The sequence below is a fragment of the Caballeronia sp. LjRoot31 genome (assembly GCF_964253885.1).
In the GTDB taxonomy this organism is placed as follows: domain Bacteria; phylum Pseudomonadota; class Gammaproteobacteria; order Burkholderiales; family Burkholderiaceae; genus Caballeronia.
The window spans coordinates 1,429,055-1,486,725 of record NZ_CAXURX020000002.1; the positions used below are offsets into that span (position 1 = coordinate 1,429,055).

45 protein-coding genes (1 of these 45 cut by a window edge) are annotated in these 57,671 nt (G+C 58.9%); 19 read left to right on the forward strand and 26 right to left on the reverse strand.

The window, feature by feature from the left end:
- Positions 1–900: the 5' portion of a SulP family inorganic anion transporter gene (locus ACSQ8V_RS24825; protein WP_436207462.1), read on the reverse strand. 786 nt of this gene lie to the left of the window's left edge; the window shows 900 of its 1,686 coding nt (coding positions 1–900); its start codon is at positions 898–900; the stop codon falls past the left edge of the window.
- A gap of 207 nt (positions 901–1,107) precedes the next feature.
- On the opposite strand from ACSQ8V_RS24825, the gene ACSQ8V_RS24830 reads away from it, so the two are divergent.
- The 4 genes from ACSQ8V_RS24830 (at position 1,108) to gcvA (ending at position 6,862) form a co-directional block, all read left to right on the forward strand.
- Positions 1,108–1,890: a DUF1007 family protein gene (locus tag ACSQ8V_RS24830; protein ID WP_436207463.1), complete on the forward strand. Its 783-nt coding sequence runs from the start codon at positions 1,108–1,110 to the stop codon at positions 1,888–1,890.
- Positions 1,884–3,008: a nickel/cobalt transporter gene (locus ACSQ8V_RS24835; RefSeq protein WP_436207464.1), complete on the forward strand. Its 1,125-nt coding sequence runs from the start codon at positions 1,884–1,886 to the stop codon at positions 3,006–3,008. The genes ACSQ8V_RS24830 and ACSQ8V_RS24835 overlap by 7 nt, the downstream gene beginning before the upstream one ends.
- Before the next feature lie 56 nt (positions 3,009–3,064).
- Positions 3,065–5,455, forward strand: coding sequence for a PIG-L family deacetylase (locus ACSQ8V_RS24840; protein ID WP_436207465.1), 2,391 nt, complete (start codon positions 3,065–3,067; stop codon positions 5,453–5,455).
- Positions 5,456–5,971: 516 nt separating this feature from the next.
- The gene (gcvA, locus tag ACSQ8V_RS24845; protein WP_436207466.1) at positions 5,972–6,862 is read left to right on the forward strand and encodes a transcriptional regulator GcvA; all 891 of its coding nucleotides are present in this window, start codon (positions 5,972–5,974) and stop codon (positions 6,860–6,862) included.
- A gap of 147 nt (positions 6,863–7,009) precedes the next feature.
- On the opposite strand, the gene ACSQ8V_RS24850 is transcribed toward gcvA, so the two are convergent.
- On the reverse strand, positions 7,010–7,789 hold the full coding sequence (locus ACSQ8V_RS24850; protein ID WP_436207467.1) for an alpha/beta hydrolase: 780 nt from the start codon (positions 7,787–7,789) through the stop codon (positions 7,010–7,012).
- A 233-nt stretch (positions 7,790–8,022) separates the two neighbouring features.
- On the opposite strand from ACSQ8V_RS24850, the gene ACSQ8V_RS24855 reads away from it, so the two are divergent.
- On the forward strand, positions 8,023–9,306 hold the full coding sequence (locus ACSQ8V_RS24855) for a tetratricopeptide repeat protein (protein WP_436207468.1): 1,284 nt from the start codon (positions 8,023–8,025) through the stop codon (positions 9,304–9,306).
- Positions 9,307–9,355: 49 nt separating this feature from the next.
- Here ACSQ8V_RS24855 and ACSQ8V_RS24860 read toward each other — a convergent pair whose 3' ends face one another.
- From ACSQ8V_RS24860 to ACSQ8V_RS24870, 3 genes are all read right to left on the reverse strand, one after another.
- Entirely contained in the window at positions 9,356–10,165 is an 810-nt protein-coding gene (locus tag ACSQ8V_RS24860; RefSeq protein ID WP_436207469.1) for a hypothetical protein, read from the reverse strand.
- A gap of 50 nt (positions 10,166–10,215) precedes the next feature.
- Positions 10,216–11,598, reverse strand: coding sequence for a sigma 54-interacting transcriptional regulator (locus ACSQ8V_RS24865; RefSeq protein WP_436207470.1), 1,383 nt, complete (start codon positions 11,596–11,598; stop codon positions 10,216–10,218).
- 410 nt (positions 11,599–12,008) lie between these two features.
- Positions 12,009–12,842 carry an NAD(P)H-binding protein gene (locus ACSQ8V_RS24870; protein WP_436207471.1) on the reverse strand — a complete coding sequence of 278 codons (834 nt, stop codon included), beginning with the start codon at positions 12,840–12,842 and terminating at the stop codon, positions 12,009–12,011.
- 155 nt (positions 12,843–12,997) lie between these two features.
- Between ACSQ8V_RS24870 and ACSQ8V_RS24875 the strand changes: the two genes are divergently transcribed.
- From ACSQ8V_RS24875 to ACSQ8V_RS24895, 5 genes are all read left to right on the forward strand, one after another.
- Positions 12,998–13,990: an AraC family transcriptional regulator gene (locus ACSQ8V_RS24875; RefSeq protein ID WP_436207472.1), complete on the forward strand. Its 993-nt coding sequence runs from the start codon at positions 12,998–13,000 to the stop codon at positions 13,988–13,990.
- Between the two features lie 196 nt (positions 13,991–14,186).
- Positions 14,187–14,612, forward strand: a complete 426-nt coding sequence (locus ACSQ8V_RS24880) for a phasin family protein (protein WP_436184342.1) — start codon at positions 14,187–14,189, stop codon at positions 14,610–14,612.
- Positions 14,613–14,855: 243 nt separating this feature from the next.
- Entirely contained in the window at positions 14,856–15,455 is a 600-nt protein-coding gene (locus ACSQ8V_RS24885) for a carboxymuconolactone decarboxylase family protein (RefSeq protein WP_436207473.1), read from the forward strand.
- 234 nt (positions 15,456–15,689) lie between these two features.
- Entirely contained in the window at positions 15,690–16,541 is an 852-nt protein-coding gene (locus ACSQ8V_RS24890) for a helix-turn-helix domain-containing protein (RefSeq protein WP_436207474.1), read from the forward strand.
- A gap of 55 nt (positions 16,542–16,596) precedes the next feature.
- Positions 16,597–17,574, forward strand: a complete 978-nt coding sequence (locus tag ACSQ8V_RS24895) for an aldo/keto reductase (RefSeq protein WP_436207475.1) — start codon at positions 16,597–16,599, stop codon at positions 17,572–17,574.
- A 206-nt stretch (positions 17,575–17,780) separates the two neighbouring features.
- On the opposite strand, the gene ACSQ8V_RS24900 is transcribed toward ACSQ8V_RS24895, so the two are convergent.
- From ACSQ8V_RS24900 to ACSQ8V_RS24920, 5 genes are all read right to left on the reverse strand, one after another.
- A complete protein-coding gene (locus tag ACSQ8V_RS24900) occupies positions 17,781–18,329 on the reverse strand; it encodes a hypothetical protein (RefSeq protein ID WP_436207476.1) in 549 nt (182 codons plus the stop codon).
- A 130-nt stretch (positions 18,330–18,459) separates the two neighbouring features.
- A complete protein-coding gene (locus tag ACSQ8V_RS24905; protein WP_436208031.1) occupies positions 18,460–18,819 on the reverse strand; it encodes a hypothetical protein in 360 nt (119 codons plus the stop codon).
- The gene (locus ACSQ8V_RS24910; RefSeq protein WP_436207477.1) at positions 18,710–18,976 is read right to left on the reverse strand and encodes a GH36-type glycosyl hydrolase domain-containing protein; all 267 of its coding nucleotides are present in this window, start codon (positions 18,974–18,976) and stop codon (positions 18,710–18,712) included. The genes ACSQ8V_RS24905 and ACSQ8V_RS24910 overlap by 110 nt, the downstream gene beginning before the upstream one ends.
- Positions 18,973–19,149: a hypothetical protein gene (locus ACSQ8V_RS24915; protein ID WP_436184349.1), complete on the reverse strand. Its 177-nt coding sequence runs from the start codon at positions 19,147–19,149 to the stop codon at positions 18,973–18,975. Before ACSQ8V_RS24915 ends, ACSQ8V_RS24910 begins: the two co-directional genes overlap by 4 nt.
- Before the next feature lie 62 nt (positions 19,150–19,211).
- Complete coding sequence (locus ACSQ8V_RS24920; RefSeq protein WP_436207478.1) at positions 19,212–19,532, reverse strand: hypothetical protein; 321 nt, start codon at positions 19,530–19,532, stop codon at positions 19,212–19,214.
- A 462-nt stretch (positions 19,533–19,994) separates the two neighbouring features.
- Here ACSQ8V_RS24920 and ACSQ8V_RS24925 point away from each other — a divergent pair, with 462 nt between their 5' ends.
- Both ACSQ8V_RS24925 and ACSQ8V_RS24930 read left to right on the forward strand, forming a co-directional pair.
- Positions 19,995–20,231: a hypothetical protein gene (locus ACSQ8V_RS24925; RefSeq protein ID WP_213765319.1), complete on the forward strand. Its 237-nt coding sequence runs from the start codon at positions 19,995–19,997 to the stop codon at positions 20,229–20,231.
- Between the two features lie 176 nt (positions 20,232–20,407).
- The gene (locus ACSQ8V_RS24930; RefSeq protein WP_436184351.1) at positions 20,408–21,316 is read left to right on the forward strand and encodes a cation diffusion facilitator family transporter; all 909 of its coding nucleotides are present in this window, start codon (positions 20,408–20,410) and stop codon (positions 21,314–21,316) included.
- A 70-nt stretch (positions 21,317–21,386) separates the two neighbouring features.
- On the opposite strand, the gene ACSQ8V_RS24935 is transcribed toward ACSQ8V_RS24930, so the two are convergent.
- The 3 genes from ACSQ8V_RS24935 to ACSQ8V_RS24945 form a co-directional block, all read right to left on the reverse strand.
- On the reverse strand, positions 21,387–21,788 hold the full coding sequence (locus tag ACSQ8V_RS24935; protein WP_436207479.1) for a hypothetical protein: 402 nt from the start codon (positions 21,786–21,788) through the stop codon (positions 21,387–21,389).
- A 415-nt stretch (positions 21,789–22,203) separates the two neighbouring features.
- A complete protein-coding gene (locus ACSQ8V_RS24940) occupies positions 22,204–22,305 on the reverse strand; it encodes a DUF3077 domain-containing protein (RefSeq protein WP_436184353.1) in 102 nt (33 codons plus the stop codon).
- 211 nt (positions 22,306–22,516) lie between these two features.
- Positions 22,517–23,260 carry an HAD family hydrolase gene (locus ACSQ8V_RS24945; protein WP_436207480.1) on the reverse strand — a complete coding sequence of 248 codons (744 nt, stop codon included), beginning with the start codon at positions 23,258–23,260 and terminating at the stop codon, positions 22,517–22,519.
- A 440-nt stretch (positions 23,261–23,700) separates the two neighbouring features.
- Here ACSQ8V_RS24945 and ACSQ8V_RS24950 point away from each other — a divergent pair, with 440 nt between their 5' ends.
- Positions 23,701–24,360, forward strand: coding sequence for a BON domain-containing protein (locus tag ACSQ8V_RS24950; protein WP_436207481.1), 660 nt, complete (start codon positions 23,701–23,703; stop codon positions 24,358–24,360).
- 108 nt (positions 24,361–24,468) lie between these two features.
- Entirely contained in the window at positions 24,469–25,242 is a 774-nt protein-coding gene (locus ACSQ8V_RS24955) for a Crp/Fnr family transcriptional regulator (protein ID WP_213765326.1), read from the forward strand.
- Positions 25,243–25,320: 78 nt separating this feature from the next.
- Here the strand turns inward: ACSQ8V_RS24955 and ACSQ8V_RS24960 are convergent, their stop codons facing one another.
- The 6 genes from ACSQ8V_RS24960 to ACSQ8V_RS24985 form a co-directional block, all read right to left on the reverse strand.
- Positions 25,321–28,533, reverse strand: a complete 3,213-nt coding sequence (locus ACSQ8V_RS24960) for an HAD family hydrolase (protein WP_436207482.1) — start codon at positions 28,531–28,533, stop codon at positions 25,321–25,323.
- Between the two features lie 171 nt (positions 28,534–28,704).
- Positions 28,705–29,502, reverse strand: a complete 798-nt coding sequence (locus tag ACSQ8V_RS24965) for a PRC-barrel domain-containing protein (RefSeq protein ID WP_436184359.1) — start codon at positions 29,500–29,502, stop codon at positions 28,705–28,707.
- 164 nt (positions 29,503–29,666) lie between these two features.
- The gene (locus tag ACSQ8V_RS24970) at positions 29,667–30,101 is read right to left on the reverse strand and encodes a thioredoxin family protein (RefSeq protein WP_436207483.1); all 435 of its coding nucleotides are present in this window, start codon (positions 30,099–30,101) and stop codon (positions 29,667–29,669) included.
- A 259-nt stretch (positions 30,102–30,360) separates the two neighbouring features.
- Entirely contained in the window at positions 30,361–31,344 is a 984-nt protein-coding gene (locus tag ACSQ8V_RS24975; protein ID WP_436207484.1) for a zinc-dependent alcohol dehydrogenase family protein, read from the reverse strand.
- Between the two features lie 343 nt (positions 31,345–31,687).
- A complete protein-coding gene (locus tag ACSQ8V_RS24980) occupies positions 31,688–31,969 on the reverse strand; it encodes a hypothetical protein (protein WP_436207485.1) in 282 nt (93 codons plus the stop codon).
- 615 nt (positions 31,970–32,584) lie between these two features.
- The gene (locus tag ACSQ8V_RS24985) at positions 32,585–37,018 is read right to left on the reverse strand and encodes a chemotaxis protein CheB (RefSeq protein WP_436207486.1); all 4,434 of its coding nucleotides are present in this window, start codon (positions 37,016–37,018) and stop codon (positions 32,585–32,587) included.
- Between the two features lie 560 nt (positions 37,019–37,578).
- On the opposite strand from ACSQ8V_RS24985, the gene ACSQ8V_RS24990 reads away from it, so the two are divergent.
- Positions 37,579–38,085, forward strand: a complete 507-nt coding sequence (locus tag ACSQ8V_RS24990) for a universal stress protein (protein WP_436207487.1) — start codon at positions 37,579–37,581, stop codon at positions 38,083–38,085.
- Positions 38,086–38,125: 40 nt separating this feature from the next.
- The gene (locus ACSQ8V_RS24995) at positions 38,126–38,998 is read left to right on the forward strand and encodes a slipin family protein (protein WP_436207488.1); all 873 of its coding nucleotides are present in this window, start codon (positions 38,126–38,128) and stop codon (positions 38,996–38,998) included.
- Here ACSQ8V_RS24995 and ACSQ8V_RS25000 read toward each other — a convergent pair.
- From ACSQ8V_RS25000 to ACSQ8V_RS25020, 5 genes are read right to left on the reverse strand one after another with little or no spacing between them, the layout of a single operon-like run.
- Positions 38,982–39,911: a carbamate kinase gene (locus ACSQ8V_RS25000; RefSeq protein ID WP_436207489.1), complete on the reverse strand. Its 930-nt coding sequence runs from the start codon at positions 39,909–39,911 to the stop codon at positions 38,982–38,984. The two genes, ACSQ8V_RS24995 and ACSQ8V_RS25000, sit on opposite strands and share 17 nt — an antisense overlap.
- Before the next feature lie 10 nt (positions 39,912–39,921).
- On the reverse strand, positions 39,922–40,926 hold the full coding sequence (locus tag ACSQ8V_RS25005) for an ornithine carbamoyltransferase (RefSeq protein ID WP_213765454.1): 1,005 nt from the start codon (positions 40,924–40,926) through the stop codon (positions 39,922–39,924).
- Between the two features lie 29 nt (positions 40,927–40,955).
- Positions 40,956–42,179 carry an arginine deiminase gene (locus tag ACSQ8V_RS25010; RefSeq protein ID WP_436207490.1) on the reverse strand — a complete coding sequence of 408 codons (1,224 nt, stop codon included), beginning with the start codon at positions 42,177–42,179 and terminating at the stop codon, positions 40,956–40,958.
- 30 nt (positions 42,180–42,209) lie between these two features.
- Positions 42,210–44,546, reverse strand: a complete 2,337-nt coding sequence (gene speC / locus ACSQ8V_RS25015) for an ornithine decarboxylase (protein ID WP_436207491.1) — start codon at positions 44,544–44,546, stop codon at positions 42,210–42,212.
- Positions 44,547–44,588: 42 nt separating this feature from the next.
- Positions 44,589–46,103, reverse strand: a complete 1,515-nt coding sequence (locus ACSQ8V_RS25020) for a basic amino acid/polyamine antiporter (protein ID WP_436207492.1) — start codon at positions 46,101–46,103, stop codon at positions 44,589–44,591.
- Between the two features lie 205 nt (positions 46,104–46,308).
- Here ACSQ8V_RS25020 and ACSQ8V_RS25025 point away from each other — a divergent pair, with 205 nt between their 5' ends.
- The 3 genes from ACSQ8V_RS25025 (at position 46,309) to ACSQ8V_RS25035 (ending at position 51,182) form a co-directional block, all read left to right on the forward strand.
- On the forward strand, positions 46,309–47,937 hold the full coding sequence (locus ACSQ8V_RS25025) for an oleate hydratase (protein WP_436207493.1): 1,629 nt from the start codon (positions 46,309–46,311) through the stop codon (positions 47,935–47,937).
- A gap of 167 nt (positions 47,938–48,104) precedes the next feature.
- Positions 48,105–48,659, forward strand: a complete 555-nt coding sequence (locus ACSQ8V_RS25030; RefSeq protein ID WP_436184371.1) for a general stress protein — start codon at positions 48,105–48,107, stop codon at positions 48,657–48,659.
- An 84-nt stretch (positions 48,660–48,743) separates the two neighbouring features.
- On the forward strand, positions 48,744–51,182 hold the full coding sequence (locus tag ACSQ8V_RS25035; protein WP_436207494.1) for an HAD-IC family P-type ATPase: 2,439 nt from the start codon (positions 48,744–48,746) through the stop codon (positions 51,180–51,182).
- Between the two features lie 82 nt (positions 51,183–51,264).
- On the opposite strand, the gene ACSQ8V_RS25040 is transcribed toward ACSQ8V_RS25035, so the two are convergent.
- Together ACSQ8V_RS25040 and ACSQ8V_RS25045 are read right to left on the reverse strand one after the other, a co-directional pair.
- The gene (locus ACSQ8V_RS25040; RefSeq protein ID WP_436207495.1) at positions 51,265–55,041 is read right to left on the reverse strand and encodes a chemotaxis protein CheB; all 3,777 of its coding nucleotides are present in this window, start codon (positions 55,039–55,041) and stop codon (positions 51,265–51,267) included.
- Between the two features lie 241 nt (positions 55,042–55,282).
- Positions 55,283–56,830: a methyl-accepting chemotaxis protein gene (locus ACSQ8V_RS25045; RefSeq protein ID WP_436207496.1), complete on the reverse strand. Its 1,548-nt coding sequence runs from the start codon at positions 56,828–56,830 to the stop codon at positions 55,283–55,285.
- Positions 56,831–57,671 lie beyond the last annotated feature (841 nt).

Consider the following 57,671-nt stretch of genomic DNA (forward strand, 5'->3'; position numbering starts at 1 on the left):
CGCGCCGCTCACGGCCGCCACCGCGTTCGCTGCTGCTATTCCCAGAATGTCCGCATCGGCGTCCACGGGTTCGTTATAACGCTCCGCAAACACGCGGCCCGCCGCGACGCTTTGCGCGATGATCATCACGAAGCACGAGGCGGCCACGGGCAACAGGTCCAGTGTCTGTTGCCAGGTGGCAAGGGGGAAGCCTAGTGCGGGCAGTCCGCCGGCAACGGGCCCCACGACCGAGATGCCATGCCCGGCGAAGTCGTAGACATAACTTGCCGCAATGCCGCCAATCACGGCGAACATGGCGACCGGAAGACGCGGTAGCAAGCGCTTGAAAACGAGAATACAGGTCACGACTGCGGCCGATATACCCAGCGTTGGCAGCGAAACGCGAGCAAGACTGAGCGCTATCGATTCGATCTGTCCCAGTGTCCGCGACGACCCTGGGGACACGCCAAGCATGTCGCCCAGCATCGCGACGCCGACCTGAATGCCGACGCCGGCCAGGAAACCGAGCAAGACAGTGCGCGACAGGAAGTCGGCCAGGAAACCGAGCTTGAAGATCCGGGCAATCAGCAGCAACCCGGCCGTCAGCAGCGCAACGACCCCTGCAAGCGCCATGTATTGCGCGCTTCCGACCGTGGCCATGGTCGACAGGTGGCTTGCAAAAATAGTCGCCGTTGCGGAGTCTGCGGCCACGACCAGATGGCGGGACGCGCCGAACAGAGCGAAGGCGAGCAGCGGCAAAAACGCCGTGTAAAGACCGGTCACGGCCGGCATTCCCGCTATACGGGCATAACCCAGCACTTGCGGGATATCCATTGACGCAAGGGTCACGCCGGCCAGGAGATCGCGGAGTGCAGCACCGCGGCCAAGCGGCAACACGCCCCTTAACAACTTAAAGCGCATTGTGCGTCCCCGAACGATGTTGCATCCAATACTGCGATAAAAATGAAGGTGTCATTGACGCATCGTGCCGCAAGTTGATTTGGAAGAGCAAGGTTTCTTGATGACGGTGTTGCAAGGCCTGACGCCATTGCCGCACGTTCTGGGCATTAGAAAAGAGCCGTGTTATAAAACGGGCTCGTATTGGAGGTTGGTCGCGACGAGGGCGACATGCAGATGAGCTTTCTGAAACGAGGCCGGTTTTGCGTTCATTACATGACACTGTGTCTTGCCTGGACCGCGCGGACGCTTCTGCAAACCAAGGCTGACGCTTCACCCCGCCTGCGGCCTTCAGTCAGACCGTCCGTGACATTCCTGCTCGTTCTCGTGCGGGGGTTGCGTCGCGGGTTACGTCGCGGGTTAAGTCGCTTCCTGCTGCCCGCATGCTGTGGGCTCCTGCTTGCCGCCCGTCCCGCTCTGACCCAGGCGCATCCGCACGTGTGGATCAACTATTCGATGGTCGCCCAGACCCAGGGCACGCAGCTGGTGGCCATGCAGCAGACCTGGATTTTTTCGAAAGGTTTTCCGTTTTCGTTGGTCGGCGATTTTTCCCACATGCCCAAGTCCGGCCCGCTCAATGCCGACTACACGGCGACGTTCAAGGCACAGGCGTTCTCATTGCTCAAGAGCTCAGATTACTTCACCCACGTTTTTGTCGATGGCAAGGCGGTCGCCGTGGGCGAAGCGCGCAACTTCAGCGTCAGCATCGAACAAGGTCATGTTGTGTACCGGTTTCTTTTGCCGCTCGTAAAACCAGTGGACTTCAAGCGTGAGCGAGTGACGCTCGGTGTCTGGGACGATACATTTTTCGTCGACTTTGAAAGTGCGGCGCAGCCCGTATTGACGCTCAGTGCGGGCTCGCCGGGTAACTGCAAGGCGGCGGCGTTCGAGGATCACGATCACCCTATTTTCGGTGGTTCCATCTTTCCTCAAGCGAGCAGATTATCGTGCTGACCTGCTTCGGTAACCGGCGCGGTGGTGGACATCGAACGATGATTGGCTTGTGCCTCGCGGCTATCCTGACGCTTGTGACGCCTGGTGTTATCGCTCAAACCACGGACGTCTTCGGGCGTACGTCGACGGGTGCGCCGAGCGCGGCCAACACCACCGATGCGCCTCGGCCCACGCCGGCAGCCATGCCCTCGATCGTCCGCGATGCCGTCACTGCCAGCATCCACTTGCAAAGCAGGTTGAACGAAAAGTTGCAGGAGGCGCTCGCGAACCAGCGCGATGGATCCGGCCTGTTCACCACCTGGATCATCGTGCTGTGTTCGTTCGCGTACGGGGTGTTGCATGCGCTTGGACCCGGGCACGGCAAGATCGTGGTGAGTGCGTATCTGGCGTCGCGCCGGGCACGTTTCGTGGATGCCGCGCTGCTGAGCGGATGGAGCGCGCTGGTCCAGTCCTTGTCCGCGATTATTCTTGTCGGTGGCGCGGCGTGGCTCTCCCGCGAAGGACTGCCCGACATATTGACGCGGGCGTCGAGTCTTGAACTGGCGAGTTACGTTGCGTTGCTCTGCGTGGGTGTCTGGTCGTTATGGGCCGTTGCGACGCGGCGCGATTGTTGCGACACGGATCGCGTGGCGCTTATTCCAAAGAAACGCACGAGCCTGATATCAGAAGGAAGTGCTTCGGGCGATCTGGACGAAGCCCGGTATCTCGGTGCGAGCTTCGCTCAACGGCGTTCGCGGGCACGCTGGGCTAGAACCGACGTCGAACGCGGAACATCGCGGGCTCGCAGCCGGATATTCCTGACGGGCATGGCAGTCGGTGTACGTCCGTGCGTGGGCGCGATCTTCGTGTTGATTGCGGCCCTCGCCAACCACGTATTTATCGTCGGAGTACTCGCGTCGTTGGCCATGGGAGCAGGCGTCGCTTGCACGGTGCTGGCGATCGGGATGACGAGCTTATCCGTGAACCGGATGGTATCGAACGCGGCTGTTTTCAGGCGGCAGAAAGTCGACCGGATTCGTTTCGGCCTGGCGCTTGCCGGCGCCATTTTCATTACGGCGTTCGCGGCATGGCAAGTCTTTGCGCTAGTCTCCGGGACGCAGGCCGCATCGCTCGCGTGAGCGCTGATCGGGCGGCCACATTATATGGGCCAAGAAAAATTTCATACGGGGTTGTGATGCGAATACGCCGTCGGATACGGGCATCGGCTGCTGCGCTATTGCTATTGATCGTCGGGGTGGGCACGCTGTTCACGCCAGTCAGCGCACATGCGGCCGATTGCCATGCCGGCACGCTCGTCACTGTCGTTGCTCACCTAGACGACGACCTGCTTTTCGTCAATCCGGGCATCAGCGACAAGCTTCAGGCGGGCTGGTGCGTCACGACCGTGCACTTGATTGGTGGTGCTAATGGTGCGAATTTCGACTACGTGAAGCTGCGCGAAAAAGGCACGCGTCTCGCTTATGCGCGCATGGCGGGCGTAGCGGATGACTGGATCGAATCCACCGTCGTGTTCGCCGGCAAACCCGTGCACCAGATGGTGCTGAAACAGCAGCCGAGGGTGACCCTGCTGGAACTGCGGATGCCGGGTGGTGCGGTACGCGGTGGCAAGGTGCCGTTGGGCCTGATGTGGGACCAGGGCGAGACCATCAGCACTTATCCCATCAACAACGACGGCTCCAATGCCACGCACTATGACCGCGCGGAGACGGTCGCCACGCTCAAGCAGATCCTCGCTCCCGCGACCTTGATCTATACGCTCAACCCGGACACCGTGCCGTTCATCGAGCACCCGGATCACATCTATTCCGCACGGATCACGCGCGTGGTTGCCCAGAGCCTCAACCGGAACATTCCGATTGGTTATCACGTCACGTATCCCACCGGCGGCATGCCGAAGAACCTGAGCGGCGGCGAGACCCAGATGAAGCGCGATGACGTGGCGTCCTACTTTGCTATCGATGGTGACGACAACGGCGAGCACGTCTTCGGTGAGTATCAGTGGGACGGAAACTGGGTAGCACGCCGCTACTGGACCGAGTCGAGTTCAAGCGCAGCTGGGCTCGAGTTCCGGCCGCGCTCGAGCAACCTCGTGAACGAGTACTCGAGCCAGTGCCTGACCTCGGCCGGCATGAACGGCAGGCCGACACTCGCCGGTTGCTCGGGCGCGAAGACACAGGACTGGCACTGGCAACCGGTACCGGCCATGCCGGGAACGAAGAACAACTCGCAACTCGTCGATGAATCCACGCAGCAGTGCGTGGCCGAACGCGGCGGCGACCTGATCGAAGAGCCGTGCAATCAGGACGAGGCGGCTCAGAAATGGACGCCGTGGGATTTCGGGCTCGTGTACACCCCGCTCGGTCACTGCCTCGCCGGGCATAACGGTGTGCTGTCGGCCGGCCATTGCTTGTCGCTGACAGCGGAATCGCGATGGGCGCCCACGCCTCATTCGCAATGGACCGACCTGCGCCAGGACGCCGCAATGTACGGCAACGTTCGAGGGACCGTGGACGGTGAGAAGCCTATCAGTACGGTTTATGTCCAACGGCGTCGGGACGGGCCGGGCTTCAACGTATGGGTAGCAGGCTTTTCGCGGTTGCCGACCGCCGCGCCGTGGTATCTGAACGCGGTGCCGTTCAACCCGCATGCCGGCACACCCACGTGCGCCGGTGACACCCTCTGCTTCGACAGCGTGCGTTTCCTGCTGGGTGACTTCGAAGGCACGGGTCGCGATGACCTGATGGTGATTGCGCCACGCAACGGCGGCACGGCTTTCTGGCTGATGCGCAGCACCGGCACGCGCTTCGAAGCGCCGCGTCTCTGGTATCAGACCTCCTCGGCGTTGACGCCTGCCAGCGCACAGCAATACGTAGCCGGAGACTTCGATGGCAGCGGCCGCGCCGGCGTGATGATCGCGCAAAAACGCAGCGACGCCACGCTCGACCTTTGGGTTATCGCCAGCGAGGGTTTGGCCGGGCATACGCCGGCACTCTGGATGAAAGCAAGCGGACTTGGCGCGAATGCGCGCTTTCTGCCGGCTCACGTCGCCGGATCGCAGCACACCGGTTTGATTGCGATAGAAACCGTGAATTCGGCGATGGCCGTGACGCAACTCGCGAGTTCGGGCGGCGCGTTTGCCGGACGCTTGCGCGGTAACACCTTTGCGGAATTCGCACCCGCGTTCGCCAAGGTGGTCGCGGGCGACGTGGACGGCGATGGCATCGATGATCTGGTCGTGCTCCAGCCTCGCGGCGATGGACCCGATATCAATGTATGGCGGATGAAGGGCGGCACGATATTGGGCGACGCGGTCAAGGTCGGCACTATTCATGAATCGTCTTATGCCGATGCGGTTCCTGCTCTTGTGAGGCGGGGGCGTGGTGAGACGCTGATGCTCTTCAAGCGCGCGAATGCGAAGCTCGGTGGGTTCTATTTCACTGGGGGGGCGCCGAGTCTTATTGGTTATGATTTGAGTGCTTCGTTTAAGCTGGGGTCGGCGGATATTTGGGGCGACCTGCCTGGGCTGTTTTCGGAGGCGTTGTGGGTCAATATGCTGGCGCAGTAAGGGGGGGCTCGCGCCGGTGGACGGGTTTGGGGTTTGGCGGGTTTGGGGTTAGCGGTCGGGGTCTATGCCGGGTTGGTGCTTTCGGCGTTAGTGGTCTGCGAGAGTCGGATTTTCTCTTTATCACTATTAGCCACTGTGCGTGGCGGCACGTCATTTCTTTGTCCAAAGCGACAAAGAAACGAAGCAAAGAAAACGCTTTTAAACCACGCTACCCTAAGTGTCCACAGCGTGCAGTTTTGATTCATAGGTGCCCCAAAAGCACGGTGCTCGCCAGAGCCACCGATGTGTGAACCCCTCCTTCTCCGAACACCGATACCCACACGCTTCGCCACCAGTGATTGAACCTGCCCAAGGGGCACCCCGCGCTATCCGCGTAAGACCTCCCTCCATATGGACGCGTGGGGAGCCTCGGGACAAAGCGATTGCGTCAGGAAGCTTTTCCGGCGAATATATCTCTCTTGATAACCAGTGACAACCCGGAAAATCTCGCACTTCATGTTAGCAAAACTGATCTGAATGCGGCATCCCCTACCTCCGCTCAATGCGCTACGTGCCTTCGAAGCCGCCGCCCGTCTGGGTAGCTTCAAGGCAGCCGCAACCGAATTACATGTGACTCACGGCGCCGTGAGCCAGCATGTCCGTCTGCTGGAGGAGTGGCTGGGCGCACCCCTGTTTGAGCGGCATAACCGGCGCGTAGTCCTGACGCCGGCAGCCCGCGCCTACCTCGCCGAAATCGGGCCCGCATTCGAACAGGTCGCTTCCGCGACCGCAAGGTATGGCTACGTAGGCGGCGTATCGCCCCGCGTGCTGCGAGTGAACGGACCCGCCACGTTCGCGTTGCGTTGGCTAGTTCCAAGGCTCGCGGGTTTTCAGTCGCAGCATCCCGGCGTTGAGGTGAGCCTGGAGACGTCGAATGAGCCGGTGGAAGCCCTGCAAGACACTTACGACATTATCATTCGCGGCGGCCCCGATACATTCTACGGTTATTCAATGCGCCCCTTCTTGTCAGAGGAACGTCTGCCCGTCTGCAGTCCCGCGTTGCTGGATCAACGGCCGCTCAAAACGCCACGTGACCTGATCCATCACACGCTACTGCATACATCAAGTCTGCCAAGGTTATGGAGCGACTGGCTCGCCCGAGCAGACGTCGCCGATCTCAAACCCGCCACGACGCTGACACTCGATCATTTTTATCTCACGCTGCAAGCCGCACTCGACGGCATAGGCGTGGCAATGGGACCAACCGCCCTGATAGCAGATGACCTGGCATGCGGCCGTCTTGTCGCGCCATTCGCCGGCCCCCTTCTTCCTGCACGCAGTTACTGTACTTATGTGCCGGAAGCTAAGGAAACGGACGCGCTTGTGGTCGCCTTCTGCTCGTGGTTGGAACGAGAAGCCAGTACTTAAGCGGTGCGTGGCAAAAACATCAAAAGCCAGCAGGGAATGGATCGTGGAAAGATACGGCTACGTCATTTTATAAGTATTACTATCTATATAAAATCTAGCCGTCCCACGATCCATGCCCTGCACCGCCCTTCGCTTTATAAATGAAGCTTATTCCTGCGCGTGCTCGGCAGCTTGTTCAATCAAGGCCGCCACTTCGTTGGGATGCGACTCATACACCGAGTGACTCGCGCCGGTAATCTCGACGGTATGGCTATGAGCACGGGCTGCGTACATCCGTTCCAGGTCGGGATTGATGATCTTGTCGGATTTCGCGACCATGTACCAGCTAGGTTTCACCTTCCACGCCGGATCGGTCATGGGGGTCGCGAAGACCGTGGCCGACGTCGGCATCTGTGCCCGGGCTTCAAACTCGGCTTGCTTCAGCGGCAGGTCCGCGGCGAAGTCGCCCGGGTAGTTGGCCGGATCAAGGAACAGGAAACCATCCGGTGTTTTCACAAGCGGGTGCGCGGAGTTCGGAAACTTCTTGCCGTTGCCAACCTCGGTCTCGCCGGTGTCCAACGCATGAGCCGCGATGTAGACCAGACCGGCGACATGCGGATCGTTCCCGGCTGACGTGATGATCGCGCCGCCGTAACTATGGCCGACTAAAATGGCCGGGCCATCCTGACGATCGAGAATACGTTTTGTGGCGGTCACGTCTTCCGCAAACGACGTCAACGGTTCCTGGACCAGCGTCACGTTATAGCCATCCTTGGTCAGGATATCGTAGACAGGTCTCCAACCCGAGCCACCAACAAACGCACCGTGGACCAGCACGATGTTCTTGACAGGACCTTTAGCGGATTGAGTCTGTTGAGCCATGGCGCCAACTGAAATGAACGCACTGGCAATGATCGACAAAAGTAACGTAGCGCGACGGATTTTCATTTTTTAATTCCTGGGAAGTTTGTGGTTTGCAATGGGACGAACACACCTACCCATCCCTCTATTCCCGTCGCAATGAAATATTTTTGAATTCCCCCTTCGCACGCAACACGCGCCACGTTTTATCTGATGTGCTTCGTTGCCCCCGCGCCCTGTGCACGGTTAGTATTTTGTAATCGGCGCCTGATACAAGAGCCGTAACGCTTGCCAACGTCTGCTGCGAACAAGACAGCCCCATGAACCGCAAAACCCTCGCCGGCCGCGAACACACGGACCATCAGCTTGTCGAGTCAGCATCGCGAGCCTGGCAACAGGGCGACCTGACGAAGGCAGAACACGCTTACCGCAGCGTGCTCGAAAGGGATGATCGCAATGGCCTGGCTCACAACAACCTGGCGAATCTCTTGCGGCAATGCGGACGGTTCAGCGAAGCCGAAGCGCACTATTGTCGCGCGCTCGAACAGATGCCGGATTCCGCGGAGATCAGGAATAACCGCGCCGGCACACTCGAAAGACTTCATCACTATGAACAGGCGGAGATCGAATATCGCCGTGCGCTCGAACTGAAGCCGGATTTCGCCGAGGCCCGCTTCAATCTGGGGATGCTTCTTCTATCCGCCGGGCGTTATACGGAAGGCTGGCAATACTACGAAGCGCGATCGGAAGTGTTTGGAGAACACGGGCAGTTGCCTTTCCCTCAATGGAACGGCGAGGACCTGAAGGGCAAGACCCTGTTGCTCTTGCCGGAGCAAGGATACGGCGACACCATACAGTTCGTCCGTTATGTGCCGCTGCTTAAAGCGCGAGGCGCGGCAAAGATATCGGTGATCTGCAAACCGGTACTCGCGCCACTGCTGCGCACGGTGGAAGGTATCGACGCACTGGTGACGGACCCTCAGGCGCTTCACGTTCACGATTACTGGGCTTCGCTGATGAGCCTACCCTGGCGCACGGGCACGACAGTCGAGTCGATCCCGGCGAAGATTCCCTATGTCGGTGTATTCACCAACCGTCTGGAGATGTGGCGAGCACGACTACCCGGCGACGGCTTGCGCGTGGGGCTGGTTTGGAAAGGTAACGCCGGGCACGACAACGATGCACAACGGTCGTTGAGCCATTTTTCCGATCTGACGCCACTGTGGTCCGTCAGTGGAATTCGCTTTATCAGCCTGCAAGTGGGGGATGTGGAAACGCAGGCCGACGAATGCAACATGCTGCAACCCACTCTTTGCCTGGGACGGGAGATTCGCGATTTCGGCGATACCGCAGCCATTGTCGCGCAACTCAATCTTGTCATCTGCGTCGATACAGCGATCGCTCACGTGGCCGGCGCGTTGGGCGTTGCGTGCTGGTTGATGTTGCCACAGACAGGAGTCGACTGGCGCTGGCACCGGACGGGGACCGGGTCACCCTGGTACCCCAACGATATGTATCTGTTTCGCCAGCGTCAGGCGGGTTGGCCGGCCTTGATCGACGAGGTGAAAGACGCTCTGGCCGACATCATGCGAAGCGCTCGTTAGCCACACGCTTGGCGCTTGATCTATCGCATCCGCTGAACGCTGCCAAGCGCTATTCATCGTGAGCCTTGCCGGTTTCCTTCGCCGCCCGCGCAACCAGATGTTTTGCTTCCCAGCTCGATGCATCGATCGCGGACGCTTGCGTCGCATTGTCGGCAACGCATTGCCAGTCACCAAGCGCACGGCAATGCCACGCGTGGTGCAGCAATGCATCGCGTGCATGTTCGCGGCTGGCGAGGTCGGTGCGCATCTGTTCTAACTGATTGCTGTCTCCACTGCTCACCAATATCCCGGCGAGACGCCGGCGCGCCACTGCCAGACTCCCGCCCTGCAGCGCGTGATAGAACGCGCTGACATCGGACTGCGGTGTTCGCGCGGTTTCATCGCTGGCATGCTGGCGACCATTCAATAGCGATGGTTGCGTCGGCAGAACGCTATTGCCCTGTGTCATCACCGGTCCACTTTGGACGAGCGGCTCTGTTGCCGTCAAGTGTGTCTCATCGGCTTGCGGGTTAAAACCGAAGCCCGCAAGATAGGGTTCGGTCAATGCATAAGCAATCAGCGCACCGGCGCCCATCGCGCATGCAAACGCAATTCGTGCCGTGCGCCGCCTGCTTGCCCGATCGGAAAGAAGTGCGGTTTCCGCTAGCCCCGGATACGTGCCCCGTGAACGCGTGCGACGCGATACGCCGCGCGAACTACCTTTCTTCGCGTTCGAAGGGGAAGAAAAATTCGCCAGCCGCTGCATGATGGTTGGCGTTTTGCCGCATCGACTGCATTGTTGCCCACTACCGGAATACGTGTTTCCGCATCGATCGCAGGTGGTCCATGCAATGTGATCAACTGATCCAAGCACGCGCATAGGATTCTCCATCACTTACATTCAGGGTTCATCGGCTGCCTCAGGAAGCTTTACTCGTAGTCGCTCGGATCGGTCGAATCGTGTGCTTCGTCAATGGCTGCACGCGTGGGTATTCCCAGCTCCTGCATCAACCGGTGCAGATGCACACGCGAAATGCCAAGGCTGCGGGCGGCGTCGACAACCCGGCCTTTGTGCACGAAGAGCGCGACCTCTATCGCCCTTCTGTCCGCTGACGCCCGTGCTTCCCTAAGCGAGTCCGGCGCGAGCGCGACATGCTCCGCCAGTTCAAGGTCGTGAGCGGTGATGAACTTGCCTTCGGACAAAACGATCGCGCGGCGGACACGATTGATCAGTTCCCGAACGTTCCCGGGCCAGCCGTAGTTATGCAACGCTGCAATTGCGTCCGGAGCGAAGCCATGTATCCTGCGCGCGCGTTCACCTTTAAACCGTTCAAGTGCGTGCGTCGCAAGCGCGGTGATGTCTTTGCCTCTCACGCGAAGAGGCGGCTCCCTCACCTGAAGCACGCAAAGCCGGAAGAAAAGGTCTGCCCTGAACCTGCCCTCCTCCACGGCAGCTTGCATGTCCTGGTGCGTTGCCGTGATCACCCGTACGTTCACGTCGATAGACTCAAGGCCACCCAGGCGTTCGATCCTGCGTTCCTGGATAAAGCGCAACAACGCGGCCTGACTCTCATGCGGCAGGTCGCCAATTTCGTCGAGGAACAACGTTCCGCCATGCGCCTGCTCGACTCGCCCTATCTTGCGCTGCGTGGCACCTGTGAACGCTCCGCGTTCGTAGCCGAACAATTCCGAATGCAGGAGATCAGGTGGAACGGCGCCGCAGTTTACCGCCACGAAGGGCATATCACGGCGCGCCGATCGCGCGTGAATCATTTGCGCGGTCAACTCCTTGCCGGTTCCTGACTCGCCTGAAATAAACACTGTTGCATCGGTCGCGGCCACCTTTCGAATGGCCCGATGAAGTTCCAGCATGGCCTCGGAAGAACCTAGCATGCCGCTGCTTGTCGCATCGTCAAGATCCGGCGGTTCCACCTCGGAACGAAGAACCTCCATACCAATGGCCTGCCCAACTACATTCACGATCCGCTCATGCGATGTCGGCAGCGTTACAAAGTCGAAGCAATGTGCCGCAATGACGTCTCGAACGGCCGTCCACTTTCGCGTCTCTTGCGATACCAGCGCAACCCATGCAACCAGTACGGATCGCGAGAGTTGTTCGACCCTTGCAATCCGGCCCTCGTGGACACCGTCTGTTAAATCGAGCAGCCCGGCCATGGGCGCACGCGCCAGCTTCGCCGCCGTGTTAGCACCCATGGCCGGTACGACAAGCCACGCGCGCTCACTGAGGCGCCTTAGAAGTGATTCGTTTGGCTTACCTCCAATATATAGAAGCGTGCGATGTGCGCTGTCCATGTCGTAAGCGATTCTCTGGTAGACCCTTCTTTACATCTTTAGTGTCGACGGCTTTCAACACTCACCATCGACCGGCGGCATTTATCATCTGGATCGGTTGTGGACGAAAAGAGAGAACCCATAGCAACGCGCGTGCCCCGTAGCAAAGCGCATGCGCGCTGGCAGGTAACAATTTGATCCACCGGATTTGTCGTCTTGTTGCCATCCTAGCGGGGCGAATTCACGACAGGTGAAACCAAAAGTTAAGTTGCGTTTCCGTCGATGGGAAAACGTCGCTATATGTAACCAGAGCACCTTGGCATTAGATGAGCGTTAGACACGATGTAGACGCGGGCATCATCACGCCCATGAAGGTGTTGGGGAATTGTTCTAACGGGTTTTCGCTCGCACCGGCGGACGGGACGAGTCAATTAACCTTGCCCATTACCCCAGATTCCCGTTGCCGCCGTTTCCCGCACGTAGTCGCTGAAATCGCGCGGAGCGCGTCCGAGCGCGCGGATGATACCGTCCGTCACGGAGGCGTTTCGGCCGTCGAGTACGTCCGTGAAGAGATAGGAGACAAGCTCGACAATTTGCGCCGGAAGCCGGGCTTCTTCGAGCGCAGCGGCGTACTCCGTCATGGACACCCGCGTGAAGCGGATCGGCCGCCCGGATGCTTGCGCAATCTGCGCGATCGCTTCAGCGAACGTCACCAGGCGCGGACCCGTGAGTTCGTAAAGTTGCCCTGCATGACCCTCCTGCGTCAGCGCGGCTATCGCAACATCGGCTATGTCCTCAACATCGACAAACGGCTCGCCAATATCCGCGACGGGCAATGCGAACTCGCCGTCGCGTATCGGCTCCAGGAAATGCGCCTCGCTGAAGTTCTGAGCGAACCAGCTCGCGCGCAGCAGCGTCCACTCGACGCCGGAACTGCGCACGATGTCTTCACAGCGTTGCGCTTCCGGCTCGCCCCGCCCGGAGAGCAGCACAAGGCGCCGCACGCCGCTTGACACCGCCAGGTCGGTGAATGACTGGATCGCGTTCGTTGCGCCAGCGACCGACAGATCCGGGTAGTAGCAAACGTAGACGGCCTTGATGCCTTCGAGCACCGGCACCCACGTTGACGGATCATTCCAGTCAAAGGACCGCGTGGCGGACCGGGAACCGTGCCGCACGGGCAGATTGCGAGCCGCAAGACGCTCCGCTATCCGACGACCGGTCTTGCCTGTGCTTCCGAGCACCAGGATAGGTTCTGTATTCATGGATCACTCCTCCAGATAAACGCCGCATCGTGCGGTAACCGTGAATCCAGAGTAATGTCATAAAGTGCGACGAACAATGGCATTACGTCCTTGTTTCATGCTCATTCGTCCATTGGAATGGACGTGCCGATATCCCGCTGAATGACACTAATCCGATGATCGACCTGCCCGCACCCGAAGATCCGCTCGGCGAAGCGCTGCACTTCCTGCGCATGAGCGGCACCTTTTATTGCCGGTCCGAGTTCACCGCACCGTGGGCCCTGGAACTGCCGGCGTTCGAGCAATGCCTGATGTTTCATGTCGTCACGGCAGGAGAGTGCCTGCTGGAAGTGGACGGTATCGAACCTCGCCTGCTGCGTCCCGGGCACCTCGCCCTTGTTCCCCACGGTGCGGGGCATCGCCTGATGAGCGGCGCGGGCGTCCCGGCGGGAAAACTCTTCGACCTGCCGCGCGACGCAATCAGCAACCGGTACGAAGTTCTCCGCCACGGAGAAGGCGGCGCGGCCACGACCATGATCTGCGCCGTCGTCCGTTTCGATCACCCGGCGGCGCATCAACTGATTCGTCTGTTGCCGCCGCTGATTTGCGTCGACACGTGGAAATCGCCGGAAACGGAATGGATCCAGAGCACGCTGCGATTCATCGCAGCGGAGGCGCAGCACCAGAACCCCGGAGGGGAAACGGTCATCACGCGGCTCGCCGACATTCTCGTGATCCAGGCTATCCGGTCCTGGATCGCCTACGACCGCCAGGCACAGACGGGATGGCTCGGCGCAATGCGCGACAAGCAGATCGGGCGAGCTATCGCGATGATTCATCGTGATCCCGTGAGCAACTGGACGGTGGCGTCGCTGGCAAACGCTGTCGGCATGTCACGCTCGGCGTTCTCCGCGCGCTTCACGCAACTCGTCGGCGAACCGGCCATGCATTACGCCGCGCGATGGAAAATGCAGGCGGCGCTCACGCGGCTGCGAGAGACGGATTCATCGCTGGCAGAATTGGCAAACGCCCTTGGATATGACTCTGAAGCCGCCTTCAGCCGGGCATTCAAGCGAATCATGGGTCTTTCGCCCGGGGCGGCGCGACGCACTGCGCGAAACGGCGCCGCGCTTGCGGTGCATGACGCCATGAACCTTGCAATAGGCTAAGACCGTGCCGAATAGTGCCTGCCGCATGATCCTTTCTGACAGTCAGATAAGCCGAGACTGTCGTCCTGTGCGCGTTTTCCCTTGGATTCAGTAAAGATCGTTAGCCTGTACTATCGAAAGAGCGTTGGGCGCCACCCTCCACGCCTGAGGAGCGCTGACGTTTCCGCGAACGTGAACATATCTTAGGGAGAGGCACATGACGAAGCCCGAGTACAGCGACCCGTTCAGTCAGTTTTCCGCGATGTTCCAGCAGTACAAACTTCCGGGATTCGACGTACAGGCAATTCTGGATGCGCGCAGAAAAGACGTCGAAGCCCTGGCGGCCGCGAACCGCGTTGCATTCGGCGGCATGGAAGCCCTTCGAGATAAACAGATCGAGATCCTGCGCCGGGCCCTCAATGACTTCCAGGGTATCGCGCAGCAGTTTGCCACCTCTCCGGCCAAAGCATCGTCGAATCCGACCGAAGTCGTTCAAAAGGCGCTGCATCAGGCGCTCGCCGATATGCAGGAAATCGCTCAGAAAACGCAGCAGGCTCAGACCGAAGCGTATGCGATTGTGACAAAGCGAATTGAAGAGGCGGCCAAGGAATTGAAGTCGTCGCTGGAGCAACCTAAGGAGTAGCCCAAGCGAGGTGCCAAGCAGGGCCTCACCGGGAACGTGACCGCCGTTCCCGGTTTTCTTCACTCTATCCGCTTCATTCGAGCTTCATTCAAGCTTCATTCCCCCTTCGAAAGAACTCCGCGCTGCCGGCCAACCGCGGACGTAGACCCGTCTTTATTACATCCGAGGTAATTGAACGTATTCGTGCGATCGCTAAGATGGCAGTCATCTGCTTGCGGTATCAGCGTTGAAAAAAAGCATCGCATGGAGATACATACAGAGTCTCGTTCAACCAATGGAAAGGAGTTAGGAATGCATAGCTTTACACTTCACACGATCGAATCAGCGCCGGAAAAATCCAAACCGACATTGCATGCGCTGGAACAGAAATTCGGCTTTTTGCCAAACGTAATGGCAACCATGGCGGGGAACCCCGTTCTCCTCAACGGCTTTGCCGGCAGCTTCGGAAGCTTTCACGGAGGAAGCCTCGACGAGTGCGAGAAGCAGGTCCTGCTGCTCACAAACGCGGTCACGATCAAGTGCCCGTGGACCGTTGCGGCTCACTCCACGTTCGCCCTTGAGGACGGCATGAGGGAGTCCGACGTCAAGGCGATCCGCGAGGGAAGACTGCCGGACGACCCGAAATACGCGGCGTTGTCGCGCATGACCAAAGCCCTGATCGAAAAGCGAGGAAATGTGGCCGAGGAAGATATCGAAAGGTTTACTTCCGCCGGATATTCGCCGCTTCAGATCTTCGAGGTAATCACCAGCATTGGTGTGTCCACCATGGCCGCCACTACGACAAACATGGCCGGTACGCCTGTCGAAGAGCGCTTTAAGGCTCAGGCATGGACACCTGCCTGACGAGAGGACCGTCACTGAGCGGAAACGATCGCGCAGGGTTCGTTTCGCACCGAACCCTGCGCGATTGCTGTAATTGCCGCAACCGCCGGCACGACCGGGTGCCGGCCTGTCGATTTGGCGAGTTAAGAGTATTCTTGTCTGCTGGATCGAGAGAGCGCGAACGTTGGCGATAGCCTTATGCCCCCGCGGTCGATCACGACTCTTCACCTGAACCCTGTTGCGAACGAGAGACCAATGAATTCTGCGCGCCTCAACACCAGGCCGCCTGCCAACGAACTCGGTTTGCTGCTGCGCCAATGGCGCGATATGCGCGGCAGAAGTCAGTTTGAGTTATCTCTTGATGCGGGCGTGTCGCAACGGCACATCAGCTTTATCGAAAGCGGGCGCAGCGTTCCGAGCCGTCAGATGCTAATGGATATTGCCCAGGCGCTGGACATTCCTCTTCGTGAACGCAATACATTATTACTGGCAGCCGGCTACGCTCCCATCTATCAGGAAAGCGGGTGGGACGCGCTCGAAATGCAGAGTGTGACCAGTGCGCTAGGGCGCATTTTGCGTCAGCATGAACCTTTTCCCGCGGTGGTAATGGACCGCTATTGGAACGTGCTCATGACCAATGACTCTGCGCCACGGTTCTTCAATTGGTTCATCAACCTGTCTGCGCGCAAGAGCCCTCGCAACATGCTGCATCTCATGTTCGATCCTGCAGGCATGCGCCCGTTTATTGCCAATTGGGAAGACGTTGCAAAAAGCCTGATCCAGCGTGTTTATCGCGAATCCGTTGGACGCGTTGTCGACGAAAAAACCCAGGAATTACTCGCCGCGCTGCTCGCCTACCCCGACGTGCCGACCGGGTGGAAATCCCTTCGGTCCCTGAGCGCCTCGGTCTCTACGCGCACTATGCCCGTCATCCCCATCAGCTTCGTCAAAGATGACAAAGTGCTGAGTTATTTTTCCATGATCACTACTGTTGGAACCCCGCAGACCGTCGCCGCGCAGGAACTGCGTATTGAATGTATGTTTCCGGCAGACGACCTCACAGAAACTCACCACGTCGCAATGCTTGGCAAGGTTGCAGCGGAGTAACGAAAGAATTACGTTCGCCATGCAAGACCCACTCGTTCATAGGAAGATATCTGCGATGAATTATCGAAAATTCGGTTCAACTGGCCTCGATGTTTCGCCACTCTGTCTCGGCTGCATGACCTATGGCACGCCCGATCGCGGCAATCACGCCTGGACACTCGACGAGGACAAAAGCCGTCCGCTGATCAAGCAGGCGCTGGATGCCGGCATCAATTTCTTCGATACCGCCAATGCCTATTCCGATGGAACATCGGAGGAAATTGTTGGCCGTGCGCTCAAGGAATTCGCCCACCGCGATGAGATCGTGATCGCCACCAAGGTCTTCAACCGCATGCGTCCCGGGCCAAACGGCGCGGGATTGTCACGCAAGGCGATCTTCGCTGAAATCGACAACAGCCTGCGGCGCCTGGGCACCGATTACGTCGACCTGTATCAGATACATAGATGGGATAACACCGTGCCTATCGAGGAAACGCTCGAAGCACTGCACGACGTCGTCAAGATGGGAAAGGCGCGGTATATCGGCGCCTCGTCCATGCATGCATGGCAGTTTTATAAGGCGCTTCATGTGTCGCGGGAGCATGGCTGGGTCGAGTTCGTCAGCATGCAGAATCACGTGAACTTGCTGTACCGCGAGGAGGAGCGCGAGATGTTGCCGCTATGCGCCGATCAGGGTAAGGCCGTGATTCCGTGGAGCCCGCTCGCGCGCGGTCGACTCACGCGCGACTGGAACGAAACCACCGAGCGGCAAAACACGGACAATTACGGCGAAACGCTCTATAAAGCGACACTCGACGCCGATCGTAAAGTGATCGACGCGGTAGCAAGCGTCGCCGCGGCGCGGGGGGTATCACGCGCCGTCGTGGCACTGGCATGGGTCGCGCAGAAGAGCCCGATAACGGCACCGATCATTGGTGCATCGAAACCGAATCATCTGACTGACGCCGTCGCGGCATTGTCGCTGAAGTTGACGGCAGATGAGATTGCGGCGCTGGAAGCGCCGTATGTGCCGCATCGGGTCGCGGGGATCTGAAACGCGGCATGGGCATGGGCATGGGCACGGCCGGGTAGCGCTTGCAGGCCGGTCCGTGCCATGCAGGACTGAAGGTCAAGTTCGCGACGAACGATTGATCATAAGGAGACCGCATGTTTTCGGGCAACCTGCCCCTCCCAATACGCCGGCGGCCGTGATCTTCAATCTCTCGCTTTGGTGAACCCGGGCCGCAGCGGGCAACCCATTTATTGCGGATAAACGCTCACGAGAAACTCTCCAAACGTATCGAATACCGGCCTGTTTTCGAGCACTACGTCGACTGTGGGCAATTCTGCATTTTCCTCTTCGACGACCATAAAGCAGAACTCGGGCGCCGCTGACGACAGCGCTGACCGGGCATCGGCCAGGTTCCGCTCCGCATCGAGAAGCAAGCTTGCCTCTTCCGCAGCCAACGGCCGTCCAGACGAAGGCGGACCTTTACGAATCATATGCACCGTCAGCTTTGCCTCGTTGAGCAACGCAGGGGGCACCAGGTGGAACTCGCAAAGCGAAAGCGTCCCCCGTGTCTCCGCAATCTCCAGCAAAAATTGCACGCCTTCATAACTCGCTGTGTATCGTTTCGCCTCGCCCGCCGCCGTGAACCCGCTTTTCGTAAAGTGATTCTTGAATTCGGTGACCGCCGTGCTTTTAGCCTGGACGACGGCTGCGTTCAACCGCTCGGCGAATTGCCTTTGCAACGGCCCGACCTGAGCCTTCAATTTTGCGATTTCTTTAACGGTTCGAAGATCCATCATTTTTCTCTGTGGGTTGCCAGGCGGGTGTGCCGTTCTGGCGAAAGGCCATTGGCACCGGATGCGGTTGCACCCGTTGCGTCAGGCCGGAAGTTCGACGTATCAGATACGCAAAACAGACTCATTCCATAAATTACGTAATGTACTCTTTGATCCCGAGAGCGATGGCCTTGACGCATTTGAGCGGCCAGAGCCTCCTCCGAATCATCGAGCGGGAGTCAGCGAAAATCTCGATCTCGACGCTGTGCTCGCGTCCGTCGTCGATCAGGTGTATCTCTGCGTTGGCTTGCGGCACGCCATCGAGAACGACACGCTGCACGCCATCCCTCGCGGACTGGTTGACCGATATGCGATCGAGCGTCTTGCCGAAGCAGTAGCTCAACTCAAACAACTCCCAGTTGGCCGGCAGCAGCGGCGTGGCGCTCAAGCGGTCGCCCCTGACGTGCAGCCCAAGCACGCCGATACCACTCGCCATCCCCGCCATGCGCTTCAAGGTTGGTTCGCAACACGGTCGCGTGGCCCGGGCAACGGCTTGCGAAGCCGGTATCGTTGTGAGCCCGTGCCGTTTCGGCGAATCTGAGCAGTACGTCGTGGAGGAAGAAGCCAAGCCACACGCCTTCACCGCAGCCCTGCGCCCCCACGCGGTTCATGCCGTCATCCAGTCGCCGCAGCCGATCAGCGGCAGCCCATGCGCGCCCTGTGTCAGACCATGTTCGATCGCTCGCACGCAATGTTCGTAGAAAGCTACGGCGAACTGACGCGCCGTGCGCTCGGTGTTCACCGGCGCACGGCGCGCATCGCCACGGGGTCTGGCGGAGACCAAGCAGGGGTTCTCCAGCAGGTTCCCCCTGTATGAACGGAAGCCCGATGAAACGGGGCGATTATTTAGTCGAATGGACGGAAGAACACATCCCGCCGGGTTGGATCGGAGACAAACTTAAACAATGACATCCCGGCAGGTTTGGCTCGCAGGTCGCCATTTATGGCGGCGTGCACGGCCGTAAAGGTCTGCGCGACGGCATCGCTCAATCCGTTTGTACCGGCGAGGATAGGTGCCCGGGCACAATAATCCCGGACAAACGTATTTCCCGATGCTTGCAACAGTGAAACCATGACTTCGAAGTCATTGCCGTGTATGCGATGGCTTAAAAGCAATTTCCCTTCCCCGTGCCCAGCTAGCAACTCTTCAACGATCTGGCGATTCATTTCTACTGACTTCTCCTTTGGCCGTCATACAGCGACGCTGCAAGACCGGCACCCGCGACTGGTGCTGACGCAGTAGGTGCCCCCTTTAGGGGAACACAAATCGGGCGAACAAAGGCAATTCTTTTTAAGGACTTTATTCTTGCGCTAGCCACGTGTTAGTCATGGAAGTGCCAAAACGCGCTGGTTTTCGCATTTCAGAGGCACTTTAAGTACGAAAAAACGAAAAACAATGCGAATGAGCCGATCAAGAGGCGCTCTTGGCAAGTGTCTGCGCGGACCCGTTTTTTTGCCCGGTGTGCCAGACATGTGGGCCTGTATCAAACCTGAGTGACGCTGCGAGCTCTCCTGGCCGGAAATGGAAATTTCGCTTGTTGAACCCTCGTGCGCGCTCGTTGCAAGCTCTTGATAGAATTGATTCCGTCAATGGTTGTTTAACGATTGATCACACCATTGGAGTTCAAGTTGGCAACGTACGAAGTCGATTTTTTCTATAGTTCGGCCGAAGCGCCGGAAACTTACAACCAGCACATGACTCACCACACGGTCTCCGGCGTGCCGGATTATCTTCTGGGTGAAGCCGCAGTGGCGCATATTACTGCCCGCTTGCTGCATGACAACCCTACCTTCAGGCGGATCCGCAATCTGAGAATCCTGAACACAGGCGTTGCGCCGAATTCAAGCAAGCCGACCGGCCAGTGACTCAAGTGGCTCAGTCAAGCGGCCCACTCAAGCGGCTCAATCAATCGGCTCAGTCAAGCGCTCTTCCATCAAACGCTAAAACACGCTCCCCACCTGCACACTGACCAAGCCGCGCATTTTTAACGCTTGCATGCGACTGTCGTAGCATGATGGCTTACGAAGCGAGACGTGTGCCCATGTCCGAAAACCTGTCGAATCAAAAGCTGCGCCGGTTCGCCTCGATCGTGGCGCTCGCGGTCGCCCTCGCCCTGGTCGGTGTAAAGGCCTGGGCATGGCTTGCGACGGGCTCGATCTCGTTACTCACATCCGCGGCCGATGGTCTGGTCGATGTCGTCGCGTCCCTCGTCACCTTTGTGGGCGTCCGGTATGCGGGGCGCCCTGTCGACCGGGGTCATCGCTATGGACATGGCAAAGCGGAAGCCGTGGCGGCGCTGGTGCAAGCGTTGTTGCTCACGGGCGCGGCCGTGGGACTTGGGATTGAATCGGTCGAGCGCCTGTTCGTCCCGCAACCGCTCACCGACATGGGCTTCGGCTTGTGGGTGATCATTGCCAGCCTGGTTGCTGCAAGCGGGCTCGTCGCATTGCAAACCTACGTTGTCAAACGAACGGGGTCGACCGCCATCGCTGCAGACCGGGCGCACTACGTCACCGACGTCGCGGTGAATATTGCAGTGCTGGCCGCGCTGGCACTTGAACGGTTCCTTGCGTGGAACCGGGCCGACGCAGTAGGCGCGCTGGCCATATCCTGCTACATGCTATGGAATGCACGGGACATGGCGCTGCAAGCGTTGAACCAGTTACTCGATCGGGAACTCGACACGTCTGACCGGGAGCGGGTCCGGTCCGCTGTGCTCGGTTGCGAAGGTGTTCGGGGCGTTCATGACATCCGGACCCGAAATGGCGGAGACCGGGTGTTCGTGGAATTCCACGTTGAAGTGGATGGCGCAATGTCGGTTGAACAGGGTCACAGCATTGGCGACCACGCGGAGGACGCCGTGAGATCGATATTCCAGGCAGCAGATGTGGTTGCGCATCTGGAACCCGCCGGTATCGATGATCGGCGCCTGGACGATTTGATCAAGTGATCCAGCGAGCGACGTGAGACGTCAGCCCGCGATCCGCGACCCATAGCAGTACGCTCTCGCCTTCCAGGTACTACTCAGGGGCTGTTCCCTTCCCTGGGGCAGCGCCAGCAGCAAATTGTCGAAACTCCCTTTCTGCGTTCATGATCAAAGCGGCGCATGGGACATACATCCATGCGGGATCCCCGTCGGTCGTGTACATCCCGCGGCACAGGCCTTTGACGCGAATCGTCGAACTGCCGATGCCGTCGCCTATCGGGGTGCGCGACGCCCATAAATAAAGAATACCTGATTCATGCGGCTCTGCTGTCTCAATGACGGTTTTGTTCGCTCGAGTAATGTTCGTTACCGAGTGCTGCTTAACGAATTCCAGCGTCCTTTGCCACATCGCGTCGCATGCCACCTGCCCCACGCAGTCTATTGATGCGTCATCGCGAGCCTCATCTAAAGCAATCTCGTAACGATGACTGTCCATGGGTGATCCGCTCATCGTGCAAGCTTCGAGACTCGCGACTGCCATCACCCATAAAAGTCTTCGTTTCATAGTCTTCCCGGGCATTGTCGAGCCAATCGTTAAACGCCAGGTCTCAAATCTTCGTAGCAGATACCGCTGAATCCACTCATTGGTTTACGCCTGTTGAGCCGGGTCGCTTGGAATATCGATTCGTCCAGATCAAGAACGGAACCGGCACCGGTGACGATGGTCTGCCGATAAGCCGGCGGCTCCGGCAGCAAGACGGTTAGCGCTGTTATGTTCGAGCCAGGAGTCGCAGGAGTTCATGCAGCCGTATTTCAATAAGTAGTTCAAAATAATCTGCCACGCATTTTTTAGAACGACGCGTATTTCTCTTTCGGTTCCAATTCCCGTTGCGGCGCGAAACCCCGCTCGGTTAGAAACCGCTCGCTTTTTTCATTGCATCACGCACTGGCACCCGAGCGTTGATCTGTATCAACTTTGTCGGGTGTTTGCCGTCTTGCGGCAGGAAGATCATCGACTATCGGAATTCATTGCGACCGAAAGCGCCCGCACACGGCTTAGCTCGAAGGCCTTATATGCTCGGGCAAAGCCCCGTGTCCGACACATCAAGGGCAACGTTGAGTCGTGATCCCTCCTTCGCGCAGCGTATCGTATCCGGCGTCCCTGGATGACCCAGTCGCAGTCGTCCGTTGAAGTCAACACGCCCGCGAGCGTTGCAGCGGCGGTCATGGCGCGCGCCGGCAAAGCCGCCCACGCGCAAGTTCTTCAATGGAAACCTCGTCGAGGCTGGTCACAACCAGGCTTGCCCCTGCAGCCCGGAGCGAGGCTGCATCATGAAGCCGGGCAACGGCTAGCCCCGTCATTCCACCGGCGCACGCGGCTTCGATACCCGCTGGCGAATCCTCCACCACGAAGCAGTTTCCAGGTGTGGCCGGCAAGTCCGCAGCGGCCAGGAGGAAGATTTCCGGGTTTGGCTTGCCTTGCTTTAAATCCCGGCCGCAGACATTCGATGCAAAGACATCGAGGAGGCTATGGTCCGCGTCCAGTCGAACGCGCTTCATCATCTCGTTAGCGTTCTTCGACGACGACGCAACGGCCATGGGCCACCCTAACGCCATGACGGCCCGAACGAAGCGGAGCGCATCGGGAAATGCCTTCACCGCCCCGGCGTGTATCAGTTCCTCCAGTCGTCTTTGCTTGCGCTGCCCGTAGTCTGCGGCCTGCTGATCAGCATCGGGCCGCCCCAGCGCCTGCAAGGCGGCGCGAGCGCCAGCGGAGCGAGGTTTGCCAGCGACCTGGGACTGGTACATAGCCGTGGTGAACCGAGCTTCATCGGCCGGGTCTCCCAGCGCTTCACGCCACGCGCGCTCATGAGGCGAGGCAAGCAGGACCCCGTCCACGTCAAAGATTGCCGCAGATAAGATCCGGGTCCCTGGTGAGGCGGAGATCGGCTGTGTGCTATGGGTCATGCTCGAACCATACCGAAGGCGCACGTGGCGGAATCCGATGCGTTTTCAGCGCCAACCGTATCGTGACCAACATACCGAGTTGAACCCATATACAAGCTCCATAAGATCGGCTCAAAAATCCCAGTATCCGACGTAAACGCCAACGAAGGCAGATTCGGAAAATACTCAGAGCGAGTCAATCGCCTTCGGAAAAATAGCGATGGAAAAAATCTGTGCGTCCGGGCAATCACCGCCATCGACAGACGCACATCGCGCACATCAAGCTGAGTAGTTTCCGAGTCTATCGGACCCGCTTTCAACCTCCTATCATCGGAAGCATCAAGATCAAACCATCTATCGTTGCGCAAGGGCCTGCCCGGAAGAGCGTGTCCGCCGGCAGGACGCGCGTCTCGCTTGCCGTTCTCCTTGCGCACCTATTGCTTGCTCATCCCGGAGACATCATGGCAGTCATTTATAACGACAGCGAATTGCAACAGGCCGTTCTTTCCGAGCTTGCCTGGGAACCCAGCGTGATCGCTGCACATATTGGTGTCACGGCGATCGCGGGCATCGTGACGTTGATGGGACATGTAGAAACATTCGCGGAAAAACATGCTGCCGAGGCCGCTGCCCTACGTGTCAAGGGAGTCGAGGCGGTGGTGGATAATGTCGAGGTGCGGCTTGCCTTCGATGCAAAGCGCAGCGACGACGACATAGCAGCGGCAATCGTGAATCGGCTGGCATGGGATGTCTCGGTTCCGCGAGACACGGTTGGGGTGAAGGTGGAGGACGGCTGGATCACGCTCAGCGGGAAAGTGGACTGGCACTTCCAGAGAGAGGCTGCCGTTCAGGATGTTCGACGGCTACTCGGCGTAACCGGCGTGACGAACCAGATTACGCTCAGGGCCCCCATCAACGTCTTACAGGTGCGCGGCGACCTCATGCACGCGCTGAATCGTTCGTGGTCCGACGCACGCAACATTACGGTAACGGCAAACGGCGCAACAGTGCGACTGACCGGGACCGTGCGCACACCGCATGACCGGGATCTGGCAGTCGAAATCGCCTGGTCCGCTCCCGGCGCATCCGCCGTGGAGAATGACCTGACCATTGCACTGTGAAGAAGTCGCCGGCTGCATGCGAACCGGGAATATCGTGTAAAAATATATCGTATTCCTAACTGTATAGAAATTTCTTGCGGATATTCTATCCGGGATCAGGAGCCGATCATGCTTGCCGTTCAACTCAACCCCGCCACACATCCCATACCGGCCGCACCGGCCGCGTCGGGCCAGCAGTCCCGCAGCCAATCAGCCGCTTTTCCGCACTACCTGCCGAGCCGCATCGACCACGCGGCTCCGGTAGCGAAAGGCGCTACTCTGCTGGATCTCACGCGTTTGCAATCGATCCTATGCACGACGCGCAAGGTCAAGCGCGGGAGTGCACTGTACCGTACGCATGATCCATTCGATAGTATTTATACGGTGCGCACCGGTTGCTTCAAGACTGTTATCACTCACCGCGACGGCAAGGAACAGGTAACCGGATTTCAGTTCATGGGGGAGGTGCTTGGCCTTGACGGCCTCTGCACCGAGCGCCACAACTGCGACGCAATTGCGCTTGAAGACAGCGAAGTATCGGTCATCCGCTTTGCGCTTCTGGCTTCGCTGTGTCACCAGGTCAGTTCAATCCAGCACCACTTTTACAGCGTGCTGAGCGGCGAAATTGTCCGGGAGTCCGCTCACATGATGATGCTTGGAACAATGTCCGCGGAACAGCGCGTAGCAGCGTTTCTTCTCGACCTGTCGGACCGGATGAAGGCGCGAGGGTACTCGCCGGTCGACTTTAACCTCCGCATGACGCGGGAAGAAATGGGCAACTACATGGGAATCAAACTGGAAACGGTGAGCCGGATGTTCTCGAAGTTGAAAAAACAAGGTCTCGTCGATACCCACGGCAAGCAGATCAGAATCGTCAACCGTCTCGGTCTGTCACGCGTATAGCACCTTACCGGATACGAGATTCCGCCGGCCGAGTTTGCGTGAACCGGAAACTGCGAGCGGGCTTTTCCATCTGGAAGCTCACTGGGCCGCCTCCTCCGTTGCACAGTCCGTTGCCGCTGCGGTCAATGGAAACTCCCGCGTCGTGCCGCTTTGCAGCTCATACTTTTCTTCGCCAACGAGCAGAGCGATAGGGGCAGCAACGCTGGTATGGACATGCAGCGTCAGCGTCTCGTGGTCGAGCCTTAGATCGATCGAGTGCCCCCGGTAGCGAATGCGCAACTCCAGGTACTCAATATCAAGCGGCAATTGAGGTTTGAACCGCAAGAGGTCATCCTTGATCTCGATACCGGTCCAGACGCGTTGCACGATATCGACCGTTCCAGCCATTGCCCCGAGGTGAACGCCCTCGGCGGTGGTGCCATCCTGGATGTCACCCACGTCGCTTTGCAGCGCCTGAGCGAAGAATTGCATGGATCGCGGCCGATCCGATCTCGCGAGCACCCACGCGTTGACGACCCGGCTCAACGTAGAGCCATCCGATGACCGGTCCGTATAGTAGTCGACGTTCCGCGGAATAGTGGTGCCCGGAAACGGGTAGCCAAGGCGCAGGAATAGTTCAGTGAGCTCTTCGGCGGAAAACAGGTAGAACAGCATCAGCGTATCAGGCTGTTTCGAAAGCTTGTAGCCATTGGCGCTGTCACCCTCGCCTTCAAGAATCAGGTCGAGTCGTTGAATATTCGAATAACGAACACGGTAGGCATCCCAGTCAAGTTCGCGTAATTTTTCATAGCCCTCAAACTGGCTGATGATCCCTTCATCATGAAATGGAATGAGCATTTTCCGGCTGATGTCGTCCCAGCGGTCTATTTCGCTGGCCGTCAAGTCAAGGTCGATCATCAGCTCGGCGCGCAGCATCTCGGGCAACAGGTCGAGCACGTCCCGGGCTCGGCGCAGCACCCATACCGCCATGACGTTCGTGTAGGCATTGTTGTTGACGCCGGGCGCCGTGGACCCAGGATAACCATCGTGGAACTCGTCCGGTCCAAGCACGCCGTGGATCTCGAAACGCCCACGCGCCGGGTTGAACTTCGCGATGCTCGACCAGAACCTGGCAATGTCGAGGATCAATTCCGCACCGTATGCATACAGGAATTCGACGTCGTGCGTCACCTGAAAGTATTGCCAGACGTTATAGGCAATTGCACTGCCTACATGACGCTGCAAGTAAGAGTTGTCAGGCACCCAATGCTGTGAGCGCGGGTTGAGATTGAAAGCCTGGGTTTCCTCGCTGCCATCGCTTCCGCTCTGCCAGGGGAACATGGCGCCCGCATAGCCAGCCGCGGAGGCAGCCGCGCGAGCCTCCCCAAGGCGTCGGTAGCGGTACATGAGCAGCGACCGCGTGATTTCCGGCAAGCGATAGTTGAAGAACGGAAAAATGAATAACTCGTCCCAAAAGATATGCCCCTGGTACCCTTCTCCCGTCCAACCCCTCGCCGGTACGCCGATATCAAGGCCGATGGAATTCGGCGACACGGCCTGCAAAAGATGAAACATGTTCAAGCGCAACAACATGGACACGTTCAACTTGAAGCTTGGGTCAGCCGGTTCAATGCGCACGTCGAAACGCCGCCACAGGTGCTTCCACGTCAACGCGTGACCGGCCGCGAGTTCATCGAAAGATCCTGCTCTCGCAATCGCCTTGCGCGCTTCAATTCCGCACTCCGAAATAGCCGGGTCGCGCGACGAATAGAGAGCGGCAATTTTATTGACGACAAGCGACTCGCCCTGGGCCAGATCCATGCAAAATTCCTGGCCAATGTACCCCGGCTCTTCGATCACTCGCCGTGGCAGGTCCAACACCTTGCCGTGGTGCACCGCCTGAGTACGCGACGCTTGAGTCACATTCACATGCGACTGACTGGTGCGTATGGTCATGGCGATGCCATCCATCCCGACGACTTCCGCCGTTAGCGGTTCGATATGCTTGTTGCTGAAATTGCGGTATAGCTTGGCACCGCTGTTGACAACGCGTGCGTCGATGGCCGAGCGCACGGTGACCGGCGCCGACCAATCGTGGGCGGTCAGCGTGAGCTCCAGCGCTCCCAGATGCATATTCCGCATTGAGATAAAGCGACGCTCGTCAAGCGTGCTCCTGCGCCCTTTGGCGTCCTCGAATGATATCGATCGCAAGAGCATGCCGCGACGAAGATCAAGCTCCTGACGGTAGGACGAGACTGTCACGGCTCGTATGTCGAACCAGTCCTCTGCGCCAATGCGAAACTTGAGTTCCAGCCAGTTGGGGAGATTAACGAGGTCTTCGTTTTCAACCACTCTTCCGGCAATGCCGGTGTGCAACCGGTTATACCCGCACGCGAGGTACGTCCCCGGATAATGCACGTCGTCGGCCATGCTCCATGGCGCGGCCGCACGAGTTGCGAAGTAGCCGTTGCCCAAGGTACACAAAGTTTCCCTGACGCCTTCATGAGCGGGCTCGAAACCCGTGAATACCAGTGACCATTCGGGAGGCGGCGCAGCCGTTGCCTGAACCTGAGACGAGTCAGTGACAACGACATCAGCACCCGCGTCGCGCAGTTCCTGCGTGCGCCCACCTCGATCAACGCCGATGACGCACCCGAACCGGGCAGCATGACCAGCATTTATTCCTTCGATCCACTGACTGACTACGGCCACTCTTGAAATGTCTGCGCCGAGGCGTCGCACTGCATCTCGCCAGGTATCTGGTTCCGGCGTGGAATTCGGGCCACCGCCAGCAGCTTCCAGGCAGTCCACCTGCACGTCGAAAAGCTCAGTAATACCCGCCGCTTCCAGCACTGCCGAGCAATTGCCGGCAAAGGATACGACGGCGGTCCTGATACTCAGCGCGCGCAGTTTGCGCACCAACTCGATAGAGGCGTCGTAAAGCTCGACGCCGTCTGCTTTCAAATTCTGACGGAAGTAACGGCTTTCCAGCGGACCCAATGAGCGCTTGCTTTGGACCTCGGATTCGTCATCCGGTGAGCCGATCGGCAAATGGATCTCGTGCGCCGCAAGGAACCCCGCAATGCCGTCCTCTTGCGACTTACCCTCCACATAGCGCGCGTAGTCCGCATCAATGTCAAAGGGAATGGACGGCACACTCGCATGGACCTCCTGCTGTGCAAGCACGTCCTCCAGCACCTGCTTCCACGCACAGGCATGCAAGTGTGCTGTCTTTGCAAGTACACCATCCAGATCGAACAGGACAGCGTCGTAGTCCCGCGGCGACAGCGTGACGACCGGATAGGAAATCATACGGATCCGATGACGCAAACCGCCGACGGTCCCGGCGATTTCACCGGACCGCTAGCCTTGTGCCGCACCGAACCTGCTCCCTGAAACGAACGATCGCCGAACATTTTCACGAGATCGAGTCTCATCCGTCGTTCGTAGGAAGCCATGTCAGGCGTCGCGTCAAGGGTCACCTCACCGCGAAGCACTGTTGCCTTTCGTCCAGTATCCGTCTTTGCTATGAAACGTGTGCAGCGCTGTTTCGTAGGTACGGCTCAGCGGCACCAGATCATCGTAGTCCGGGCACTTCTTGATCGCTTCACGTGTGAGGTCGGTGACAATGCTGGACCCGAACCAATCGACAGAATCAACCCACTCAGTCGCCAAAAGCACGGTCTTTCCTCCGGGCCACCAGTTTCGAGTGTCCACTGTCAGATAGCGAATGATCCATGACTCGTCATCGAAGATAAAACCCGACACGTGACCTATGCTCCCGTCACGCGCCTCGATGTGGTAACCCGTCACAGCCTCGGTACTTCGCAGATGCACATCCTTCGATAGCGCGTCGGCCTCAAGTTCGTCCGGCTCGAATGGTTCCGGCTGGGTACCCGGGCCAATCTGCATTGGACCGAGCACCGGGAAACCGCCCATGCCCCACGAGTCGCGCCCGCCCCAGTACTCCGGATAGCCGTAGTAGCGGAGATAGTCCTGCTCATGCCGGCGAGACACGGGTTGATGCGTATTGATGCCCGGACTGTTCTTCACCTGCTCGCGCGTCAGATCCACCGACACGCTGCCCGCGCCCGGGTCGGTATGTTTGACGGAATAGGGTGAGATCAATACGCGATGACCCTTGAGCCAGGTTCCCGTATCGACAACGAGATATCGGACACCCCATGCCTCGTCATCAAAATAGACTTCATCGACGCTACCCAATACGCCATCGCTTGCAGCGACCTCGCTACCTTTAAGACTTTCTATGCTTCTCAACATGTTCAATACTCCCCATATTTAGAGCTGGCAACAAGCCTGGTCCCAGGTTGCCGAAACGATCAGAATAAGCTTCGCGCGTCCCCGACACTTCGTGGATCGTCTACCGCCGAGCCTCGATGATCTTCAGACAACAGTAATCTTCCAGGGCCGGCAGGACACTTTTTCTAGGTCGTCTTCCGGAGATGCGGCTGCAGCCAAAGATCGAGCTGTCCCGCGGTCATCGCACCGCAGTGGCGTTCTATCTCTCTTCCATTCCTGAGCAGCACAAGCGTGGGGACACATTCAATTCCGTAGCGTCGAGCGAGCGATGTTTCCTGGTCCGTTTCCACTCTCGCGAACAATGCCCGCCCGGCGAGCTTATGAGCGCCAGCGGAAAAATGGGGCGACATCGTCTTCGATACGCTGCACCATCGCGCCCAGAAATGAATGACGACAGGCAGGTCGGACGCACCAACATATTGATCGAACGTGGCCGCAGTGAGTGAAATCGGTCCACCGCCGGAGGATCGTTTGTGGACTGCGATTTGTGCAGGGGCATCCACGATCGATTGGGTTGAAAACCCTTTCGGAACGGGGCCATTTTCATAAAGCCTGTTCATATTCCACTCCGCAATTCATCATTACGACGGCTCGCCCCTGGTCGCTCGCACTCGGGCAGCGTTCCCGGGTTGATGTCAGTTCGTGCTAACAACAATATTCCGAACACGCACGTTTGGCTTGCGTCAGATCAAGGTCACTTGCGGTTAATTTATTCGACTAATGCGCTCTCGCAGGCTTAGGACCTTATTAGCCAAGGCGGTTTCAAGGGTCAAATTGAGCTGAGTAGTACCCGCCGTTTAATGTCTTGAGACACTCCGCTCAGGGGGCGAGAACCGCGGCGCCTTCAAAGCGGCCTGCGCGTAGATCGGCTAGTGCCTGGTTAGCCTCTTGCAATCGATATCGAGTGGTCTTGGTGACAATGCCGATCTGTGGCGCCAGACGCAGGAAATCGATCCCGTCCTGGCGCGTCAGGTTGGCAACCGATAGCAACTGCCGCTCTTCCCATAGCAAGCTATAGGGGAACGCGGGAATGTCGCTCATATGAATGCCCGCGCACACCACGCGTCCGCCTTTGCGGACGGCTTTCAAGGCGCACGGCACCAGGCCGCCTATGGGTGCAAAGATGATGGCGGCGTCGAGCGCTTGTGGCGGCGTTTCGTCCGATCCACCCGCCCAGGTTGCCCCAAGGCTACGGGCGAACGCTTGTGTCGCCAGGTCTCCGGGACGCGTGAAAGCAAAGATCGAACGGCCCTGCCATTTAGCGACCTGGGCAAGAATGTGCGCAGCCGCCCCGAAGCCGTAAAGGCCCAGGTTCTTGCCGTCGCCCGCAATGGTCAACGAGCGCCAGCCAATGAGTCCCGCACAGAGCAAAGGGGCAATCGACTCGTCGGTGCCGGACTCGCCGAGTGGAAACGCAAAGCGTGAGTCCGCAATCGTCGCGGTGGCGAAACCGCCGTCGCGCGTGTACCCGGTGAATAATGGCTGGTCGCACAGGTTCTCCCGGTGCGCGATGCAGAACGGGCAGACACCACAGGTGTGACCCAACCAAGGAATACCGACTCTCTCACCCAGTTGCAGACCTTCGACGTCCACCCCGAGAGCATCGATGCGCCCAACAATCTCGTGGCCGGGAATGATGGGAACTTGTGGATGCGCCAGTTCACCGTCGACAACATGAAGGTCCGTGCGGCAAACACCGCACGCGCCCACCTTCACGCGAATCTGGTTCGGACCAGGTTCCCGGTCGGCGAACTCGGTCCATTCAAGCGCACCACCAATCTTGTTCAGCACCATTGCATGCATTGATCTCTCCGTTTGCATGACCTTGAGCAACGTGGCCTGGTTGCATGTTTGACGGCTATTTAAAGCCTGAGGCTGGCAATGCGCAGCACTTAACGACTCGTGAAATCCAGCACCAGCGGCTTCAATTGTTCTCAGGGAGATCTGATAATCATCTACGTTATTCTAATGATTAAATCCAGGCACCCTGATTTCCGGCTCAGGTCAGCCACACCGCGTATTCCGCGCAGGCGACCCCGGAGCGTCGTTCGACTCCATTTAAAATTCACAGATCGCGCAAAAGCGCATCGCTTTCAAGCCGACAGGTCTCTTCGATCTTCTCGATGCGACAGGCAAAATCCCTGCTTCAACTATGAGCAAAAGAGTCTCCCAGTATCTCGTCGCGTTCGGCGGAATCCGATAACAAAAAATCTCGTCGTGCCTCATCAATTACCCGACGAACGTAGTCGTTGTGCGGGTCTTGACCTTCGTGCTTCATATCCCAGTTCCGCTCCTCAGCATCGGGCAAATGGGCTATCGGCAACGGAACGGACGTCTCCGAATGCTCTCCGGGCACGGGCGCTCTTTGATTCAAGCGTCCAAGCACCTCCTGACGAATTTGTTCCGCGGTAAAAGTTTGCTTTTCCATGACAGCCTCCTGAGATCCACACGCCGCGCTATGTTGTGTGCCTCAGCCGCTCGGCGTAAATCTGAGAAATCACGCCCCCGCGAACTTCTACGCGCTCATGCTCACAATAGCGCCGAGCACACGGCAAGGGCAGACTCGGAAACTACTCAGGCAGATGTTCCAAGTCGCTCGTGGATGAACGGTTTTCGAGTGCAGATTTGACTGCTGAATATTTCTTTGGAGTAAGTGGTGGATAAAAACGCCTTGCATGGTCGGGTGGTTTTCACACGATTTGGTCTTCGCTAACTGAGTAGTTTCCGATCCTGCCAGGCAATGTTTTACGGAGTACATTGGCTAGGTCAGACTGATCCGATCACCACGGATATTTTCGCCCCTTTCGTCGACGGACGTGCTGCCTCATAGCGTACGAACGCGTCACCCTATAGTCATAACACTAGGAGTATTGCCATGGCACTACCAATCTGGGGCGTTTTGGGTGGCATGACAGCGCTATTCTTTGCAGCACTTTTTTTGCGTGGGCAGAAAATGCTGGAACCTCGGAGAGTGGCGCTTAAGCGCAGCGGCCCGAAATAAGACCGGCAGACGGGTTTTCGCTCGCGCCAGAGGCGAGCCTTTCTATCCGGTGGAAGGCGGTTCATCGACACCATTGGTCTGCGCCAGTTGCGCCGCAAGCGCGAGGCGCGTCAACGCCGGCAATGACCTCGAGCCTGTTTTTTTCATGATCAACGCCCGGTGATTCTCGACCGTACGCTGACTAATGCCGAGGTCCGCCGCAATGATTTTGCTAGGGCATCCCGCAAGCACGAGATCCATTATCTGGTGTTGTCTTGGCGTCAGGCCCGAGATGTGATTCGCCGCCGCCTCACGCCAGGCAAGCAGTTTTTGCGAGTTCACCGACTGTTCAAACGCGCGTCCCACGCTTTCGAGCAACTCGGCTGTGCCTATCGGCTTTTCAATGAAATCCGAGGCGCCTTCCTTCATGGCCTGTACCGCCACGCTAACGTCACTATTGCCCGTGATCATGATGGCCGGCAAGCGGTCGCCCCTGCCATGCAATAGCTTGAGCAGATCGACTCCTTTCATACCGGGCAAATAGGCATCGACCAGAAGGCATGCCTCTCTCCCCGGTTTATAGGCTTCCAGAAAAGCCTCACAGGATCCGTAATCCTCAACGGTGCGGCCGTCGTCTTCAAGGGTCTGCCGAATTTCCGTGCGGATATGCTGGTCGTCATCGACTATGTACACGACGGACGACGCCTGTCCCGCCGGCCGCGCCGCGGGCACTAAAGCCTGCGGCGCCACTGAATGGAGCGGAGCGACCATGAGACCTTCGATCGCCTTGATGAGATCATTAACCTTCACCGGCTTGTTCAGGTGCAGGCATTTACCCTGGGCAACGTCGCGCAGTGTCTCCAGCGATATGTCACCGGTCAAGATGATAGCCGGGACTTCCCAACGAGCGATTTTTCGAACGCTGGCAACAACCTGGAGGCCGTTCATTCCGCCCGGCAGGTTGTAGTCCGCCAGGATAAGGTTGGGTTGAATGACGTGCTGAAATACGAGTTCCAATCCCTCGACACCGTCCGATGCCGTCCTTACGTTATAACCTTCTGCCTTGAGTATTAATCCGATCAGGTCGCGTACTTCAGGGTCGTCCTCGATAACGAGTATCGAGCCGTTGCGCGCGTTCGGCTCGGGCCTTGAAACTTTGGTTATATGCTCATCATCGTGCTTCGGAGGCGCACTCGTTTCGAGCGGTCCAAGCATGACTTCGATCGAGAACACGGAGCCCTTGCCGGGCTGAGAACGTACCGTAATTTGATCGCCAAGAAGATCGGCCAGACGATTCGCTATAGACAGACCAAGACCCAGGCCCCGGCTGCGCTCACGCGCCGCGTTGTTCAACTGATGGTACTCGTCGAATATTGCCTTTAGCTCATCGTTCGGAATGCCAATGCCCGTGTCCCAGATTTCGATGCGCAGTTTATCGCCTCGGCGGCGGCAACCTAACAACACGCGCCCCTGCTTGGTGTACTTGAAGGCATTGGACAGCAGGTTACGAATCACCTGCATCAGCAAATGCGGATCGCTTCTAATCAAGAGACGACAGGGAGCAACGCGGAAGGTGAGGTCCGACGGCAACGTACGATCGTTAAACTCGTCCCTCATTTGATCAAGGAGCTCGCCAATCGGAAAACTGACCAGCTCCGCATGAACGGTTCCGGCTTCGATCTGGTTGATGTCCAGCAATGCGTTCAACATGCCGGACATTGAGCTCAGGATATGCTCGAGACGTTCGACCATCTTCTTCGCGACGTCGCTTTCAACCGCATTCGCGAGGGAACCTTGCAGCAGCACAAGCGCTTGCAGGGGCTGGCGCAAGTCGTGACTCGCCGCAGCCAGGAATCGTGACTTCGCATTATTGGCCTGGTCTGCAAGCTGTTTGGCTTTCCTCAACGAGGTCTTTACCAACTTGCGTTCGGTGATGTCCGTAAACGTAATGACAACGCCCTCCACGCGGTTGTCCTCGGTTCTGTACGGCAAGATCCGACGAATAAACCAGATACCGGTTTGCGCCTGTATTTCACGTTCGGACGGAACAGACGTCGCCTGTACGGTTCGTGTATCGGCAATAAGATCATCATCCGCGGCCAGTGAACTGAGATCCCGCAGGGGACGGCCTATGTCACCTGGGAGAACGTTGAACAGCGATCTCGTCGCCGGGGTAAAGAAGCGGATATTGAGCTGCATATCCAGGAAAAGCGTTGCTACCTCGGTGCTATACAAGACATTCTGAAGATCGTTGGACGTCGTGCGCTGCCGTTCCAGCGTCTCTTGTAGCTGGCTGTTGAGTGCCGTCAGCTCCTCGTTCAACGCTTGCAATTCCTCTTTTGACGTCAGCAGCTCTTCGTTGGTCGATTGGTATTCTTCGTTTACCGACAACGCCTCCTCGTTGACCACCTTATGGTCCTCGCTGATTATCTCGAGGCTTCGAATCGCATTGGCGAGTTCCGCTTTCGTCGCGTCGAGCTCGCTCTCGAGCTCTGCAACTCGAGGCACGTCCTCAGGCGCGATAGCAATGGCCTTCCTGTCATGGTGATCCTGATGCGGGTCGTCGACAAAGGAAACCAGGAACATTTCCTCGCCATCGTTCGAGACAGGCTGGACGTCCAGCTTGAAACCCACCACGCTGCCGTTTTGCATCGTCGTGCCCCCCGCCACCACGACACGTGTATTTCCCTGCTTCGCACGCTGAATGGCGAGCCTGAGCCTGCTGCGCACATCCTGCGGGGCCATTGCGAGGATGTCCTGAGTAGGAGGACCTGACGCGACATGCAGATACCGGTCGGTGGGTCCGACGGAATAGATGCACGCATGATCCTTGCTGATCAGGACGGTGGCAGGCGCATGCGACTGTATGACCAGCCGCCTGCATAACTCTGCCATTGCGGATTGGCGCGAAACGGCGTGGCCCTGCTCTTGCCGGGACGCAATGCGAACAGCGTTGGCCGAGTTCATCGAAAAGCCGACGTCGTGCGACCTGCCGTGACCGGTATGCCGATAAATGCGCTCTGACTTCGAAAGAATCTCGAAGCGGCCGTCGGGTTTTCCAACCGTCTCAGCACTTCCTAGCAGGAGAATTCCGCCGTCGCGTAATGCGAAGTGGAAAAGGGACACGGCCTTTGTCTGTGCTTCGGGATTCAGGTAAATAAGCAGGTTGCGGCACGAGACCATGTCAAGCCGGGAAAATGGCGGGTCCACAAGCACATCATGGACAGTGAACACCACCATCGAGCGCAGATCGGGCGATACCCTATAGTTGCTGCCTTCCTTGAGGAAAAAATTGCCAAGTCGAATGGGCGAAACATCTGCCTCGATGGTTTCTGGATATAGACCTTCGCGAGCCTTAGCAAGCGCATCGGGGTCGGCATCCGAGGCAAAGACCTGCAGCTTGATGCTGCGCCTCGAGGCTGCAATCTCCTCGCGAAAAAGCATGGCAAGCGAATAGGTTTCCTCTCCTGTGCTGCACCCCGCGATCCAGATGCGGATATCCTGACCCGGCGCATGGAGGCGGACGAGTTCGGGCACAACGGTTTTCGCGAGCAGATCAAAAACCTTTGGATCGCGAAAAAATTGGGTGACGTTAATGAGAATGTCTTTGGCGAGAAGTTCGAGTTCGACAGGGTCGTTAGCAAGAACCTCAATGTAGGCAGCCATGTTGTGCGTCTCGACTGGAGCCATCGCGCGGCGGCGCTCTATTCGACGCTCCAGCGTACCGCGCTTGTAAAGCGTGAAATCGTGATCGGTTCTCGCGCGCAACAACTCAATAATCGCAGCTAGCCAGACCGGCCCGGCGCCTTGGCTCGAACTCTTGTCAACCGCGTCGCGGCCTGGAATTCGTCGCCGGTGTTCAATGAGCGCTTCCGGAATTTTTGCTAGCGGCAGCACCAGGTCCACTGCGCCAGTGGCAATCGCGCTCAGTGGCATTCCGTCAGATCCCGCTTCGTGCGGATCCTGGGCAATGATCATTCCGCCTTGCTCCTTGATCGCCTTCAGACCGAGACTGCCATCCGCGCCAGTTCCGGACAGGACAACGCACGCTGCGTGTGGGCCGTATTGTTTCGCGAGTGAATGAAGCAGGAAGTCAAACGGTAACCTCGCGCCGTGACGTGCTTGTGGAATGGAACTGCGTAACATTCCGCCGGCAACGGATAAATAGGTACCCGGGGCAATAATATAAAGGTGCTCCCGCTCGATCAACATACCGTCTGCCGCTTGCACGACGGTCATCCGTGTATGACCGGCAAGCAAACTCACCAATAAGCTTTCGTGAGCCGGATCGAGGTGCTGAACGAAGATCCATGCTGCGGCGGTTGTCGGCGGCAACGCTTCGACAAGCTTACGGCATGCGTCGAGTCCGCCCGCCGATGCGCCGACACCGACGACAAAAAGGCCATCGCCTGGAGAGGCGGAATCAACGTCTGAAAGTGGCTTGCGCTTCGACCTGGGTCGAGAGAGGCTAGCCTGACGGACGAGACTTGCAGGCATTTTGTGTATCCGGAGAGAATTGCATCGAAGCGGCCAGCGCTCCTCGAGTCTTCCCGGCTTACAAATGCAAGCCGGTCAGCGGGCGTAGTGGGTAGATGCAGGGCATTCGACGGTTGCCCCAGAGGCACGCCGCAGCAGATTCGCTTGTAAGTAGCGGTTAATGCGTTCTTTAGTATGAAGATCGAAGAATAATGAGGCCAATGGGGAAATTAATCGGGTTCCCCACGAGTTTCCCTTTAGTTTCCCTTTAGCTAGCGCACGAATCAGGCCCGAACGGTTTATTCAGGGAATTTATGCGCGTTTTATCCGCGTAACAGCGTGTGCATTCGATTTGACAATCGTACTCGCCTATCTAAGCGCTGTCGCGTTTTCGGACCTCAAAGGAGAATTCCCGTTAAACGAATCCAGTGCACCGCCGCCGCTCCGAAAGGCGTCTTCTGAGTAGTTTCCGAGGCTGGCGCTGCGGCGCATGAAAGCGCTACCCTCGCCTAAGGAAACATCAGCGCAATGCCCGCATTCATCGAACACCGCGGCTTGTGTACTACTCAAGTGAGAACACCGTGTATAAGCGCATCCTGGTCGCAATCGATGGAAGCGAGACGTCCGTCCTGGCGCTCGACGCAGCCCTGGCAATCGCGCGTGAAGCCGGCGCCGAATTGCAGCCCGTCTATATCATCGACGCACCTTTGATGGCTTACGACGCCCCCGGCTACGACCCTTCGCTCCTGCGCAATGCGTTGATCAAAGAAGGAACCCGGGTAACGAATGAGGCGCTCGCGAAAATGCATCTGCAAAAGACCCGCGGCGTCGCGCGGATCGCCGAAGTCGACCTGTATGGCGACGGCATTGCACAACGCCTGCTGGTTGCGGCGGACGAGCTGAAAGCCGATCTTGTGGTGATGGGTACCCACGGGCGCCGAGGTTTCCAGCGGCTCTTGCTGGGGAGCGTTGCAGAGCGTTTCGTCCGAATGGCGACGTGTCCGGTCCTGCTGGTTCCGGCTCCCCATCCGGTTGCCCTCACCGCCGCAGAGCCTGCCGCAGCAGAATCCATCGACAATCCGGCCTGATCGAGTAGCCCTGGCCGACAGCCTTTCAGGAAGTGCCATCATGAATCCCATCACCCTTTTCCTTGCGTTGGTACTGGTACTTGCCGGGCTGGCTACTGGTGAATTTGTGAGCGTGTGGCTGGCTCCGCTGTTCTTTATCGCAGCCGTGCTGGTGTTCCTGTCCGTGAAGGTCGCGAACGTCTGGGAAAAATTCGTGGTGCTACGCGTTGGCAAGTTGCAGGGAGTCAGGGGACCCGGGTTCTTCATGATCATCCCGGTTATCGACAACGTAGTTGCGGTCATCGATGAACGGATCCAGACGACCTCGTTCAATGCCGAGCAAGCGCTCACGAAAGACACAGTACCCGTGAACGTCGACGCGATCATCTTCTGGCACATCCACGACGCGCAAAAGGCGGCATTGGCTATCACGGACTATCGGCAGGCGATTGATCGGGTAGCACAAACGTCGCTACGGGAGATGATCGGTTCATCCATGCTCGCGGCACTGCTGTCGGACCGGCGAGCAGCAGATACCCGACTGCGTGACGAGATCGGCGCCAAGACGGCGGAATGGGGCGTGACGGTCGGCTCCGTCGAGATTCGCGATGTGGCAATCCCGGTGGCATTGCAGGATGCGATGTCGCGCCAGGCGCAGGCCGAACGCGAAAAACAAGCCCGCGTTATCCTGGGTTCGGCAGAAGCGGAAATTGCGGCCAAGTTCGTCGAAGCGGCAAAGGTGTACGAGTCGCAACCGGGTGCGCTGCAGTTGCGCGCGATGAATATCATCTACGAAACGACCAAGGAGCGCGGGGCGACCATCCTCATGCCTACCTCGATGGTCGACAGCCTGAATCCGCCGCTCGCGCTTGCTATCGCCGGACGTGATCTGCCCGGTGCCGAGGTCAAGCCGCTCATCAAGACGGCTGCGTAGCTACTGCTTCTTCAATGCCGGTCGCCGTTGCATCGATCGATGTCCCGGCATTGCCGGCGATCATCGCTTCGATGTCGCTCAACGCACCGATGACCGCCCGGCTCCCCGTGCGGTTGGCGAAGTCGCAAGCCGCCTCCACCTTTGGCGCCATCGATCCAGCCGAGAACGCCAGCTCGCCAAGCGCCCCAGGATTCGCCCGCGCGACCAAGCGTAACGACGGCTTGCCCCAGTCGAGATAAACCCCTTGCACGTCGGTCGCGATCACGAACAGATCCGCCTTCAGTTCCGACGCAAGCAACGCTGCGCTGCGGTCCTTGTCGACTACCGCCTCTACGCCCTGATGCCGTCCTTCTGCGTCAGCGACTACCGGAATCCCGCCGCCCCCGGCGCAGATCACCACACAACTGTGTTCAAGCAACCAGCGTACAGGCTCTATCTCGAGCATGCGCACCGGCTTTGGACTCGGTACGACACGCTGCAACTTGTCGCCCTGTGCCGCCATTGTCCAGTCTTTCCCCTGCGATGCCACCGCCGCTTCGGCGACCGTGTACCTGGACCCGATCGGTTTGTCCGGGTGTTCGAAAGCCGGATCGGACGCGTTCACTTCGACCATGGTCAACAAGGTCACGCAAGCCCGGCCCGCAGGCAGCAGGTTGCGCATTTCCTGCTCGATCATGTAACCGATCATGCCTTCCGTTTCCGCATCGAGCACGTCCAGCGGGAAGCTCCCCGCCTGCAGCGCGAGCATGCCAACCTGCGGTCCGTTGCCATGCACGATCACGAGATCGTTGCCGGCTGCGGCCTTCGCGAGTTGTGTGGCTGCTATCCGCACGTTGTTGCGCTGCGCTTCGGCGCTGACCGCCTCACCGTGCTTGAGCAACGCGTTGCCGCCCAATGCGATTACCATCAGCATTGCGTTCTCCTCACTCGGCCAGCGTGGCGACGAGAACAGCCTTGATCGTATGAAGGCGGTTTTCTGCCTGCTCGAAAACAATCGATGCGTCCGACTCGAATACATCGTCTGTCACTTCCACCCCATTCAGCAAGCCGTATTTATCGCCGATCTGCTTGCCGATCTCCGTCTTGGTGTCGTGAAGCGCGGGCAGGCAATGCATGAACTTCACGCGCGGATTGCCGCTGGCCGCAAGCAAGGCCGCATTCACCTGGAAGGGCAGTAACTCCTCGATCCGTTCGCCCCACTTTTCGAACGGCTCACCCATCGATACCCAGACGTCGGTATAGATGAAATCGACACCCTTCACCGCTTCCGCCGGTGTTTCCGTCAGCGTCAAACGCCCTCCGCTAGCCGCCGCGAACGTGCGGCATTGCGCGATCAGGTCGTCGTGCGGCCATAACCGGCGCGGCGCACACAGGCGTACGTCCATGCCGAGTTTCGTGCCCACGATCATCAACGAATTGCCCGTGTTGTTATGGGCATCGCCTATATAGCAATAGCTGATTTCGTGGATCGGCTTGTCGCTGAATTCATGCATGGTCAGCACGTCGGCTAGCATCTGCGTCGGGTGGAACTCGTCAGTGAGCCCGTTGTACACCGGCACTCCCGCGTACTTGGCGAGTTCGTCCACAATCTCCTGCCCGTAGCCCCGGTATTCGATCGCGTCGTACATGCGGCCAAGTACGCGGGCGGTATCTTTCATCGACTCTTTATGCCCGATCTGGGACGCGCCCGGATCGATATAGGTGACATGAGCGCCCTGATCGTGAGCCGCGACTTCAAATGCACAACGCGTGCGCGTCGAGGTCTTTTCGAAGATCAGCGCAATGTTCTTGCCCACCAGACGCGCGATTTCCGTGCCGGCATATTTGGCGCGTTTAAGATCCCGCGACAGATCGAGCAGGTAGCGAATCTGACGCGGCGTGTATTCGATCAGCGTCAGGAAACTACGGTTATGTACATTGAACACGATGAGATCCCGTTGAGAATTAGGTGAGTGATTCAGGCGTCGATCGCGTCACGCTCGACCGGGCAACTGAGGCAATGCGTACCGCCGCGCCCGCGTCCGAGTTCTCCACCCGGAATCTCGATGACCTCCACGCCCGCCTGCCGCATCTTGCGATTGGTATAAGTGTTACGGTCATACGCAACCACCACGCGCCGGTCCAGCGCCAGCACGTTGTTGCCGTCGTCCCATTGTTCACGCTGGGTTTCGTATGCGTCGCCGCCGGTTGTCAGGATGCGCAGTGACCCCACCCCGAGGGCATTGCTCACGACCGTCAGGAACTTGGCGTCATGGCGCTCGTAGTGGATCTCACCGGGTGCGTCACCCGGATACAGGCTGGTGCAACGGATTTCATCGGCGACCTCGGGATAGATGCTGACGAAGTCGATATCGAGAAATGAGAACACCGTGTCCAGATGCATCGAGGCGCGCCGCTTCGGGAACTCGCACGCGATTACCCGCTTGGCGCCGCCGCCCGCAAACAGATGCCGCGCGACCTGAGTGACCGCTTGCGGACTCGAACGCTCGCCCATGCCGATCAGCACCACGCCATTGCCAATGGACATGACGTCACCGCCTTCCATTGTCTCCACGCCGAAGTTACGATCCGGGTCGCCCCACCACGTGTTCACTTGACCGGCGAAGCGCGGATGAAAGCGGTACACGGCGGCGACCAGCAATGCTTCCTTGCGGCGCGCCGGCCAGTACATGGGGTGAACCGTGACACCGCCGTAGATCCACGCGCTGGTGTCGCGCTGGAAGATCAGGTTGACGAGCGGCTGGATCACAAAGTCCGATTGCTCCAGATAGCCGCCAAAAAGGCCGCGGGCGTCGAAAGGCATCTCGGCTTTCGCCACGCCACCGACCAGCACCTCGGCCAGTTGTTGCGCCGGCATCTGTTCGAGCCACGCGCGCAATTCTTTCAGCATCCCGGTGCCGACTTCTTCTTCCACAATACGTCGATCGAGAATCCAGTCGCGCGCGACCGGGTCGCCGCATATTGTTGCAAGCAGATCGTGAAACTCCAGTACTTCGATACCCCGCTCGCGCATCGCTCCCGTGAAAACGTCGTGGTCTTCGATCGCCTTGTCGACCCAGATGACATCGTCGAACAAAAGGGCTGCCGCATTGGCGGGAGTCAACCGCCGGTGTGCAAGACCCGGACGGCAGACCATCACCGTGCGCAGCTTGCCCGCTTCCGAGTGAACGCCCAGAGCCATCAGTGATTCCCCCTCATGTCTTCACGCTCTTTATGAATTAACGACGTAGGTATAGAGTCGCACGCTGCCGTCGGCTTCCTTCTTTCGATAAATTCCCTGGATCTCATTCTCGAAACCAGGGAAACGGTTGCCGCCTTCCTCGAACATCCGGAAGTAATCGAGCGTCGGCATCGCGCGCTCGGTGTAGCGCTCGCCGGATACGACCACCGCGATGCCCGGCGGATAGACAAGGCCAAGTGTTGCCGCAATTCGTCCCTCGATCTGGTCGATCGGCAACAACTCCACGTTGTTGCGCACGAGTTCGTGCATGGCGGCTTGCGGGGTCATCGCCATCTCGGGAAAGTGCGCTGCGCGGAACTGCTCGCGTTGCAGGCGGCTCGCATCGCGCTCACGATAGAACGCATGCATGTCGGCGCAAAGATCACGCAGGCCGATTCCCGCGTAACGCTCGCTATGCACGGCGACAAAGGTGGGGATGACATCGTCGAGAAGCGCGTTCTCGTCGTGCAATTGCTTGAAGCGCACCAGTGCCGAAAGCAGCGTGCCCGCCTTGCTCGACTCCAGCCCCGGGGTCAGCAGGAACAGGATGCTGTTGAGGTCATTCTTCTCGGGCACGATGCGCCGTTCGCGCAGGAACTCGGCGAGCACCGCCGCCGGAACGCCGTGCTCCGCGTACTCACCGGTGCTTCGATCGAACCCGGGCGTGATGAGCGTCAGCTTGTTCGGGTCCGTCATCGCGTAGCCCTGAGCAAGGTGGCCGAAGCCATGCCATGTCGCGTCCGGCGCAAGCTCCCAGTAACGCGGGTTGCTCGCGAGTTCGTCCGTCGACAGGTCTTCCCAGCGTTGCATGCCGTTCGTTGCCGCAACCTTGTCCGGTACGAACGGATCGAAGAACCAGCGGCGCGCGGGGTCCGTCTCCGTTGCTTCGTAGTCGTGTTTCAGCGCGCGGATTTTCTTGCGCATCTCGATCCCGAGCTTGATCGTGTCGTCCCACAGCACTTCGCCGGAGCGGCCCTTCATCATTTGCGCGCCTACATCGAGCGAGGCAAACAACGGATAGAACGGCGACGTGGACGAGTGCTGCATGAAGGTCTCGTTGAAACGCCGGTGACTGACCTGGCGGCGCTGGCCGTCAAGGTGCGCGTCCTTCACGTGGATCTGCGACGCCTGCGAGAAGCCAGCGAGTTGCTTGTGCGTCGACTGCGTGGCAAGGATGCCGGGCGCGTTGGCATCCAGTCCTTCGATGCCCATCGCGAAACGTCCCTTGAACAACGGATGGAACTTCATGAAGCCGGCCCAGGCTTCGTCGAAGAGAATGTATTCGCACAGGTGCCCGATCTTCTCGATCAGCATTTGCGCGTTGTAGATGGTGCCGTCGTAGGTGCATTGCTCGATCACCGCAACGCGAAACGGCCGCTCGCGCTGCCACGCCTTGGGATCTGTTACTAGCTTGTTGTAACGAATGCCGTCGCGGATGCGGTCCTCGTCGAGTGCGTCGAAATCGATCGGGCCGATCATCCCGTGCGCATTGCGTTGCGTCTGCAAATAGACAGGGATGCCCCCGCCGAGCAGCAGCGCGCCGTGATGTGCCGCCTTATGGTTGTTGCGATCGAAGAGCACCAGGTCACCCGGAGTCACGAGTGCGGTCAATGCAATCTTGTTGGACGTGGACGTACCGTTGAGCACGAAGTAAGTCCGCTCCGCGCCGAAGATCCGCGCCGCCGCTTTTTGCGCAGCGAGCGCGGGGCCTTCATGAACCAGCAGGTCGCCCAGTTCGACGACAGAGTTATCCAGGTCGTTACGGAATACCGCTTCGCCCAGATGCTTGACGAACGCGCGGCCGATCGGACTCTTCTGGTAAAACACGCCGCCGTTGTGGCCCGGACAGGTCCACATCTGGTTCGCCTGCTCCGCATAGTCGACCATCGCGCCGAAGAACGGCGTCTTGAGTGAGTCCGCGTACGTCCGCAAATGGCTCACCAGATTACGGGCGACGAACTCGGGCGTATCTTCTTCGATGAACACATAACCCGTCACATGCCCCAGCACCGTGACCGGAATTTCCGCCAAGAGATGGCGCTCGACCAGGATGAAGATGGGTACGTCGAGACCCCGCTCTCGTACAAAGCGCACGAAAGCCTCAACGTCGGTCTCCGACTCGGTCAGCGACCATTCCACGATCACGCAGCCAACTGCGGCCTCGCTGCGGATAGCGGAGGACGCTTCCGCCACCGTAACGGTGACCGTGGTGGCGTACCCCAGGCGTTCGAGTTCATCGACGAGCCGCTGAAAGCGTGAGGACGGCAACGCGGGTGGCAAGGGCAACGCACAGCAAAACAGGAAGCCGAACATCTGGTCATACAGCATCTTGATCCTTGTATTGGGAATCGTATCGAGTCGTTCGCGACCTCAACTGATCTTCACCATGCCCCGGCTGAACAAGACGACAGCCACACCTGCCACTATGACCAGCACGCCCGCGACCGATGCCTCACGTCCCGTGAACACCCGCTCGCCGGCCGCATGTTCGCGCCGTGCCCACCAGAAAACGGGAAAGCCGAGTGCAAAGAGAATGGTGGACATCAGGAGGAACTGCAGTCCCGCGGCATAGACGAGCCAGAGGGAATAGACCGTCGCAAGCACGCCGGTCCAGATCGATTCTTTCGAGGTCTCGCCGGTGGTCGGTGCGAACTTCGACTGCGTCGCGAAGCGCCACAGGAAAACGGTGCTGGCCAGATACGGCGGCAGAATCATGATTCCGGTGATCGAGATCAGCCACATCCAGGCGTCGTTGGCGAACAGCACCACGAAGATCACGAGCTGCATGACCGCACTCGATACCCATAGCGACGGCGCGGCGGCATGGTGACGGTTTTCTTCAGCGAGAAACTTCGGGAATACACCGTCTTTCGCGCCTTCGAACGGCAACTCTGCGACAAGGATGGTCCAGGCAAGCCAGCAGCTCAAAAGCGACACGAGCAGCGAGACGACGATAAACACCGCGCCCCAGTCGCCCACCGCCGCCTTCAGCACATAAGCTGCCGACGGTGAAGCGAGCCCCGCCAGCTGCGCCTGATGCATCACGCCGAACGGCAGCGCCGACAACAGGAAATAGAGGATCGTGCAGACCGTCAGGCCGAGAAAAGTCGCGATCCCCACTTGCGAGGTTTTGCTGGCGCGGTCCGACACCACCACCGCACCCTCGATGCCGATGAACACCCATAAGGTAACCAGCATGGTGCTCTTGACTTGCGCGAGGAGGCTGCCCAAATGCTCCTGGGCGCCCCAGAAGTCGTAGGAGAACATGCCGCCCTTGATCGCCACCGCCATCGCACACAAGGCCACTGTGATGGTGCCAATATTCAAGACACTCGATATCACGCTCAGGACTGCTGCACGCTTTACGCCATAGAGCACGACAAAATGCATGACCCAGATCAGCAGCGACGCGCCGACAATCGACGGCCAGGTGTTACCCGCTGCGAACACAGGAAAGAAATAGCCGACCGTCTTCATGATCAGCACGGCGAATGCAACGTTGCCGAAAGCGGCGGACAGCCAGTAGCCCCAGGCCATCTCGAAGCCCGCTAAGGAGCCGAAGCCTTCTTTCGCATACGAGTAGATGCCCGCCTTCAGATCGGGGCGTTTATCGGCTAGCGTGCGGAACGTATTCGACAGAAATAACATGCCGACAAGCGTGATCATCCATGCAATCACGATTGCCGCCAGTCCTGCGCCCTGGGCCATGTTCTGCGGCAGATTGAAGGCACCGCCGCCAATCATCGAGGCGATCACAACACCCGTGAGAAGCGGCAAGCTGAGCTTGCGGCTACCGGGCTGGGTGGTGGGCTGAATGGCGGATTGACCAACGACCGCATCGGCGGAAACGGGCTTGAGCGGCAAACTGCTGTGCGTCTGGTCCATGAGGCGTTTTCTCCCTGCTGCTTGTGTGCCGTCGGTGTTGCGTCTGTGCGCCCTTGCAAGGCTTTTCGACGTTTGACCTGATTCAGCATAGGGACTGCATGGCCCCGCTCGTTGATCTGTATCAACCCCGGTTTAAGTGGGAAGGCTACCTTGCAAAGCAGTGCTTTCGTGCCCATCGCTTAACAAATCCAACCCGGGTGATCCCATGCAACGTGCAGATACGGATACGGATACGGATACGGACCCTGCCATGCCGTTCTCCTCCGAAGACAGCAAGTTTTATCTGGTGGGAGGCGGCATTGCATCGCTGGCCGCGGCCGCCTTCCTGATTCGCGATGCCGATGTTCCGGGCCGCAATATCACGGTACTCGAAGCGCTTGGCGTAGCAGGCGGAAGTCTGGACGCAGCGGGCTCGGCCCAGGACGGTTATGTCCTGCGCGGCGGCCGCATGTTCGAGAGCAAGTACGTGTGTACGTTTGACCTGTTCTCATCGATCCCTACGCTCGATGAAAGCAAGACCGTCACGCAGGAAATCGTGGACTGGAATGAAACGATGAAGACGGCGTCGAAATCTCGCCTGGTACGCGACGGTCATCGAATCGACAAGCCCGAGTTCGGGCTCACTGAAAGAGACATCCTCACGCTCGAACGCCTTGCGATCGAACCAGAGCACATGCTCGGCCGCAGCCGCATAGCGGACCACTTCGCCCCGGCCTTCTTCAAGACCCACTTCTGGCTGATGTGGTGCACGACCTTCGCGTTCCAGCCATGGCATAGCGCGGTTGAATTCAAGCGCTACCTGCTGCGCTTCGTGCACATGGTGTCGGGGTTCAACCAGTTGCACGGAATCATGCGCACGGTTTACAACCAATACGACTCGATGGTCCGGCCGCTGAGAAAATGGCTCGACGAGCGCGGCGTCCAGTTCCAGTTCGGCACGCGTGTGAGCGATCTGGTGCTCAACGAAGCCAACGGTGAAACGCGCGTGGAGGGAATCGTCTGCGAGCGCGAGGGGCGTAGCGTTTCAATCCCGGTCGGGCCGCGCGATGCGGTGATTGTCACGCTGGGTTCAATGACCGAAGGCTCGACCCTCGGCGGTATGGATCGCGCGGCCGTGCTGGACGGCAGCAGCGCCGGCACCTGTTCCTGGGCACTCTGGAACAGAATTGCGCTGAACCGCCCCGCTTTCGGCCGCCCGAACGTGTTCACTGATCACGTCGATGAATCGAAGTGGCTGTCGTTCACGACCACCTTGCATGATCCTGCGTTCTTCAACCTGGTCCGGGATTTCACTGGCAATGTCCCTGGTGAAGGTGGGCTCATCACCTTCGCGGATTCGAACTGGCTCATGTCGATCGTCCTGCCGCATCAACCGCATTTCATCGGCCAGCCGAGCGACGTGCAGGTGTTCTGGGGATACGGCCTCTATATCGATCGCCCCGGCGACTTCGTGAAGAAACCGATGGCCGAGTGCACTGGCCGCGAGATCATGACCGAGGTACTAGGGCATCTGCGCGCTGGCAACGCGGCTTCTGTTCTCGACCACGCCGTGTGCATCCCCTGCCTGATGCCCTTCATTACCAGTCAGTTCATGCCGCGCGAACACGGCGACCGGCCGGAAGTCGTGCCGCAGGGATCGGTGAATCTGGCTTTTACCGGCCAGTTTTGCGAATTGCCGGATGACGTTGTCTTCACCGTGGAGTATTCGATTCGCTCGGCGCAGGCAGCGGTCTATCGCCTGCTTGACATCGCGCGGACGCCGCCGGCCGTCTACCAGGGCAAGTTCGATCCGCGCGTCCTGTTCAAGGCGTTCGAGGCCCTTCACGACCTGTAGAGATCAGCCAACGCGTTTATCACCGTACCGCGCACGGCACGCACTGAGTAGTTTCCGAGCCTGCGCATGCACGGACTATGTAGGTACCATCGAAACACACTGGCGCAGAAGGGTTTGCACCCGCGAACCTTTTTGCGCCTTGTTCAACGCGTTAAAAGGAGAAGCAAATGACCGGCAACGACGTTCTGATCGCCACGTTCAATGACCACACCGAAGCCGATGCGGCTGTCCGAAAGCTCATTGAAAACGGCTTCGACATGAAACATTTCAGTGTGGTCGGCAAGGGCTATCACACTGAAGAAAAAGTGGTCGGTTTCTACAATACCGGCGACCGCATGAAGATATGGGGCAAGTACGGTGCGTTCTGGGGAGCGCTATGGGGCGCCCTGTTCGGCGGCGTCTTCCTGACGTTGCCGATCATCGGGCCGGTCGTCGTAGTCGGCTATCTTGCGTCCATCGTGGTATCCGCTCTCGAAGGCGCGGTGGTGGTAGGCGGTGTCAGTGCCCTGGGCGCCGCGCTCTTCAACGCGGGCGTTCCGAAGGATCACGTGATCCATTACGAGACCGCGCTCCAGGCCAATGGATTTATTGTCATGGCGAACGGCCCGGCCGAAGAAATGGCGCGCGCCCGTGCAATCCTGCAAGCGCATCAGCCTGCACGGTTGGACCTTCACGAAGGCGCTGCACCTGCCAACGAAGCGCCGGCCACGGCAGCCCTCTGATCTAACTCGACCGCGTAATTCGATCCGCATCGGCACGCCGACCTGACATAGTCCGCATTCGCTCGCGGACGCTTGGAGCATCTAATGATTCAGTCGTCGACCAACTCGCAAGCCGGCGACAATTCCGGTCTTTCGGGAGAACATGACTTAAGCGCAGTGGTCGACGACCACGGCCCGGTCCCGCCGCCCGGCCCCGAGGACCATGCCATCGCCGCCTTGCCATCCGGCCTCACGACTGAGGAGGCCGAGCATCGTCTGAAGACCGAAGGCGCGAATGCGATTGCCGATGTTCGCCAGAGTCCCCTCTGGATGGCGGCCAAGAAATTATGGGCACCTGTCCCCTGGATGCTTGAAGTCGCCATTATTTTTCAAGTGGCGCTGAAAGACTATGTTGGCGCGAGCATCGTCCTGTTGCTCCTGCTGTTCAACGCGGGTCTTGGGCTCTTTCAGGAGAGTCAGGCTCAGGCGACGGTCGACGCGCTCCGCTCGCGTCTTGCGTTGCTGGCCGCAGTCCGTCGTGACGGCAAATGGAAGACCGTGCCCGCTGCCGGCCTGGTGACTAACGATATCGTCAAGCTTTCGCTCGGGACGGTTGTCCCAGCCGACGTCGATCTGATCGACGGCTCCGTGTTGCTGGACCAGTCGATGCTGACCGGCGAGTCGGTGGCAATCGAATCGGGCGCGGGTGCTCATGCGTTCGCGGGCGCACTCGTGCGACGTGGCGAAGCCCTTGGAAAGGTGGTCGCAACAGGCGAACGCACCAAGTTTGGACGGACAGCGGAACTCGTTCGCACCGCCACGGCGGAGAGCTCGCAACAGAAAACCGTATTGCGAGTCGTGCGTAACCTTGTACTGTTCAACGGAGCCGTGACTGTTCTGCTGGGCGTGTATTCGTTCTTCGTCTCCATGCCGATCAGTGAGATGGTGCCTCTGCTTCTGGTCGCGATCCTGTCTTCAATTCCTGTGGCGTTGCCGTCGATGTTCACCTTGGCCGCGGCTGTCGGCGCCCGGTCTCTCGCGAGCAGGGGTGTTCTGTCGACGCGCCTCTCGGCAGTCGACGAAGCAGCCGGTATCGACGTTCTCTGCTCCGATAAAACCGGTACCCTGACGTGCAACGAACTTGCGGTCGTATCGATCAGCCCGATGCCGCCATTCGACGAAGCTCACCTGCTTGCGCTCGCCGCGCTGGCGAGCTCGGACGGTGGCCAGGACGCGGTCGACGCCGCCATTCGCGGCGCGTCCTCAGCCAAGCCGATCCCGGACGCGCCGGCGTTGGTCAAGTTCGTGCCGTTCGATCCGGCCTTGAAGCGCTCCGAGGCTACGCTGCGCACGCCGGACGGCGCGTCGTTGCACGTTGTAAAGGGAGCCTTTGCGACCATCAATTCGTTGACGCCCTCTTGTGCGGCCGCCGCAACGGAAGCGGAGAAACTTGAGGCGAAGGGATTACGGGTGTTGGCCGTGGCCTCGGGCCCACCCGGAGCCCTCGTCATGGCTGGAATAATCGGGCTCAGCGACCCGCCGCGCGACGACTCTGCCGCGCTGATCACTCAGCTCGGCGGGCTCGGTGTGAGAACGGTCATGGTGACGGGCGACGCTCGCAAGACTGCCGAAACCGTCGCTGCCCTGGTCGGCATTTCCGGGAAAACCTGGGCCACCACACCGTTGCCCGAAGACATCGATGCAGAGTCCTACTCGATCTACACAGGTGTCCTGCCAGAGGACAAATACCAGCTCGTCAAAGTGCTGCAGAAGCACGGCCATATCGTCGGGATGTGCGGCGACGGAGCGAACGACGCGCCGGCGCTGCGCCAGGCGCAAATGGGTATCGCGGTGTTGAGCGCCACCGACGTGGCGAAGTCGGCGGCAGGCGTCGTGCTGACCGAGGCGGGTCTGGGTGGCATCGTCGCCCTGGTTGAGGAAGGCCGCACCACCTTCCAGCGCATCCTGACCTATACGTTACGCTCGATCATCCACAAGATCGTGCAGGTCCTGTTTCTCGCGGCCGGCCTGCTCATGACCGGTCACGCGATACTGACGCCCGCACTCATGGTGCTCATGATGGTGACGGGCGACTTTCTCGCCATGTCGTCATCCACCGATAATGTGCGGCCCTCGCCGCGCCCGAACATCTGGCATATACGCAACCTGACGCTGGCGGGCATTGCAATGGGCATGATCGATCTGCTCTTCTGCGTAGGAACGCTCGCGACCGGCAAGTTCGTACTGGGCCTTGATACCGACGCCCTGCGAACCGTTGCCGTCGTCACGTTGGTATTCAGCGGACAGGCCGTGTTTTATGTCGCACGGGAACGGCAGCGTATGTGGAGCTCCGCGCCCGGACGATGGCTGGTCGCGTCCTCGGTCGCAGACGTGGCGATCATTACGGCGCTTGCGTCAAATGGACTGCTCATGACGGCGTTGCCGCTGCAGCTCATTGCCGGCGTGTTAGGCGCCGCAGTCGTGCTGGCGGTCGTTCTGGATAGCGCAAAGATTGTGCTCTTTCGCCGCTTGGCGGTTACTTGAACGCAGGCAAGTCCATTATGACGTCCGTTCCCTTGCTTCAACACGCTCACCACTAGCGCGCCAGGAGCCGCATGGCGGCTACTCAGCGACCGCGCCTATCACGGCACAACGCGACCAGGGCGCTCAACTGGCTGAGGTCGGCCGGCTTGATCAGGTGGTGGTCGAAACCCGCTTGCGTAGCTCGCTGAAGATGCTCCTCCTCACCGTACCCGCTATGGGCAATCAGCAAGGTGTCGTGTTGACCCGGCATCGAACGTATCCGGCGAGCGACCTCGTAGCCATCCATTTCAGGCAGGCCGATATCGAGCAACACCACCTCAGGTTTGAATTGTTCGACACAGAGAAGCGCGGATGGACCGTCGCGCGCGGTCTGCACCTCGTGTCCGTCGATCCTTAGCAAAGCAGCGCTGCTCTCCAGCGCATCAAGGTTGTCGTCCACCACAAGCACGCGCATCGCGCCGAGCGACGGTGCGCAATGAAGCGCCACATGCACCGGCTCCTCAGCCACCGTGCCGCGCGGCATGGCGGGCAGGCGCACCACGAACTTGCTGCCCCGGTCGGGCCCTTCGCTGTATGCGCGCACGTCGCCGCCATGCAATCCGACCAGACGATGCACCAGCGCGAGGCCAAGACCGAGACCCGCGGCCTTGCGATCCAGCGAGCGTTCGGCCTGCACAAAGATATCGAAGATGGTCGGAATGAGTTCGGCCGTCATGCCAATGCCGCTGTCGACCACGGTCAGGACCGCGTCGTCGAGATAGCGCTCAATCGAAATCCGGATATGACCGCCGTGCGGCGTGTATTTGATCGCGTTACCCAACAGGTTGGTCACGACCTGTTCGACCCGCATCGCGTCACCGTTGATGGGTAGCACACCGGTTGGAAAAGCCAATGTGATTTCATGCGTATAAGCCTCGAATTCCGGACGCATCGCTTCAATAGCTCGACGCGCCGTCTCGACGAGATCAATCGGCTCGGTCTTGAGAATGATGATGCCCCGCGTGATTCGCGACACATCCAGCAGATCCTCGACCAGACGGATCTCGTGGTCGAGTTGCCGCTGTGCGCCCAAGCGGGCAATCTTCTGCATTTCCTTGTCAGCGCTGTCCCGCTCCCAGACCTGCAGGCCGTTGCGAATGGCTGCGAGCGGATTGCGCAACTCATGCGCGAGCATGGCGAGGAACTCGTCTTTTTGTTGATCCGCCGATTGCAAGCGGCCGAATGCCTGGTGCTGCTGGGTTACATCGGAGATGGTAAGCAGGATCAACGCCTGCGCGGGCCATGCAATGCGCATGGCGCTGAGTTGCATCGTCCGTAGCCCGATGCCCGGGAATTCGTGCGTGATCTGATAGTCGCGAACGCTGGTCCTTTGCGGCACGAGTTCCTCGAGCAGCTCACGCAGCGCAGGAATATTCCACTGCTCATTACCCAGGTCATACAGCTTCGTGCCGATGGTCTTGTCGGGCGATGTCTGGAAGGTCTGGTAAAACGCGCGGTTCGCCAAAGTGATCTTGAGGTCCGCCTCGAGCACGAGCAACGGTTCGGACATGGTCTCGACAATCGCTTGCGAGAAGTCGCGCGCGCGTTCGACCTCGTCGTTCGCGGTCTTCAGCTCATGATTACGATATCGCAGCTCGTCATTGGTCGTCGTCAACTCTTCGTTGACGGACTGCAGCTCTTCCTTGGCGGTCTCGAGTTCTTCGTTGGTGCTCTGGAATTCCTCATTGCTCGACAGCAGTTCCTCTTCGCTTGCCCGCAGGTCCTCCCGTGCTCGCTCATGTTCCTCGAGTATTGCCAGTAAATGCCGGTGGCTGCCCTCGAGTTCGGCGTCCAGCCTCGCGATTTCAAGGTCTTTCTCGCTTTGGGCTTCGCGCTCGGGCTGCCCCTTGACTTGCCGCAAAGCCTGCGCCACAAAGTTTGTCAGCGGTGCGCGCCCCGGCTTGGGCGATAGTCTTACGCCTTCGGCAGGCGCTTCGAAGAAGATCAGATACCAACGTCCCGGCACGCCGGCGATCTGTACCGGATGCACCTCGAGCGTCACGCTTGCAGCGGTGTTCAAACGCAGACTCGCCTTGCGGATAACGGTGGCCTCGCGGCGCGCCCGTCTGACTGCCTCGTCGATCGCGAGGAAAATTTCCGGCCGTGCGAGCCGTTTGAGACTGCTGCTGGGCGGTCCGTTCGGATTGGCCAGATACGCCGAGGTATCGCCGCGAAACTCGAGAACATTCAGTTCATCGTCGCATAGCACGCTCGGCGGCGTGTACCGTTCCAAAGTCATGCGGTTGACCTCGTTACGCAGCAACTCGACACGCGTCGGAACCTCGCGACCGCCGTTCGAGGGTCTGATGGAAACAAACGATTGCGGCATCACCGTCGACGCAGGCAGGCCCATCCTCGGACGTCCGGGACTGGGGTTCTTGCTATAGAGCTTGCTCGACACGCTGGGAATCACGCTGAATAGCTCAGACGACGCACCCACCGATTCCGACGGTCCCAGCATAAGTACGCCATCGGGCGCCAGCGCGTAATGAAACAGAGGCATGACTGTCCGCTGCAGCACGGGATCCAGGTAGATCAGCAGGTTGCGGCAGCTGATCAGGTCGATCCTCGAAAACGGCGGATCGGTCGCCACGTTGTGGCGGGCGAACGTGCAGAGGCTCCTGACCGACTTGCTGACACAGTAGTGGTCACCATCGCGCACAAAGAACCGCTCAAGCCGCTCGGGAGACACATTGCGTGCGATGTTCTCGATATAGCGGCCCGCGCGTGCGGTTTCCAGCGCATCGACGCTGACATCGGAACCGAAGACCTGAATCTTGGTATCGGCGAGACGATCGCCCAGATACTCCACGAGGCAGATGGCGATCGAGTACGCCTCCTCTCCACTCGCGCAACCAGGTACCCAGATGCGGATGCCTGACGGTGCATCATGGTCGCTGATCAGGCGCGGAAAGACGGTTCGGAGCAGGTCGTCGAAGGTTGCCGGATCGCGGAAAAATTCGGTCACGCGAATCAGCAGGTCACGGCCCAGTGCGAGCGTTTCAGCGGCATCGGACCCGAGCAGGGCAACATAGTCCGAGACCGAGGTCATTTCGCGCAATGCCATCCGGCGCGATAACCTGCGTTGGACCGTGCCGCGCTTGTAGTAGGTGAAGTCGATGTTGCAGGCGTTGCGCAACAGGCGAAACAGAGGGCGCAGGCTCTGGTCCCCGGGGTCCGTTGCCGGCCCCATGGATTCGAGCTCGTCCAGTGCGCGGCTGGAAAAGCGCCCGACGCGCGCGATTTCGCGTGCGATCTCACGCGGTGCAAGCACGCTGTCGACACAACCGAGTCCCATGGCCGCGAGCGGCATGCTGCTGTGGCGCGCCGACGCCGTGTCCTGTGCGAACGTAATGCCGCCCCCGCCTTGAATAGCCTGTAGGCCGAGCGCGCCATCCGAGCCGTTACCGGAAAGAATCACGCCGATCGCATTGACGCCCAGGTCGCTCGCGAGCGAATCGAACAGGTCGTCGATCGGCATGGGCGGCCCCAGGGTCTCTCCCCGCGGTTGCAGCCTGATACGGTGCTGCGCGATCGACATGCTCTTGTTGGGCGGGATCACGTAGACATGGTCTGTTTCAATGGCCATGCCGTCGGTCGCTTCAATGACCGGCATTGAAGTGTGTTTCGACAGGATCTCCGGAAGCAGGCTGGGCCGAAACGGTGCGAGATGCTGGACGACCAGGAAGGCCATTCCGCAGGACGGCGCGATGGCACCGAGCAACTCCGAGATGGCCTCGAGTCCGCCTGCGGAAGCGCCAATTCCCACCACCGTGAAAGATTGAATGGTTGCTTCGTCTGCTGTAGCACGAGTTGTCACTGCTGCTCCTGTGACGAAGTGCGGTCGAATTCCATTCGCCGGCTCTTGCCGCGTGACAAGGAGCGAAAAACGAAGCTGGCCATCCAACGTAATTTTTTTGAAGGGCGAAGAAGCTGATCCGGCGATTCACAGGGCGTGAACCGCCGCAAAGCGAAGACTGGCTGGCCGTTCCCCAATTATGCACCAGTCTGCTTAACCGGGCGCTTATGGGGCCATTGTTTATGGAGCGCGGAGGATAAACTCAGTCGACCTGAAAAGCAGCCACGCTCTCCACAAGTCCATGAGCTTGCTCGCGCATTGACACTGCAGCCGCTGCCGCCTGCTCCACAAGCGCCGCGTTTCGTTGCGTTACTTCGTCCATCTGGGTAACGGCCCGATTGACTTGTTCGATCCCGTCGCTTTGCTCCTCGGAGGCCGACGCGATCTCCTTCATGATCGCGGTGACCCGTTGAACGGAAACCAGTATCTCTTTCATGCACTGGCCGGCGCTATCGACGAGCGTGGCGCCGCTCTGAACGCGACCATTCGAATGCTCGATCAATCTCTTGATGTCTTTGGAGGCGGTCGATGAACGCTGCGCGAGATTTCGGACTTCAGATGCAACAACCGCGAATCCTCTGCCGTGTTCACCGGCCCGCGCGGCCTCGACAGCCGCGTTGAGTGCGAGGATATTGGTTTGGAACGCGATCCCTTCGATCATCCCAAGAATCTCCCCAATCTGTTTCGTACTGCTGGTGATCTCATCCATGGTCGCGACGACTTCCGAAACGACGTCATTACCGCGATTCGCGATGGAAAAGGCATCGCCGGCGAGCACCGAAGCTTGTCGCGCGTTGTCGGCATTCTGTCTCACCGCCGACGTAAGCTCCTCCATGCTTGCAGCAGTTTCCTCCAACGACGCGGCCTGCTCCTCGGTTCTTTTTGACAGGTCGGCGTTGCCCGACGATATCTCATCTGTTGACGTTCCAATGGAATTCGCCGCGCCGATAATCGCGACCACCGCCTGACGCAGTTGCGCCTGCATCTCTTGAAGCTTGAACAGAAGGCTGCCTCGATCGCCGGCTTGCAGGTCTATGTGCTGCGCGAGGTTACCCCCTGCTGTAGCGCCCACGACCTGCGCTGCATACTCCGGCGAGCCACCTAGCGAACGGTTTAGCCTCCGGTTCACAAGGTACACAACACCAGACAGCATGGCCGCGATGATGGCGACGAGCACGACCAACTGGCGCAGCGATGCGTTGAATGCCTCGTCAATGTCATCCAGGTAGGCACCCGTCACGAACGACCAATCCCAGGGTTTAAAGGTAGCGATGTGGCTGCGCTTTCGGACGGGTTCTTTCGAACCGAGCCGGGGGGTAGCATAGTCAACGAACCCATCGCCAGACCCCTTCGCAATCGCAGCCATCGCGCGGTACACGTACTTCCCGTTGGAATCCTGATAGTCACCAAAGTACTTGCCCTCGGTTTCCGGCTTGGAAGGGTTCATGACGGCATGACAATCTGAATCGACGATGGATACGTACCCGTCGGCGCCGTAACGGATCGCTCGCAATTGCGCGAGTGCCTGCTTCTTCGCTTCAGGCGTCGACAAGGTTCCGTCAGCGGCCAGCGCCGCATAACGGCGCGTGATGCTCATTGCTATATCTCCGGCGTCCTTCAACGAATGCTGTCTTTCTTCCAGACGGACCTCGCGAGTCTGGTAAGCCCCGAAACCCGCCACGGAGATCAGGCAAATCAGGGAGAGCGCCAAAGGAATCCACAACTGTTGCTGAAATGTAAGGCGTTTCATGAGGTCTTTATAGAGTCGTGTACTAAGCGTTGTACGGCACGAAACCCGGATACTTGATAGTTCCCGCCGAGTTCTTCGATGTTTTTCAGATTCCCGCCTTGCTGCAGAGCGCGCTTCACTCCCTCCATGTCCTGCGCTCGCCAACAGTCTGTTGTCCAGGTTGGTTGAATAAAGTCATATCGAGTGTACACATTGAATTTTTCCTGAAGAAGATCATTTCCATGCGTGCGACTTCAAATGGGGTATTCCCTTAAATGAGGCATTTAATAAGGGTTTTCACCAAACTAAAGCACACATGCACCAACAAAAATATACTTAGATATCTTGCCAAATTATAATGTGAACACTAGACTTTCAGAAATCAAACGCAACCTGATGCCGCGCTTCGGAGGAGTCGACCAGATGACAAAGACCTTGCGTATCGGGCAGATCCTTCCGCCGCTGTTACGGCCTGCCCATGCTGCGCGAATGGAACCTCGAACGCCTGGCGCCGGGCGCGTTGCTCGCCGGTCCTTACTGATAGCTATCGACACAAACGCGACACCGGATCAGGCAAGCTTTGAGTTCGTCACGGCCGCCGCCGTCTGTTCAACCTGCCCAGTGTCCGGGCCGGGCATAGCTTTTGAGCGTGGACGTTGTAATTGCAGGCGGAAACGACAGGTACATCAACGCCAGCAAGACTGACTGACCACGCTGTCATGTTTGCGTTTTAAATCTTATCTATTTCGTAGTCCGATATTTTTTGTGATCGATTTAAGGGGCATCCCTTTCCGACGCTTTTGTCGATCAAAAAAGAAAAAGCCGTGAGTCCTGACGCCCGGACCGATACAGCAGCAACAAT

What these genes read in the sequence shown, in the direction of transcription:
- ACSQ8V_RS25010 (WP_436207490.1), bottom strand. Translation starts at nt 42,179, where the DNA reads ATGGCTCTGGGCGTTCACTCGGAAGCGGGCAAGCTGCGCACGGTGATG.
- ACSQ8V_RS25020 (WP_436207492.1), bottom strand. Translation starts at nt 46,103, where the DNA reads ATGGACCAGACGCACAGCAGTTTGCCGCTCAAGCCCGTTTCCGCCGAT.
- ACSQ8V_RS24910 (WP_436207477.1), bottom strand. Translation starts at nt 18,976, where the DNA reads ATGAACCGCGTGGGGGCGCAGGGCTGCGGTGAAGGCGTGTGGCTTGGC.
- ACSQ8V_RS24885 (WP_436207473.1), top strand. Translation starts at nt 14,856, where the DNA reads ATGGAGATACATACAGAGTCTCGTTCAACCAATGGAAAGGAGTTAGGA.
- ACSQ8V_RS24860 (WP_436207469.1), bottom strand. Translation starts at nt 10,165, where the DNA reads ATGCGCGTGCTTGGATCAGTTGATCACATTGCATGGACCACCTGCGAT.
- ACSQ8V_RS24935 (WP_436207479.1), bottom strand. Translation starts at nt 21,788, where the DNA reads ATGGACAGTCATCGTTACGAGATTGCTTTAGATGAGGCTCGCGATGAC.
- ACSQ8V_RS24985 (WP_436207486.1), bottom strand. Translation starts at nt 37,018, where the DNA reads ATGCCTGCAAGTCTCGTCCGTCAGGCTAGCCTCTCTCGACCCAGGTCG.
- ACSQ8V_RS24955 (WP_213765326.1), top strand. Translation starts at nt 24,469, where the DNA reads ATGCTTGCCGTTCAACTCAACCCCGCCACACATCCCATACCGGCCGCA.
- ACSQ8V_RS24980 (WP_436207485.1), bottom strand. Translation starts at nt 31,969, where the DNA reads ATGGAAAAGCAAACTTTTACCGCGGAACAAATTCGTCAGGAGGTGCTT.
- ACSQ8V_RS24960 (WP_436207482.1), bottom strand. Translation starts at nt 28,533, where the DNA reads ATGATTTCCTATCCGGTCGTCACGCTGTCGCCGCGGGACTACGACGCT.
- speC (WP_436207491.1), bottom strand. Translation starts at nt 44,546, where the DNA reads ATGCTGTATGACCAGATGTTCGGCTTCCTGTTTTGCTGTGCGTTGCCC.
- ACSQ8V_RS24840 (WP_436207465.1), top strand. Translation starts at nt 3,065, where the DNA reads ATGCGAATACGCCGTCGGATACGGGCATCGGCTGCTGCGCTATTGCTA.
- ACSQ8V_RS25035 (WP_436207494.1), top strand. Translation starts at nt 48,744, where the DNA reads ATGATTCAGTCGTCGACCAACTCGCAAGCCGGCGACAATTCCGGTCTT.
- ACSQ8V_RS25030 (WP_436184371.1), top strand. Translation starts at nt 48,105, where the DNA reads ATGACCGGCAACGACGTTCTGATCGCCACGTTCAATGACCACACCGAA.
- ACSQ8V_RS24975 (WP_436207484.1), bottom strand. Translation starts at nt 31,344, where the DNA reads ATGCATGCAATGGTGCTGAACAAGATTGGTGGTGCGCTTGAATGGACC.
- ACSQ8V_RS24855 (WP_436207468.1), top strand. Translation starts at nt 8,023, where the DNA reads ATGAACCGCAAAACCCTCGCCGGCCGCGAACACACGGACCATCAGCTT.
- ACSQ8V_RS24830 (WP_436207463.1), top strand. Translation starts at nt 1,108, where the DNA reads ATGCAGATGAGCTTTCTGAAACGAGGCCGGTTTTGCGTTCATTACATG.
- ACSQ8V_RS25000 (WP_436207489.1), bottom strand. Translation starts at nt 39,911, where the DNA reads ATGCTGATGGTAATCGCATTGGGCGGCAACGCGTTGCTCAAGCACGGT.
- ACSQ8V_RS24970 (WP_436207483.1), bottom strand. Translation starts at nt 30,101, where the DNA reads ATGAACAGGCTTTATGAAAATGGCCCCGTTCCGAAAGGGTTTTCAACC.
- gcvA (WP_436207466.1), top strand. Translation starts at nt 5,972, where the DNA reads ATGCGGCATCCCCTACCTCCGCTCAATGCGCTACGTGCCTTCGAAGCC.
- ACSQ8V_RS24875 (WP_436207472.1), top strand. Translation starts at nt 12,998, where the DNA reads ATGATCGACCTGCCCGCACCCGAAGATCCGCTCGGCGAAGCGCTGCAC.
- ACSQ8V_RS24920 (WP_436207478.1), bottom strand. Translation starts at nt 19,532, where the DNA reads ATGAATCGCCAGATCGTTGAAGAGTTGCTAGCTGGGCACGGGGAAGGG.
- ACSQ8V_RS24865 (WP_436207470.1), bottom strand. Translation starts at nt 11,598, where the DNA reads ATGGACAGCGCACATCGCACGCTTCTATATATTGGAGGTAAGCCAAAC.
- ACSQ8V_RS24930 (WP_436184351.1), top strand. Translation starts at nt 20,408, where the DNA reads ATGTCCGAAAACCTGTCGAATCAAAAGCTGCGCCGGTTCGCCTCGATC.
- ACSQ8V_RS24870 (WP_436207471.1), bottom strand. Translation starts at nt 12,842, where the DNA reads ATGAATACAGAACCTATCCTGGTGCTCGGAAGCACAGGCAAGACCGGT.
- ACSQ8V_RS25025 (WP_436207493.1), top strand. Translation starts at nt 46,309, where the DNA reads ATGCAACGTGCAGATACGGATACGGATACGGATACGGACCCTGCCATG.
- ACSQ8V_RS24995 (WP_436207488.1), top strand. Translation starts at nt 38,126, where the DNA reads ATGAATCCCATCACCCTTTTCCTTGCGTTGGTACTGGTACTTGCCGGG.
- ACSQ8V_RS24890 (WP_436207474.1), top strand. Translation starts at nt 15,690, where the DNA reads ATGAATTCTGCGCGCCTCAACACCAGGCCGCCTGCCAACGAACTCGGT.
- ACSQ8V_RS24850 (WP_436207467.1), bottom strand. Translation starts at nt 7,789, where the DNA reads ATGAAAATCCGTCGCGCTACGTTACTTTTGTCGATCATTGCCAGTGCG.
- ACSQ8V_RS24895 (WP_436207475.1), top strand. Translation starts at nt 16,597, where the DNA reads ATGAATTATCGAAAATTCGGTTCAACTGGCCTCGATGTTTCGCCACTC.
- ACSQ8V_RS24945 (WP_436207480.1), bottom strand. Translation starts at nt 23,260, where the DNA reads ATGACCCATAGCACACAGCCGATCTCCGCCTCACCAGGGACCCGGATC.
- ACSQ8V_RS24965 (WP_436184359.1), bottom strand. Translation starts at nt 29,502, where the DNA reads ATGTTGAGAAGCATAGAAAGTCTTAAAGGTAGCGAGGTCGCTGCAAGC.
- ACSQ8V_RS24950 (WP_436207481.1), top strand. Translation starts at nt 23,701, where the DNA reads ATGGCAGTCATTTATAACGACAGCGAATTGCAACAGGCCGTTCTTTCC.
- ACSQ8V_RS24900 (WP_436207476.1), bottom strand. Translation starts at nt 18,329, where the DNA reads ATGATGGATCTTCGAACCGTTAAAGAAATCGCAAAATTGAAGGCTCAG.
- ACSQ8V_RS24880 (WP_436184342.1), top strand. Translation starts at nt 14,187, where the DNA reads ATGACGAAGCCCGAGTACAGCGACCCGTTCAGTCAGTTTTCCGCGATG.
- ACSQ8V_RS25045 (WP_436207496.1), bottom strand. Translation starts at nt 56,830, where the DNA reads ATGAAACGCCTTACATTTCAGCAACAGTTGTGGATTCCTTTGGCGCTC.
- ACSQ8V_RS24940 (WP_436184353.1), bottom strand. Translation starts at nt 22,305, where the DNA reads ATGATCTTCCTGCCGCAAGACGGCAAACACCCGACAAAGTTGATACAG.